We start from the raw sequence: 57,671 nt of genomic DNA, 5'->3' as shown, positions 1-57,671 counted from the left end.
ACCGCTACGGCTTTAACGGTATTGATATCGATACCGAACATGGTCTGCTGGCTTCAGGAAGCCCAGATAAACCAACGGGTAGCGTGTTAAGAATGATTAATGCATTAAAGCGTTTGAAAAAACACTATGGGGCATCCTTTTTAATGACCTTTGCACCAGAAACAGCCAATGTGGTTGGCGGGCTTTCTGCCTGGGGCAATGCCTTTGGTAATTATCTACCCATTTTCAATGCCTTGAAAAACGACATTAGCTGGGTACATATGCAATACTACAACTCTGGTTCTATGTTAGGGCTAGATAAAAAACCGTACCGCCAAGGCACCCAAGACTTCTTAGTTGCACTGACTGAAGCCGTCATTAAAGGTTTCGAAATTGGTGGTACAGGTGTCGACTATACCGGCCTTAAGCCTAGTCAGGTGGTCATTGGCTTACCATCAACCCAAAGTGCTGCCCCTGCAGGTGGCTACACAGCCCCTGCGACCGTTAAAGCGGCTATTCGCTGCTTGCGTACCGGTCAGTCTTGTGGCAGCTATAAGCCCCAGCAAACCTACCCAGGTTTTCGCGGGTTAATGACCTGGGATGTTAACTGGGATTCCACCAATAATTATAACTTTGTAAATACACTACATAGCTGTGCTGTTAATAATCAGTGTCAGTAATATTGCGTTTATTTTAACTTTAATTGCCCGGCTGCTGCCGGGTTTTTTATTCGAACAGAAAAAAATGCAATGCTATATTATTAATTAACAAGAAAAAGCGTGGGCTTTTAAAAGGACTTAACTCATGCCATTGCAACCGAGAGTGCTCCATTCCTACCGCAACTACTTCCTTGATAGCACCCGCTGGGAACTGTTCTCCCCTAAAGATGATGATATTATCATTTGCTCATCCTACAAATCTGGCAGTATCTGGCTGCAATATATTATTAAAAATCTTATCAATTACCATCAAAATCAAAACTTAAAAAGTCCATTATTCCTATCCTGGATTGACTATCAAGGTAATGCTACAGACCAGTTAAAAAATTATTTAGCCAAAAAAGAATGTCGTGTACTAAAGTCTCATCTACCTCTTGATGGCATACCCTATTATCCTCAGGTGAAGTATATTGTGCTAGCGAGAGACCCAAGAGATGTATGCATGTCGCTTTGGGACTATTACTCAAACCTTAGCCCAAGTTTTTTAAAATCAGTTAATGAATCCATACCTTCAACTTATCAACCTCTGCCCTCCCCTCCTGGCAGTTTGAGTCAGTTTTGGCAACAATGGCTGACCAAAGGCAGCTTCCCATGGCAGCATGAAGGCTACCCTTTTTGGGGAAATTTATACCATACCCAAAGTTGGTGGAGCTATCGCCATCTGGAGAATATATACTTTGTCCACTACAACGATTTATTAGCTAACCTAGCAAATGAAATAAAGCTACTTGCTCGCTTTCTTGAAGCTGGTACCCAAAAAGTAGCTCATGTTGCCCAACGCTGTACTTTCAGTGTCATGAAGAAAAATGCCCAATTCATAGTGCCTGAAGCTGAGCATATTTTCACAAAAGGTGCTGATAGTTTAATTAATAAAGGCCGAAATGGCCGCTGGTTAGGCCGTTTAACTGAGGATGACTTGGCATTAGTAGAAATAGCAAAAGTAGCTAATTTAAATCAAGAATGTGGTCTGTGGCTTGAGAAAGGCCGTGCCTCACTGACTACTCAGCAACATCACAAACCTCGGGAACCTACCAGCTAACGTTTTTAGTTGTTCATTTTAATTGAGAGTCCTCAAGCGAATCGACCACTATATGAATCGCAAGCCATACTGTTTCCGTGGTACGTGATGTCCAATCTACTCGGTGTTTGACATGGGCGGGAATATATAGGTAGTCCCCGACAGCCAGAGTGTAGGGCTCACTCTCACCTTGAAATACCACCCTTGCTTCACCTTGCAGAAGCAGTACCCATTCATCGTTATTTTGATCGTACCAGGCGCCTTTAGGTGTTGTATGTCCTTTAGATATAATCCGTTCGATAGTCACCCCTGGCTTTTCCAGTATCACTTCAAATAGCTCCTGAGGAATATCTTGAGGAATTGCCTGAAAAATATTGCCTGTCGCCACCTTGCTTACCCTCCTTAGCAATGCTCCAATATAAAAAAACGTATTACTGCTAGCCCCTTAACATAATTGCCAGCCTTATTAGCATCAAAATGTGATTATAACCAAGCAGCCCTTCCCTATAAACTTCTTATAATAGTCCTAATGCAGATACATCTTTAGCAAGTAAGATTGAGTGAATAGAGTTTAGTAAGTGGGAATACACCCTTTGAAACCACCAATATGATTTCAGTTTAGTTAATATAGATTTGTATGAACCAAACTTTACGCCACGTTTTTTATATCGATGTTCTTCGTTGTTTAGCGGCTCTTGCTGTGATTGCAATTCATGTTTTAGGGCCATTACGTGAGCTGTACAACGTCATTCCGTTACATCAGTGGCTTGCGGCAGTGGAAATCAATGCCCTTATGCGCTGGGCTGTACCCATTTTTATCATGATCAGTGGCGCTTTACTGCTTCAGGAGCAACATCCTTTTAACCTACAACACTACTTAACTCGTCGTGTTGTCAAAGTTGTCATACCTTTTCTAGCCTGGTCTGTGATTTATGCCTTAATAGCAGGTTATTCTGGACAAAATGGTTCCCTTGACCAAGTTATCACTATTATCGAAAACGCTAATAATGAACCCACTTGGTATCATTTGTGGTTTTTTTATGACTTTATACCTTTATACTTCATTATCCCATTACTTGCGTTAATGATTCATAAACTAGGACACGAACGTATTAAGCTATTAATTACCGGCTGGTTATTACTTACCCTGGTCAACTGGCTGAATATCGAAACGCCTCTTCGGGTCAATATCGTCCTTTATTCAGGTTATTTAATCTTTGGCTGGTATCTTGCCAATCATACTCCAATCCATACACGCTGGCTTATCGTTGGTGGGCTATTAGCTGCAGCAACTAATCTAGTTGGAAGCTGGTATTGGTCAATGTTAAAAGATGGTTATAGTTCATTCTTTATGGGCTATAAAACACTCAACACAGTACTCATAGCAGGGATGATATTTACACTATGTAAGCAGTATAGTGAACAGATTCCCCTATACCTAAAACCAGTCATTGCTCACTTAGCCCGTTATAGCTTAGGTATTTACTTATTGCATCCAATTATTTTAATTCCCATTAGAGATTTAAATAACGGTGTTTATGACTGGTTTGGTCACAATATAGTAGCGATTCCCTTCATAACATGTATTGTGTTTATTCTTTCTTACGGTGCCACACGTTTGTTATCCTCCTGGAACGTTACTCGCTGGCTTGTACCTTAATACCTTAATAAATAAAAGGGCACTAAATAATGTAACGCTATATTGACTCAAAAGGAATTGAAGCTAGATTATCATAAGATAATTGTTGGTTTTCCATTCGCTCTTTATTACGCTTGATAAATGCTTTAACTGTTTCACCTAGTTTAATACCATAAGCATCACACGGGAGCTCTCTTGCTATCGAATAAGGTTGACTGGATGAATCTAAATCAATTTTTTTCAAATCAATAAGTCGCAACCTCTGCGCTTGTTTTTTTTCATCAAGCAACAATAGAACAAAGGGTTTCAAACGTGTAGATGGCTCACTATAGGCAATGACCCCCACTTCACCATTAGACATTTCAACTAGTGCCCCTGGCGGATAAACACCAATACATTGAATGAACTCATCGACAAGCTCTGAATCAAAATGAGTTCCTTTTTCTTTATTGATTATATGTAACGCCATGATGGATGATTGGCTCGATTTATAACAGCGAGTACTTGTTACAGCATCATAAGTATCTGTTATTGCGATAATTTTGGCATAAAATGGAATCTGGTGACTACGTAAACCTCGAGGATAACCCTTACCATTGAGTCTTTCATGATGAGCATACGCAACATCAATTGCTACAGCTTCCTCTATTCCGGCACTCATCAATAGCTTTTTTCCCAAGGTAGTGTGAGACTGCATCACTCGTAACTCTTCCAGATTAAAATTACCTGGCTTATTGAGAATATGATCTGGGATTTTGGCTTTACCCACATCATGTAATAAACCACACAAAGCTATTCTCTCAATTTCATGTTTAGGAAACCCTAAATGTTTAGCAAATGCTGCAGATAAAATACAGACATTCATACTGTGCTCTGCTGTATAGTCATCTTTATTTTTAATATGTGATAACCACTTTAGTGCATCATCATTTCTTAATATACTTTCAACACATTCGTTTACAACATATTTTGCTTCTTTAATATTAATTGCTCGCCCAATGCGAACACTTTCCATAATATCCTGAGCGGTACTGCGAATATGTTGAAACTGCCTTTCTGCATATCGTAGCTCAGACTTAAAAGATACTTTATTGATATACTGAACACGTTGTTGAGGAATGCCAGTTAGTACATTTCTTTGAGATACTATCTTCGCTTCAATATATACATATTGACAACACTGAGATAGCAACTCAATCTCATCATTCGTACTAATGATAAATCCTTGTAATAAAAAAGGAGTATCAACCCACGGCCGATCTAATCGGACAACATGCATGCCAATTTCCAGCTGATCAACTGAAACTTTTTTCTCTAAGTGTTCCAACATGTTAAGTAATGGTTAACACCCTAATCATATGTAAAATAGTCACTATGGATAATCATCACTTGTATTATAGTTACAGGAGGTAAGAACAACTCAACAAAGTTTAGTTTATTTATAACTATGACTTTTTCCTTGCAAAAAGATTCTAGATATTTTTCTGCTGTATCTTTATCAAAAAAAACCATAAAACGCATTTCAAGTCCATCGTCTGACTAAACTAATGCCCTTTTGCAACAAAAAATTCGCATAATACAATCACATTTAAAGACATATCTGTTATGGATAAATATACCCTTCACGAATCATTTTCAGGGTTTATTGTCAGCGCTCTTGACCACTAAGGATGGTGGAAATGCAGTTTATGCATAATGACATGGATTTCATGTAGTAGAGCAATGCAGGAGCAATTGCCGAGGAGCATTTAACTGCCACCCCAGTCACTTATTAATATAAGCTCCGGGGGCTTCATCGCTTGACGGCCGCCCCTAAAAACCCTTCGTTTTGGGTATATTATACCAACACAACACATAAATTAATTCTTTATATTTTACAATCCATTACACGCTATTTTTACACAAAGTTTAGCTCTTTAAATATATAGAGCAATTATCTATAACTTAATAGAAACTTATAATTTACCCATAAAAAAACCACTCCATGCCTGCCACAAAAACAAAGCACAAAAATAATATACTAATCGATTCACATACATTGCACTTATGATTTATAATCACACAAAATATTAAACCAATATTTTTACCCATCGGTAATACGCCGCCCTAAAAGCAATTCATAAAGGGGACAAATCATAACAAGGAGGTTATGCTAATGGTTATTGGCAAATTAAAAGAACGTGCTTCTACACATTCAACATTCACCTCAGCTATAGAAGATGTTGATGTTTATATTTCTAAAAATGGTTGCTCTTTTCGGAGCGGTGAAAAAAATATAGATTTTTCAATATTACCTTCTTCTTTACCTTATCAGCCATTAAGTGTTATACAACTTAAACCAGAACAAACCCATTTGCTACCCCAAAACCACTCTTTTGCAATACACTGCCTTACAGGAGATATTAAAATTCATGGTACAAATACATGCATTACATTAACTGAAGGTGAATTCGTTATATGGGAATGCCCCCCAACCAAAGCAAGTGTTATACAATCATCTCGGCAGGCTCAACATTATGTTGCAATTACTGACCTACATACAGCCCCTCAATTACCAGCAAGCAACAATGAAGCTTTCAATCTAATAAATGTTCATTCTTTCAATTACGCTCAGCGACCTAACGGCATTATTCTTAAATCCTTATTAATGGGTACCTGCTATGAGCAAACCACTGGATATGAGTATGTTGAGATGCCCCCTAATCAGCTCATCACACCACATGTTCATCCCAACTCAGATGCTATTGTCATTGTCACCCAAGGCAGTGGGCGGTTTATTGCAGGTAATGGATCAGTTCAAGTTAAAAGATGGTCACATGGCATTATTCCCAGAGGGAAATTACATGGTGTGATTGCTGATGCATATGGGATGACATTTATTTCAGTACAAATACCTCCCATAGGCGAAGATGGTTATATTTTCTTTCCAGATTTTGTAATACCAGCAGAAACAGTTGAACTTGAATGATATAAACTCAATAAATTACAGTGGGGAGTATTATTAATCCCCACACCGCTTTTTACTCATAGCACTGATCGCTTGAGCTTTCTCTTAAGTATTTTGCGGCAACCCATCCCGTAATACCTTGATAACGAATTTTACACCAGCGTGGACGCTGCTTACGTAAAGCATCCTTTTCACTTTCAGATAGTGTAGTGGCTTCCTGAAAGGTCATGCCTCCTGTACACTCAATATTGGGTAAACACTGCTCATTAGGTGGAATGGAGCCCAACTTGTTTGACTGCCAACTAGGTTGCTGACGTATATTCAAGCGATCATTTGCAGCAACACTATGTACCTCCCAAAAATCTGGACCATCCGCTTCGGCCCATACATTTAATACACAACAGAATAAACTTATTACCAGTAATACTTGCTTTAACATTAACCACTCTTTTTTCATACCAATTACTTAACCAACCTATAAGATGTCCTTAATTAAGGTATCCTTAAGATTTAATACAACCTAGGACGGCTAGCTTACAATAAAATGAAAACACCTGTACTTTACAGCCTCACAGTATGACAAATTATTTAAGCTTGTTTTTTTTACAGTTAAAACGCTTTAACCGGTTCGTGCTGGTAAACAACAGGAGGAATCGGACACTCTAGAATCACAGCAATCACTCGCATCAGTTGTACTTCACTTAAAATAACGGATTGATCAAATGCAATACAGTCAGAACATGTTTCAATGAGGGACTCCTTGTCATCTAGTTTAAGCTGAGTACACTGCTGTAATGCCTTATACAAACGGCCAAAAGAAAGTGTTGAAGGAATTTCTCCCTGCAAAGACAACTGTTGCATTGCCGCGGCAAAGCACGTCAATTGCTGTGGTTTAGGCATTTGTGAAATCTGACAAATGGCAGCAATAATGATTTGGATATCTTCTGCAACCATAGCTAAATCAACTGACTTTTTTAAGCTGCCTGCTCGATAGGTTTCAGACCACTTATTATCATAGTGCTTAACCATGGCGAGCAGTGCCCATTCAAACAAACATAATTTACCATCCGCTTTGGCTAAGGCAAATAAACAGTTATTCAGTTGTGTGCGCTGCATAAGTGACATTAACTTTAATACAGGCTTTGCTATTTCTAATAACGCCAGCAGATCCTGAGAGGAAAAACTAACCAAGTATGTGGCCATCTGCTGGACGGCTACTGCTGTGGTATTATCACTGTAGGCTTTTGTAATTATTGCTAACTGTTTAATTTGCTCATCTTCATCTTGGTCAAACAACAGTGCCATCATCACCAGATGTACTTGCAAAGGATCATGAATAGCTGTGATTACAGGCATAGGCGGTGATTTCAGTAATGTTTTTGCATAAGCTAAGTGGTCCTGTTTTATCACACCAACCTGCATTACCGTCTGTTTAAATTGTGCTTTATCTTTAAAAGGTAAGGTTGGCTGCTGCTTTGAAACCGCCAGCATGACAGTATCATTGACTGCAAGAACGGACTCGGAAGGCGATGTTTCCGTTTCAGGTTGGTCAGTCATCGTTTTTAATGGGCTTAAGAAAGTGCCATCCCACTTAGGCTCTAACTTCCGAATTCGATCTTCAAGTGGTGGGTGCGAAGCAAACGTTTCAGTAGCAAATCGAGATGTACAGCGTCCAAACGTCATATGCGTAACTTCTGAGGCTCGTTGAGCGTTAAGCAACGTTCCTACCTGACTACCTCCAATTCGTTTCAATGCGTTTGAGATACCATCAGGGTTACGGGTATATTGCAGTGCAGAAGCATCAGCAAGATATTCTCGTGTTCGACAAATGGATGATTTAATCCAGCTCGCCGCTAACATACCCATAAAACCTAATAACAGCAGCCCACCGCCTAACAGCCAGGAACGGTTTCTATCATCCCTGGCATACAACAAATGTTCGCCAAACTCAGAAATCATGGTAATACCAAAAACAACCCCTATTAGCCGAATATTTAGACGCATATCCCCATGAATAATATGACTAAATTCATGAGCTATCACCCCTTCTAGCTCATCCCGCGTTAAGTTGTGTATACACCCCTTGGTGACACCAATAATCGCATCATCTAATTCATAACCGGCTGCAAAAGCATTTATACCGCGTTCATTCTCGAGTAAATAAACATCAGGTACGCCACATCCAGAAGCAATAGCCATTTCTTCAACAACATTTAACAAACGTTTCTCGTAAAAATCCTCCGTATTTGCAGTAACCAGACGCCCCCCTAAAGATTCTGCCACAGTAAAACCACCCGCTGACAATTTATGTAATTTAGTCATACTCCCTACAGCAATCACCGCAGCAACCACAACCAAGCAAAGCAGATAAAACTCCCAAGAAAAAAACCATGGCATCCCCCCTTGAACATGCATTAGCTGAGTATCTGCAGCAAACCAAAATACAAAGAAAATCAGAAAATAAATGCCAATGGATAATAAAATAATGGTAATAAACATTAACAGCAACAAACGCTGTGTTTTACGCTTAGCATCACGCTGCCACTGAAAAAAATTCACGAATACTAACTCACTTATTAGTAGCTAAGGCGTTATAGCTAAAAAGAAACTTTAGGTGCTTGTTGAATCGCGGCTGAATCCTCGAATTCTAAAAGTCCAGCATCTTGGCTGTGACCAAACATATTAGCAAAGAAAACAGGCGGAAATGACTGTCTAAAATTATTATAATCCGTTACAGCATCGTTATAAAATTGCCTTGCTCGAGATACTTTATTTTCAGTACTGGTCAACTCTTCAGCAAATTGCATCATATTTTGATTCGCTTTTAAGTCTGGGTAATTTTCTACCACCACATTAAACTGCCCCATGGCACCAGTCAGTGTTTGCTCTGCTTCACTAAACTTACGCACCTGATCAGGGGTTAAGTGTTGTGCTAAGTCTTTCAACATATTCGCCGCCGCATTTCTTGCTTCAATCACTTTGGTCAAAGTCTGCTGTTCATGTTGCATATATCCTTTAGCCGTTTCAATCAGGTTAGGGATCAAGTCATAACGTCGTTTAAGCTGGACCTCTATTTGTGCAAAAGCATTCTTATAAGTATTTCGTTTACTCACCAAGTTGTTATAAATACTAATTACATAAACAACACTACCAATGACGACCACAAGTATTATTATTGTTGAAATATCCACGCCTAACCCCTTACTGTTTACCTGCAAAACTGTTATTAGCCTTAACTATAGCCAATAGCATTGGTTATGTATGCTATCTTGAACTGGTTGCAAAAACTAACAGGTAGTGAGCGATAGTTGTTTGACAAGCAAACAATTGTCCAAAAACTATCACATAGTTGAAAAGACGTTCCATGGACTCTGACCAAGTAGTATAATCTCGCCACAAAATTATAAGTGAACCATTAGGAACATCACAAAATCGGGATACAAACTATGAAAATAACCCTAACGGGCGTCTTTTGCCTGTATTTATCAACCTTTAGTTTACCTGCATGGAGCCAGGCTAACACCTTAGAAATCCTAGACCTTACTCGACATTGGGTAGGTATCACCGCACTCATTATTTTCGGCATTGCTTATATAGTTGTTATGCTTGAAGAAAAAATTCATATGCGAAAATCAAAGCCGGTTTTACTCGCCGCGGGGTTAATATGGATTTTAATTGCTATCACTTACAATCAAGAGGGCAATTCTCATTTAGTCGAGGAGGGAATAAAACATAATTTTCTGGAATATACTGAACTATTTTTCTTTTTATTAGTGGCGATGACTTATATAAACTCCATGCTAGAGCGTGGGGTATTTGATGCTTTAAGAAGCTGGCTTGTCAAAAAAGGTTATACCTACCGTACACTTTTTTGGCTGACGGGTTGGCTAGCGTTTATTATTTCGCCTATTGCAGATAACCTTACCACCGCATTGATCATGTGCGCTGTGGTTCTCGCTGTAGGTAAAGATCAACCCAAATTCATTGCACTTAGCTGCATAAACATTGTTGTTGGTGCAAATGCCGGTGGCGCCTTTAGTCCCTTTGGTGATATCACTACGTTACTGGTCTGGCAAAAAGGTGTTGTTGATTTTGCTGAGTTTTTTCATTTATTTGTTCCTTCAGTCGTTAACTATTTAATTCCTGCTACATTAATGCACTTCGCCCTACCTCAAGGTAAGCCAACCAAACAGGATGGTGAAAAACTTGTGACTATTAAATTTGGCGGTTTGACTATCGTAGGTTTATTTTTATTAACGGTGATAACCGCTATTTGCTTCCATAACTTTCTCAATATCCCTCCTGTTTTTGGCATGATGATGGGTCTTGCTTATCTTAAGTTTTTTGGTTTTTATTTACGTAGGAAAGGCCACTCCCAAAAAGATCACACAGATGTTCCAGGAGGACACCATACTGGTGAGTTCGATATTTTTGATAAAATTGCGCAATCCGAATGGGATACATTATTCTTTTTCTACGGTGTTATTTTATCAGTTGGCGGGTTAGGTTTTATAGGTTATTTAGAACTTGCATCAACCGTAATCTACGGCGAACTCGGGGCAACTACCGCAAATACACTCGTTGGCATATTATCCGCCATTGTTGATAATATTCCTGTCATGTTTGCAGTATTAAGCATGAACCCAGATATGCCTCATGTACAGTGGTTGTTAGTCACCCTAACCGCAGGTGTAGGGGGTAGCTTATTATCCATTGGTTCTGCTGCTGGTGTGGCTCTTATGGGTCAAGCACGAGGCCAATACACATTTTTTAGTCATTTAAAGTGGACACCCGCCATTGCCCTAGGTTATGCAGCCAGTATTTGGGTTCATTTATTAATTAATGGTTAACCCATTTTGCCGCAAGGAAGCGGCAAACAAACCTCCAGTGAAGGGTATACAAAGCTTACCCTTAACTAGAGTGATTCTTTTATTGGCTTTCGTACAAGTTTTTTTAACTGCATAAGTTCTTTTTGATAAAAAGATGTTCCTTTTTCATAATCAGGGTTGTACTGCAATGTAACAAAACTGTCAGTAACCCGCTGAGTCCAAACACTGTAATGCGGAGTTTGTTGTTGCAGTCGCTGTAAATATGACATTGGTGCTTCGCCAGTTAAGCGTTGGCAGCCTTGTTTTTTCCCCCACTGACAAAACCTTAAGTAAAGTCGCGTTGCAGGGTCATATTTAATGGGTTGACGACGTAAAATAATCCAGAGGCCCAAAATCAAAATGATTACGGCAAGCCCCCCACCTAATGCCAAAGCAAGTTTATACCAAGAAAAGCCACCAAATAATTGATTAAAAAAATCCATTTGCTGATCTTGGTTATAATTAAGGACAAAACGCTGCCACCGATATTCCAGCATATCCCACTCAAGACGTAGGCGGTTAATCCAGCCAATATGTTTAAACCGTATTGGTGAAAGCGGCGTATCTTCTAAAAAACTTCCTTCTTCAGCTAGAGCTGCTTCAAGGCCATCTTGAATCCGTTCGGGAGCAACAGAAGCCGTGGGGTCTACACGTATCCATCCCCGGCCATCATGCCAAACTTCAACCCAAGCATGAGCATCAAATTGCCGGACCTGCACATAATTATTGGTTGTATTTCTTTCACCGCCTTGATAACCCGCAATAACACGCGCCGGAATACCTGCCAACCGCATTAAATAGACAAACGTACTGGCATAATGTGCACAAAAACCTCGTCGACTCGTAAATAAAAATTCATCAACGGAGTTAAAACCTAAAGTAGGCGGCTTCAATGTATAGTAAAAAGGCTGATGATTAAAATATTGTAAAATACGGTCGATATACTGCTGCGGTTTTTGCCGTACATCATCCCATAACTGTTGTGCAAATACCCGCGTTTTAGGGTTACCAAATGCAGGTAATTGTACATTTTGTCTTCGCAGCCAGTGGGGTAACTCCACGTCAACCAGTGACTCTGGATAAGAGCGAACTTCATATTGCTGACGTAACCGGACTGGCTCACGGGCAATTAACGTAAAATCACGTGTTACACCTATATCAACATTGCTGATTTGTGGCACTGCCAATGCGTAAAGCCAGTTTTGCTGTGTGGGTTCTAAAATAACGGTGTAATGGAGTGCCTGCCCTTGTTTTTTTAATGCATTAGGCCAACGCTGAAACTGATCTCCCCAGGTAATCAATGGATTGCCTGACAGTTTTAAATCTTGTGCCGTTCGGCTCGCTAATGCGAGTTCCCGACTCGCTTGTCGCCACGTGCGTCCCATCAATTCAGATAGCACAACACCACGCCAATAAAGTTGGTCCTGGGGTGGTATAGGTCCCGAAAAGGTTGCTCTAAAAGCAAGCGCATCGGATTTACTTAACTCTGCAATATCACCCGGTGTCATTTGATCACTGACCCCACTTCGGGCTTTTTGGCTAGGCAACTCTACCGACCAAATAGGTCCCAGGCGAGGGATAAAAATAAATAACAGCACCATTAATGGCACTGCCTGTAACATCATCACAGAGCCTTTGCGTAAGGTTTTTTTGAGTTGCAGTGTTACCTGTTGCTGATGTAAGCCAACCAATGCTGAGGTGACCACTATCAGCGTGAAAAATGTGTAGGCAGCGGAAGGGATGGCTTGTGAGTACAACAATTGGGTGACAATCACAAAATAACTTAAAAACACGACAAGATAAGCATCGCGCTGGTTTTTCATCTCCAACAATTTAAGTAAAAAAGTACAGAGTAATAAAACGACGCCCGCCTCTAAACCAACAATCGTACCATAGTTAAAAAAGGTACCTGCCACCACAGCAATGACCAACAACGCTTTCAGCCAGCGAGCTGGATAAGACCAGCGTCCATGGAAAATCATAATTCGCCAGCCACCACACGCAATAGCTAAAATCCCTACCCAATAGGGTATCCTTAATAAGTGGGGTAATAACACCAGTGCCTGGGTGGTGAGCAGCCATATTAAGCTCGTACGTGGTATTGAAGCGACAGCAATAGCATGCTTACGCGGATGGTCTTTAGAGGACTGGCTTGATGGCTTGGATTTTCGTCTAAACATTCACTTGCCCCTTCCTGGGATAGTACTTGATTGACTCACACCAAATAAGGCAAGCGCTGTTAAACAACGGGTTAAATGCTGAGGACCACGAGCAGGTTCAAGGGTAACGTTTGGAATTCTTAGGCCATAATCCTGATGATGTTGTTCACACTGCAGACACCAGTAACACAAGAAACTTAACCGCTCCTCCGTTGAGGCTCCGGTAAACTGCTCCCAGTCCAGCCACAAACGCATATCAGTGTAAGCACTAAATTGTTTAGTGAGTAAATCATCAGACTTCCAAAAGTGCTTCCAGGCAATGTGACGAAGCCCATCACCGGGCTGGTAAGATCTTAGTCCAGTAAAGTCTTCAACCCCCTCTTTGGCTAATGTATCCCCCTCACTGGAAGCAATATGACATGCAGGTAGTGGACAGGCGATCGGTTTTGGATAAATCAGAGCCTGGCTTTCCAGGTCAAGCCACGTCCAGGCTCTGAGCAGGCCTAATGGGTAATAGGTTTCAATACATAGTCGCCCAGGTCTAAAATAACCACGCTGCGAGGCTAATAAAAAAACGGTTATGGATTGCTTTTCATGTGGGGTTAGTGAAACGGTCGATACCTGATAAGGCTGCCAAAATAACCTAATGGACTCATGGGGTTTACCCACAACATCCTGCAACTGTAGGGTAAATCCAACATCATCTCCAACATGGGCTTTAGAAGCATATAATGCAGTTACTTCTAAACCCGCTAAATTTGCATAGGTATGTAAAATACATACTAAAAATAAACTGGCTAAAAAAAAAGCGACCATAAAACTCATGCTGTTCTCATAATTCACCGCAGCAAAAAAAACAGCCAGTCCAATTAAAATAAAAAAATACCCTGTTCGAGTTGGTAAAATAAAAATACGTTTTTGATTCAAAAAAATGGATGAACTAGGAGGAATCCGCTGATCCAACCAGCGACCAAAGTAAGCTTTAATCATGGTTCGCATCACACAACGACATCCACTGCGGTCAGTAATCGCTGGCTTAATGCTGCACCAGTTGTACCCAAATGATCATTAGGCTCACGCAAACGATGCTGAGTGACGGAGGGTAATACCGCTTGTATATCTTCTGGTAACACATGTTTTCGACCATGCATGAGTCCCCAGGCTTGAGCAGCGCGTAATAGTGCCAAGCCTGCTCGCGGCGATAAACCATAGGCAAAGTCTTCTTGTTTACGAGTATATGCCAGTATTCTTTGTAAATAATCCAAGACTGCTGTAGCAGGTTTTACCCCCATGACCTGCAGTTGAAACGCCTTTAGCTCTTCCTGAGTCAATACCGGCTGAATCGTCTCCAGTTTAACGCGACCTGAAAGCCCTAGTAATACCTGACGCTCAGCTTCTGGATCTGGATAACCCAAAGATATACGCATTAGAAATCGATCAAGTTGTGACTCAGGTAAAGGAAACGTGCCTGCCTGGGAAAAAGGGTTTTGTGTAGCGATGACAAAAAACGGCTCAGGTAACAGTCTAGTTTCACCTTCTATAGACACTTGGCGCTCTTCCATCGCCTCCAGCAATGCACTTTGGCTTTTAGGGGTGGCTCGGTTAATTTCATCAGCCAATACAATATGGGAAAAGATAGGCCCCGGATGAAAGGTAAATTGTTGAGTTTCTTTGGTGTAGATTGAAACCCCTAAAATATCTGCTGGCAACAAGTCACTGGTAAACTGAACCCGGTTGTAGGTCAACCCGAGCACGCGAGCTAAGGCATGGGCTAACGTTGTTTTGCCCATACCAGGCAAATCTTCAATCAATAAGTGCCCCTGGCTAAGTAAGCAACACAGTGCCAGCTTAATCTCCTGCTGCTTGCCTGCCAAAGCATATTGTACAGATGATACACAGGTATCCAGTTTCTGCTGCATTAGACTCCCTTATCTTAATACTGGCTTTGGACTCTCTTAATGTTAATCACCAATAATCGCTTTTCTTAGAGTAGTGAATGCCCCATAAGTTTGCGAGCATCAAACGCTATCCTCTTTGCCCAGCCAAATTCCTCACTTATTAGCTTGCTCCACCTAGCAAATAAGACTTATTACTCAATAAAAACAAGAAATACTTAGCGCTTTAGTTATTTTGCCAACTATTTTTTTAAGTTACACTGATTTTTTTCATGAACATAACCTCTAATAAAGGTGATTAATTAATTCTTATACCCAAAGATTGGAATACATTAGCTTTATAGATTTGGTTTAAACCACCTTTTTAAAGCTCTGCACCAAGGACTATGCACCAAATGTAAAGCACAATGGGTATACCTTATTCGTCCTATCGCAATACTGCTTTTGACGTACATAGACAGGACGCGAGGAGGTTAAAATATGAGCCACATTAAACAACTATGTATAAGTGCCACCATAGCTAGCGCCCTTTTGTCGTCAGCATCTCAAGCACTGGAAATAAGTATTCGTTCAGGAAACGTTTCATTTTCAAGTGGATATCACCATCCACCCAGGGTGGTAGAGGTACACCATCGCCACTATCGTCAACACCGCCACCATCGGCGCTGTGGACACTGGCGCCCCAAACATCATCGAAGACATCGCCATTTTAGAAAACACCACTACTACGATACTGGCTACTATAATGAGCCTCGTTACTCACAGCACGTCAACGTTAATGTCAATTATCCCCCTCCTCGGCCGTTACGCATTGAGCCTCAATGGCATCCTCATCAGTCTTACCGACAAGGCCAAAGCGTTTACTATCGGGGAGTCAGCTATCAAGCAAAGTGGTGGACACAGGGAGAGGAACCCGGATCAGATCGGTGGGGACCTTGGCGACCCATTTACTAACAACATGTTAGAAAACGATTAACAAGGAAATAAGAACTAACCAATCAAGTGGTGATTACAGCAGATTAAAAAAGCATTAGTATCCTCTAATGCTTTTTTAATTGTTTAGTTTTTTTCTTGCGCTTTTTCTTCGCTTTAGATGCTAAAGGAAAACAGTCTTCGAAGCGCTGACGAATCGCTTTTACTTTGGCTTCCTTACGGGCATGAACATGTGGGCCTTTAGCTGTAGAGAACGTGATTACATTGTCTTTTGGCATTAATTTGCCCTCCGTCAGCAGTATTTACCACCACTTTACTCTCAAATGTCAATAGATCCTATCGTCAACGGTTATAGTAAGCCACTTTCAGCTATGGGTCTACTCATGCTTATTACTTATATATCAACCTGTCTTATTTTATTAGTTATTGCTATCAACCTAATGTTAAGCAGGCGCTGTCAGCAGTGTCGTTTCAGCCTTTCCACCACAATATTCTGAGAGTAGGTTTACCAAAGCCTCAAGGCAAGGCTGGAGAGATGCTTCCTGTAATGACTCAACCACGAGAATAGCGTCAGTAGTGGAAGGGGTCAGCTTAGTTCTATCAGCTTCCTTCCAATTCCAACGCCGACATACAGCGCCAACATCATCACTGTAAATGACCTCACCAGGTTTAGGCGCTTTTGCTTCGGCCTCACCCAGTAGTTGAATAAATGCCTCATTTTCAGTGGCAAACCGCAGCCATAAATCACCTTTAATTTTTGCTATATCTTCCCCTCCCACAGGCACACGATATTGCAGCGAAATAATATTATAGATATCCACTAAAGGATTAATCGCTCGAGGATATTGCTCACGCTTTATTCGCTGTAAAAGATTCTCCAAACTACAGGGATAACGTTTTGGCTTTGCACCAAACAAACGATATGCCTCACGCCATACGGCGACTTCAGGTAGCTCACTGAGTGTTACCTCTTGCACTTGCCTTGCTACAGATTGCTGAACATTCTGTAAATAGTTAGCCGTTGCGGCTGACGCTTGTTCATTATTGATACCAGACACTTTAACAACGCCTAGCTGCAACTTAGGCCACTGTTGCCAAATTTCTTGGGCAACGTATAAATTGGTCATAACACTAAATACCCCGCAAACCAGAACATAATACAACCTGTTACAACATCTATGCCCCGCTGATATTTCGGCTGGTGGAGCTTCGTGGCAAGAAATGACGCCCCATATGTCAAGCTAAAAAACCAGACAAAAGAAGCCGCAACCGCGCCACTCGTGAAGGCCAGCCGCCCATCATCAGCATATTGCGCACCCAAACTGCCTAGAAATACTAATGTATCCAAATAAACTTGTGGATTAACTAAGGTGATGATCAGTGTCGCTAAAATCACCTTAACCACAGAACTGGAAGTATTTTTTTCACTTACACCAGTACTCTCATACTGATTACGCCATGCTTTTAGCAAAGCAAACCCGGCATAACAAAGTAAAAAAGCAGCACCAACATATTTGGCTAGTAATATGATCCCTGTATGTTGACTTAATAAGCTACCAACCCCTGCTACTCCAACTGAGATCAAAACGGCATCACACAAGCTACACACAAGCGCGACTGAGAAAGGGTAATGTCGCTTTAGAGCGTGGTTAAGCACAAATGTATTTTGCGCACCAATTGGAATTATCATTCCTAGCCCAATTGCAAAACCCTGACTAAATGGAAACCACATTATCTACCTCAACACCAATGCTTGATAACAATAGTAACAGTAGCAATATGACCTATATAAGTGAAATTAATTAATTTAAATAATCATTAGTAATTCTTATAATGAGGTAAAGATACTCACTTATATGTGGTGTGGAGATCCTCTTTATGAAGCTCGATTATAAGCTAATAGAAGCCTTAGCCTGGGTTGCCAAGCTTGCAAGCTTTGAGAAAGCCGCTCAGAAACTGTTTATCACTCAATCTGCGGTATCTCAGCGCATAAAACAATTAGAAGAACGTATCGGAGAACCTCTATTAATAAGAGCTACGCCTCCGCAACTGACAGCACGAGGCCAACGCCTAATCTGTCACCTTCAACAGGTCCAGCTGCTTGAACAAGAGTTATTGACAGAACTTGATATTTTTGAAGGTGAAAACCCCTTTCTACCAATTAATATCTCAATCAACGCTGACAGTCTTGCTACATGGTTTTTGCCATGTATTGAGTCATTATTAGCGTCACACCGCATCCTGCTTTCTATTCAAGTCGAAGATGAACTAAGAGCACTGCAACTACTTAAGCGTGGCGATGTCGCAGGTTGTATTAGTTGCCAATCTACACCATTACCTGGGTGCAAAACTCATTATTTAGGTGATATCCATTATTACTGTGTAGCCAGCCCTCAATTTATTGCTCGCTATTTTAAAGACGGTTTTACACTTGCTAATACCCAAAAAGCGCCTGCAATTATTTTTAACCAGTTTGACACGCTGCACGAGGACTTTCTTATCCAGTTTTTTGGTGAACCACAAGTAAACTATCCCACACACCTAATTCCCTCTTCAGATGCGTTTCTTGCAGTAGTAGAAAATAGTATTGCGTATGCACTGATACCCCATATGCAAGTGAGCTCTGCTATTGAAACAGGTAGACTAATTAATCTCACCCCCCAACACTATGAAACTCGCTCACTATACTGGCACACATGGCACACTCCTTCACAGGCTATTAAACTGCTGACAAAATCATTAAAAAAACAAGCGCATCTTTTTCTTATTAATAAAAAATAGCGAGTGTTCTAATCATATCGCATAGAAAAACGACACTATTATTTTTAGCCATAAACTATATTCTTTGAATTTACGCTTAATGTTTGTTATAAACATCTCGCTGTACGCAATGTACTAAAGACCAAAATATTAATCATTTAAACAAGGATTGTTTTATGTTAAAAGCTATTGGAGCACTTTTATTGACAGCCATTAGTTCACATGCCTTAGCCAACAATATGTCCAACTCAGAGCAAGCCGCAGATGCTTTGATGAATGCAGCAAATGAACTACGCAAAGCTTATTATTTTAATACAGACAAAGTAACAGGTGTCTGCACTCAATTATTTTTAGAAAATGGCGTATCCATTGGTGAGGTTTTATGCTCTAAAGACAGCGATAAAAACCTTGTTAAACTACTGGAAGATGCCGCTAGTCGTGTTGGAAGTATGAACCAATAAAGAGGTCATTATGCCCACAGTGAAGGGTAAATTATACTTTTATCAGAAAATACGTTATTAGCCAGAAAGTTTTTTCGCTATATTTTAAGTGGGCTAGTTTGGCCCACTTAAAATAATGCTTTACGCTTATGTTGATTTGATTGCCCTCACAGGCAGTACATCAGTATTTTTCACACTCATTCTTGCCCACTGGTATCTTTTTTCTCATTTTCGAGCGCCTTATCCATAATTGCTTTATATAATGCTGCGGCCCTGGCAGCTAAATCATGGTATTCAGGGTGCCGATCAACATAGCCTCGCATTTCATTGGCATCCGCAAACACTTCTTCCAAGAAAGCAATATCATATTCTGATAACCGTTCACCCTGGTCGACTCGTTCTTTAATCGACAGAGCCCTAGGCAAGCGCTGCTTATCAAACCGCTCAATCAGTGCAGCAATAATACCTGCATCTTCAGCATTCTGGTCCATGTTTCCACTCCTACAATACAATTTTAAATAACATCGCTGTTATCCATAAACGACATATCGGTCACAATATACCCTACACTTTGGGTATAATAATAAGACTGGCTTATTAGCACTTTCCTTTTTTATAGGACTTGGCAAGCATTTCATAAGCGGTACGAACTTCACGAAAGAGTCCTGGGTCACCGCCTTTGTCAGGGTGAAGTTCCGCTGCTTTTTTTCGATAAGCCAACTGAATCTCCTCCCACTTTGCCGTACTAGGAACTCCCAACACGATTAGTGCGTCTGAACGCTGATCCCAAGCAGCAAACCGTCGCCAAAACTGATCCATCAACTGTTGTAGACCTTCGTGGCTCATAGTGTCTAAATTGCGCCAGTCTAAATAATACTCTCTAAGCAAACAATCATGAGAGCCGTTAGCTAGGGCATTATGCTGCGAAACAGCACATACTCGCAGTAAATGGATTTCCAATGGTGAAATAGACAAATACCACTCATGATCCAATAGCTCAGTTTGTAATTGATAAAGTGCATTCATCACAAGAAAATGAACAGAATACAAATTATCCAGCGAAGAGGTATCCGTTATCAGTTGACGTGCTTTTAATTCCCTAATCAACTGATGCTCCGATATTGGACCTGAGCATTGGTGTAAAATTGCTTGAATAGTTGCTTTGAGCGGGTTATCCAACATCAAACTTAAACACTGCTTTTAAATGTTACAAAATGAAGTACAGCTAAAGAACTAAGGCCTTTACCTTAAGTACTCTATCGTACCGCTATCTCACTTAAAATGAGTATATACCCATACCCGAAGATTTTTAGGTTAGGGAAACACTTCACTGAACTATTATCACTAAAAAGGTATAAATCTTTTACCTAACCCCTTGTTTTAAAAACGTCCTTTTAACGGCTGGGGCATCACAGAGAAAGCACCCTCAAGCTGGCTCAATACCATTATGAGGTGTTGCCAAAAGTCATAGCTAAGGTGTTTCATCTGTGCATTTAAGTAGTAGTAGCTGATTTCATTCAAAAATTGCTGCTTTATTACCAACACTTAGTGCTGTCAATCATATGAATGTCATAATCAACATAATAGAACAGTTTATCTTGTACAATTTACACCTTGTTACCCTTATCACCATACTGATTGGTTGCAGCTTTTTCTATTGGCGTAAGCTCAAACATACAACAGCCAACTTCTCCCATATGCTGAACCGCTTCTGGGTTACTCCAAGCCTCATTATGATAATGTGCAGTACACTTTTTGCACTATCAATGTCTGCCAAAGCGCAATGCTCTAAAGCGATATATTATTGTTACCCGCTAAGTAATGTTATTTCCAACTTACATCTAATAACTCAACTTTATACTTTACCTGTTTTGCTTATTTGGAGTGCTGTGTTTTGGACTGGACAGTTATGCTTAACAGTTAAACCAAAATAGTGCCTTTGATGATCAAACACTATTAACCTCATAGAAAATATAATTTTAAGTTATAACTTATCATGAGGTATTCTTATCACTCCTACCCCACATATTGCATATTTTTAAGTCACTGATGACTGGTTTGCCCTATTACTGCAAACCAGCTGATGGAAATGATGGAAAAATAGTAGGCTTAGTGATATTCAAGCAGTAAAAAGTTACTCACTTATAAATCACAACTGCCGTTTTACTATTTATCGCAGAAGGAAAGCACATTAGCGCTTAGAATTGACTAATTTAGTGGCTGTTTCACCACTTTTAAGATAGCGCGAGGGTCATCTTCCTGGCCAAACTCACTTACTGTTTTAAACTCTCCTGCTTTTAGTACTCGCCAGCCATCACCCTGACTAATATAAAATGAACCTTCTTCGTCAGGTGACTGAGAAGCATCACCTAACATATAAAGGCGTTGAACTTGACCTGCCGCCTCCGCAAAATATTGGGCAATATCATCAGGCTCAGCAGAAATCGTTTCCCATACAACAAAAAGTGAAAAACGACCATCAGCAACAACCAAGTCTGGGGTTGCCATCATATCAAGTGCATTAAATGCTTTTACCTCCCATGGCTCGAATTGCTCTGTATCATAGGGGTCTGTAAGCACTTTCAAAGCAAAGTCACGATAGGCAGGGGTATTAAAATCAACCGCTAAACCAATAGTATGGTAACTCATTTTTGAAATCTCAATCGCTATCTTCTTTTGGGATGTATTTACAAATCGCTTGTAAGTAGTATTGTTTAACACTAAAGCTTAACATACTCTTGACCGTATATGTCGTTAGCTTTAAGGCGCCCTCACCTTCCCCTCAAAACCTTAAACTTTAAAAGGGTAATAACCCATAAGCTGAAGAAAAGGCGACACATAGTGTTTTTTTGCTAAGCCAACATCTGTGCCCTTTAGAGAGTGCAATGTTGGTGTTTTATCACAACATCAAACCTTTTGCCATAAACAGTGTATAAAACATACCATCAATTTGTACCCTGTACTTTTACCACTTAGTTACCACTTAGTGCATACTACTCCAGACTACAAACTGACACTTTACAAAAAAGCAAAATAGTTTATAGCTCATTAAAAAACAACATCATGATTCAATAATATTGCCAACAGAGGAGTTAACCAACAAGTTTTGCTGTCTATATAAAAGATGGCATTAAAAACAAGAAAAGCTATGCCAAGACTTACTATAACTACCGTGAAGGATTTTAGCGGGGCTAGTCTGGTCTGTTAAGACTAATGATAGCAGTTTCAGCTGTTTTGAAGGTGCTAGCTGTGCCTTCATGTGAAGCAATCTATCAATGATATGACCAGATTTTGGGCCAAAACTTGCTTAAATTTCGCTGGCAACTTCAGGTAGCTAGCTTTAATCTTTTTAAGCCCTGCATGAAATGTAACTTTTTCTATACTTAGTGAGGTTAACAATCAATGCTAATTTACTCACTTCTATATCGCAAAGCTTCAAGCAGTAGTATTCGTTTATTCTGGGTTCGAGGTTTGTAGATTATGTATAAAGGTGAACGATTTAATAGCATTACGCACCTTATTGGCGCTTGTGCTGCACTTTGTGGACTCGTTGTCCTTATTCTTATCGCCTCTGAAGAAGGTGATCCTTGGAAAATAGTCAGCTTTAGTATTTATGGCTCAACCTTATTTTTACTGTATCTGGTTTCCACTCTTTACCACAGTACAAGTGGACGTTTGAAAAATATCCTGCGTAAAGTGGATCATAGCTCCATCTATTTACTTATTGCAGGTACCTACACACCCTTTACACTAATCACCCTACGAGGTCCCTGGGGTTGGGCATTGTTTGGGGTAGTCTGGGGGCTGGCTATTTTGGGTATTATTATTGACTTATGGCCACAGAAAGGAGAGCGGGTCTTACCCATTGTGATTTATCTTGTCATGGGCTGGTTAGCTATTATTGCTTTAGACCCCCTGCTCACTCACCTATCAACATCTGGTTTTGTTTGGCTGCTCGTTGGAGGACTACTTTACACAACAGGTATTCTGTTTTATGCATTTGATGAGCGTATTAAACACTTTCATGGAATATGGCACTGCTTTGTGTTAGGAGGAAGTATTGCTCATTATTGTACAGTATTAATCTATGTCGCCTGAAAGTCAGATTCAGCGTGAATGTTAATACTTATGTTATATACTAAAAGACCCAAACGAAAAGAACTGTGTAATATTTCAGGTGAGTATTCGCTAAATAATAACAGTGATAATTCCTTCTTTATTATGTGCAGCCGTTATATAAAATGCTTTTAGAGAGTCAAAGTTACAACTGATAAAGGATATATCATCTACCGCATCAGAACACTTTCCATAAATACCTGCGCGCGAAAACTTACCTACCGAGTAATGACGCATCAATTGTTTCGCGTCAATAGGGGCTAATTCATCGGCTATCAATGCCACCTTAAGTGGTTCAAAGTAACGTGCGGGTCCACAACCCAGGTCATCTGCAGATATTGGCCTCCCACCCAATATTACTTCACTAATCAGTTCATCGGTTGTCTGCGCTGACCCACAGAGCAAGTAGTGGATTATATGCCAGGATTTATCAATATCTAATGTCGTTTTATCACACTCCGTAAAAATAACCCGAGGCAGCCATTCTGGGGAGCTTAATAATTTATGAATCGTTCCATAAGACATCCGGCGAAAATAGGCGTTCATACTCATAAGATTACCCTAAGGTTTCATCACTTAACAGATACCCCCTTGTGCCCTTGGGGTATAAAAAACCTTCACTGAGGGTATATGGTGGCAATGCTTTTTCTTGATTTATGCCCACTCTCCCTGATCAATAAACCATTATAAAACAATAATACATGGATAAGGCTTAGGCGAGTGTTATATGTTAGAAAAATGAGCGTGAAGTAATTAATAAAAAGTAACTTTTTATTCTAAGGGAAAATAACGGCATGAGCCTTACTTCAATAATCTTTCGCTCATATTGACAGCCACCCCTTTTATTAAAGAGAAGAAGCCCCTCCTTAATCTCTACTACTTACAGTTTACAGTGCTACTGGCACCTGTTTCACATACCCACTCAAGCATTGCAAACCAAGTTAGCCCAACAATAAACCCTTCATTTTGAGTATATTACAATAAATTTGCCAACCCGTGCCAACAAAGCAACTAAATACTCCTCATTTTTGAATACGTTTATTAAAAACAATCATTGTGTTAACCAGTTTTTAGCTCCACCGTACACCAAATGTGATAATACAAAAAATAAAAATGTTAAAGATTGTAGCTGCAGCTTAGTTATTAGTTAGAGGTACCCCCTATTAAATAGGCACATTAATAACCAAGCGCTGACAAGCACATACTTTAATAAACTATTTATTCATACTATTACGTGCAATATCTCAATTTCAAAAATACAAAAACAAAATCACACTTTATTGATATCAACATCGCATCATTAACTTGACATGCATTTTGAAAAGAGGATTCAACCGCTTATGAGTAGTCACAAGCAGTATAAACGGAAACTATCCACCCTTTCCTTAGGTATACTATGTACCTTTAGCGTGATCAATACACCACAGTTAATTGCTGATGAAGCACAATTTGCCCAATTTGTTCAGACAAATCATTTTAGCGAAGCGCAGCTTCTTTATAGCCATACCGAAATGTTCAACTTTGATATTGAGGGCTACTTAAAACAAAATGCGCCTCATTTAATAGACTACGCTGAAACGATTTCACACTGGAGTGGCTACAGCAGTATTAGTCCTAAAGTACTGATCGCATTGATGGAAACACAAACACGTATTATCTCTCAAAAAACACTTTCAAGTGAACAATTAAATAACCCCATGGGCATCCTCTCCCAAGAGGAAAACTTTTCAAACCAAGTAAAAGATGTTGCTATCAAATTAGCAAAAATACATTATCAGCATATAGAAACGCTTCACCAGCAGAAAAAAGAAGGCATTGCGACATACAGTAATGAAGATCACCCACAACCATTTTCCACTATTGAAACGTTATTTGATCAGTCACAACAATCAATTAAATTTACCCCCAAAGAGGATAATGCAACAGAACAAGATGATGCCATCATTATTACTGATGACGTAATGGATAGCGCACCCGCCCACCCAACTGCAGGTCAGTTCTATCAGACGTATCAGCGGCTTTTCCCCCCAATTGAACAAGCCAACACAGCACCCGATTCAGCACAATTTTTTACCAACAACCCCAATAACAACAGTTATCCTTTTGCCCAACTACCACCAGATAACCTTTTACAACTTCCTTACCCAAAAGGTGAATACTGGCGTATTGGCGGTAGTCATACCAATACCGGGAGTGGTAGCTACCCTCAATCCTCATTGGATTTAAATAATGGAGGTAGCTGGGGTTCTGATACTTCGAACAAATGGGTTACTGCTTCAGCAGGTGGAAAGGTCAAAAAGCACTCATCGTGCTTTGTTGAGGTCGTTCATGAAGGAGGGTGGTCCACCACTTACTACCACCTTGGCAATGTCGTTGTTAACAGTGGCCAAACTGTTGAGCGCAATCAGCGACTGGCAAATTACGCAAATAATAAACCACAAGCGCTGTGTAATGGTGGAATGTCTACTGGGCCACACCAACACTTTAGCTTAAAACACAACGGTAGCTTTATACACTTAAATGGGGCAAAGCTTTCCGGTTATAAAGTACATACCGGGCGGGACAGTTACGACTCCGACTGTAATTACTTTTGGCTGGAAGGACATGGACAGCGTTACTGCGCCTGGTCCAGAATAAGTAATCCAGGTGTTCCTGACACTAATCCGAACCCGAACCCGAACCCGAACCCGAACCCGAACCCGAACCCGAACCCGAACCCGAACCCGAACCCGAACCCGAACCCGAACCCAGATCCTGATGTCGATGTTCTACAAAATGGCAAGGCCGTTACGAGTATTTCAGGTAAAAAAGGTGCAAAGAAATACTTTGTCGTTAAAGTACCTCAGAATGCAAAAAATCTCTCCATTGTACTCGACGATGGCAGTGGTGATGCTGACTTATATGTTAAAATAGGCAGTAAACCAACCTTAACAAGCTGGGCATGCCGACCATACATGATTCAACAGCAAGAAGTTTGCGCACTCAAAAAACCACCCGCAAACAGCTATTACATCATGATTAATGGTTATTCGAACTATGAAAATATTAGTGTTAAGGCATCATATGATGTGAAGTAATATACCAAACTCACGGCTGGTTCCCTCCAGCCGTTATACCCTTCTCTAACTCACCCTCTTTTATATTAAAGTGCTCAGCCTAAGCTAATAATGTTTTTTTACTGTCGTGTATCACACTTTGCTGCCATCATGTTTAAATGTGGAATAAAGTTACAAGGCCCATGACGAGCATCAAGCTGCTGCTTCAAAATGCCTTCCCAGCCCGTTCGGCAAGCACCAGTCGAACCAGGTAAACAACACACTAAGGTATGATTTGCTAAACCCGCCAGTGCACGAGACTGTAGTGTAGATGTACCAATTTCTTGAAAGGATATTTGCCGAAATAGCTCACCAAAGCCATCAACTGTTTTATCAAATAAGGGTAACAGCGCTTCAGGCGTCGAATCTCTCTCTGTAAAACCAGTACCACCTGTCACAAGGATAACTTGTACAGTGCTGTCAGCAATCCAGCCAGAAACAATAGCCCTTAATTGATAAATATCATCCTTGCTAATACATCGACTGTGCAATGTATGGCCCGCCTGTTCTACTGCATCAACCAAATACTGCCCTGATGTATCTGTAGCCTCATCTCGAGTATCAGATACCGTCAAAATAGCAATAGAAAGAGGAAAAAAATCTTTTTGAGTGTGTTTACCCATATCTGATTACCTTTAACTGCCGGATATTAACCATTATTAATGTCAATCTCGAAAAAATACTTATACCCAATCATAACTTGAGTCTTTAACAACTACAAAGCTCTTTCCTCCGAAAGACTAACAGGCCAGTTGAAGCAACTTAGACTAGTCTTTTGCTTGGGGAGTGAAATTACTTTGGTATTTCATATGAGGATTATGTTGCTGCTTTTTTTATTGAGTCTTTGCTTTCAAAGCTCAGCAAACCAGTGTTTAAAAAAACCGCTTATTGTCGGTTGGGATCTTTATCCCCCCTATGGCTATTACAACCCAAATAAACAACTGGTCGGATTAGATATCGCATTTCTAAATGCTGTTCTTCAACAAGCTAATTGCCTCTACGAAATTAAGCTGATTACATTTAAACGCTCATTAATAGAACTTAAAAAAGGTAGTATTGACCTAATGCTTACTGTGAGTAAAACAGCAGCGCGCGAACAGTATGCCTATTACTCTCCTCCCTATCGAGACGAACAAATGAGAATGATCATACGTAAGGGAGAACAACATCAATGGCCCCTTCAGAGACTAAGTGACATCAAAAAGTTAAAAATGAGCTTAGCTGTCAGACTTGGCTCATATTATGGTGAAGAGTTTGCTGGACTATTGTCTGACCCATTGTTTCGCGAGTTACTAATAGATGTGAAACAAACCGTTCAGGGAATAAAAATGGTTGCAACTGGGAGGGCTGACGCAGCATTACAAGACGTATACAACCTCAAATACCGAGCAATCAACTTAGGAGTATGGGACAAGCTTGCTCTACATCCTTATATTGTTTCAAGCGGTAAAGTACATTTTATGTTTAGTAAAAAGTCAGTTCCACAGCAGGACGCTAAGTATATTAGTCAAAATATTTTAGCATTTAAAAGGACGGAAGCTTATAAAACGATTTATATGTTAGATTAATATAATTATACCCAAAGCTTAGGTTTTTTCGCGAGGCGTGGCGGAGTCTGTTAAAACCAACGATAGTAACTACAGTTGTTTTATAAGCACTATGGATAGCACCCATGAAAATGATTCATGAAGGGTATAAACTTATCCTAGCAATAACTAGGTTGTTCACTAATAAGCATTAAAACCACCTCTATGGGAAAATTTAAGTTTTATAGCCCAATTGGACGCAAACTACTGGTCGTCGTCATCAGCGTAAGCACCATGATTGCTGTTGGTACCACAGCTATTCAATTAAGTTACGACTACTTTGAAGACATTCAGCGCGTCAATAAAATATTTTTGCAAATTGAAAAGTCAAGTTTACCTAACCTTAATCGATCATTATGGTCATTTGATGAAAAACAGATTGATACTCAACTACAGTCTTTACTACAAATACCTGAAGTCGTCTTGGTCGAGCTAATACAGCAGTCAGGTGATACAACACAAGTGATTGGTCAACGACCCGAATCCTCGCGTTTTTTAACAGAACAAACATTCCCACTAACCATTACGCCATGGAATTCAGAGCAAGTCGAACTCGGCAAACTCACCGTTGTAGCAGACTTAAGTGAAACCTACCGGCGCTTATGGGAGAAGCTTATTGTTATTTTTTTATCCAACTGTACCAAAACTGCAATTGTCGCTTTTGTGCTGCTAATTGTTTTTTGGCAGCTGGTCACCAAACATATCATAACGATTGCCCGTTACATTAACGAACAAGAAAATGCCACACTGATTGAACCCTTAACGTTATCCCGAAACCCAACAAAAGCTTATGATGAGCTTGACTGCTTAGTCGATGCCGTTAACAACTTATATCAATTAACTTCCGAGAAAAAGTCTAAGTCAACAACACAGAATGATTTCCCTCTTACAACCCAACTACAATCTCTGGATATTCCTTTTAATAAAGCTTTAATCAATAATATTGATTCTGACCTAACATCAAATGAAAAAAACGTAATATCGGCAACAGAAAGTGTTGAAAACAGTTTTAAAACCATAGAGCAACAGTTGGAGAATTTAAGCTACTATAAGATTCACTTATCTTCCCATTTTCAACACAGCAAAAAAGAAATTGATCGATTACTCAATCGTATTGCACACCTTAAAAAAAATCTCGAGTGATTAATCTGTTTATCTACATCAGCCATTATATGCGTTATTATATAACTCGTGCCGAAAGATATACCCTACGCTTTCAGCACAAAGTATAAATCGTGGTAAATTATGAAAAGGAGTTTTTAAGTGACCACGACAGAACATGTCTATCTCTATGGTACCTGCACCATTGACTTATTTTTTCCTGAAGCCGGTATTGATGCCATTACACTTCTAGAACAATACAATATCAAAGCTCATTTTCCCCCTGAACAAACCTGTTGTGGGCAACCTGCCTATACCAGTGGTTATCCTCAACAAGCCCAACAGGTGGCCCTTACACAAATTGCAGCATTCCCAGAAAACTGGCCAATTGTTGTACTATCAGGATCATGTGCAGGCATGATGAAACATCATTACACACACCTTTTCCCTGATAATCACCCTCAATCGATACAAGCTCACCGGTTTAGCCAACGTATTGTCGAGTTTAGCGAATTTTTATATCACCACTTAAAAATTACCCTCACTGACTATGGTCAACCAGTACACGCTGCATTACACACAGCTTGTAGTGCACGACGGGAGATGGATACCCTCCAGTGTAGTCAGCAGCTATTATCTCAACTGCATAATGTTTCAGTGGTATCACCCGCTCATGAAGAAGAATGCTGTGGTTTTGGTGGAACATTCTCAGTCAAATTTACTGAAATTTCAGGTGCAATGGTTAATGATAAGTGTAAAGCACTAGAGGCAACCAATATTCAGCATCTTATCAGTACTGATTGTGCTTGCTTACTTAACATTAATGGCTGCTTGGCAAAGCGCCAAAAAACACCACTACAGGGAGAACATTTAGCCAGCTTTTTACGGCACCGATGTCAGTCAAGGAAACCCTAGGGCCTGTTAACACTATTTGAATCACCACTGCCGTAGACTATTTTTCCACCTGGCAAGGCACAAGGAATGCCGTGTAGTCATTCTACATAAGTGACTTGTAACGCTGCTAGGTGGAAAAATAATCACGGCCCGAAGGGTTATGATGGTAAAAGCACTACTCGTTGTTGCTCATTGTTCATTTAGAACCACTAAACTTCACGCTTCGCGCCTAGATTAGTGCTTTTACCCCCATAACAGTGATATTAAAATAGTGTTAACAGGCCCTAACACAGCGCTCAATGATTATTGCAACAAAGGACGTTTGTATATGTCATCATCACCATTCGAAATGAAAGCATCCTCTGTGCTCCAAAATGAGGAGTTACAACACAGCTACCGTAATGCGATGGACTATTTAATAAAGCGTCGTCAGCAACAATTCAATGACCCACTAGAATGGCAAACCTTACGACAAAAAGGTACCTCAATTAAGACCGCTGCGCTGACCGATTTACCACAGTTATTGCTACAACTAGAAGCCAAGTTAATTAACAATGGTATTCAAGTCCACTGGGCTGAAACGCCAGATGAGGCTAATAAACTTATCACTCGACTCATTAAAGAAACCACCAGTTCAAACCCTGACTGCTCACCAGCACCTGTGGTAAAAGGCAAAACGATGGTGAGCGAAGAAATACATCTTAACCAATACCTTGCACAACAAGGCATACCCTGCTTAGAAACCGATATGGGTGAATTTATTGTACAGCTGGCCAAAGAAACACCTTCTCATATCATCATGCCGGCCATTCACAAAAACAAGGCAGAAATTGCACAGCTATTTAAAGAACACATTTCTGGTATCTACCAAGATGATGTAGATATCCTAATTCAGCAGGCTCGTCAGTATCTAAGACAATGCTTTGAAAATGCAACTGTAGGTATTAGCGGTGTTAATTTTGCTGTGGCCGAGACAGGTACTCTGGTGCTGGTTGAAAATGAAGGTAATGGCAGAATGAGTACCACTTTACCCCAAACCCATATTGCACTGATGGGTATCGAAAAAGTCATTGCTTCTTTGACAGAATTACCCCCCCTATTAAGTTTACTCACCCGCTCTGCTACAGGACAATCTATTACAACTTATATCAACATGATCTCAGGACCACGACGAAAGGGAGAAAAAGATGGCCCAGAAAAAGTACATGTTATTTTGTTAGATAACGGTCGCAGCAAACTTTGGCAAGATGCCTCATTACGCGATACTCTTCGCTGTATTCGTTGCGGTGCCTGTATGAACCATTGTCCCGTTTATACCCGCGTAGGAGGACATAGTTATGGCACAACTTACCCTGGCCCAATCGGTAAAATATTAGCACCTCAGCTTGAAACACAAGATAATGCAGCTGATTTACCTTTTGCTTCCAGTTTATGCGGCGCTTGTGGTGAAGTTTGCCCTGTTAACATTCCCATCCCACAATTACTACTTCGATGGCGACAAGAAGCCACACAACAGTATCAAACGAACCATTGTAATCATACGGCTACTCCACAACAATCAACGCCTATTACAGGCCTAAAGTATTCACGTGGACAACACCTTATCTGGAAAACGTGGAGTTGGATTAACTGTCACCCTAAGCTCTATTATTTTATGACCTACTTAGTTACCAAGTGGCGTATTTTATTACCTCGACAGTTAGGTGGCTGGACCCTCTATCGAACACCACCAAGACCCGCTTCAAGCACATTACACCAGCGCCTAAAAAATAAATAACTTGCTAATTAAAAAATATGTCATTAGAAAATAAAGTCATGGATGCACGCACCAAAATACTTAATCGTTTACATCAGGCTAAAATCAAACAACCTCTTTATTCGATTACAGATAATAAAGATAAAAATAACAAAACAATTGATAAATCAAATTCCTCGGTAATCACCAACCCAGGGCATAAGGTTAAATTATTGATAGAACAATTAGAGAAAGCACATGCTCATGTTGTTTTAGGGGAAGCTTACGACTGCCAACAACAGCTTTTAACGTTTCTTAACCAACAAAAAGTTAATTGCTTACTCACGGGAGATCCCATTCCTGAAAATATTAACCACATTTTAACCACAACCTCCCCCTCAACTGCACAATTTCCACGCACAATGAAGCCTTATGCACAACCAATAGAACAGTGGAAAAATCATTTATTTTATGAAGGCAATGCAGCCATCACTAACTGCCTAGCTGCAATTGCTGATACGGGAACACTTGTTCTTCAACCCTCCCCCATTGAACCACGCACCCTATCACTGGTTCCCCCTATTCATATTGTCGTACTTTATACCCAACAAATTGTTCAGAGTTTTGATGCCCTGCTTAACCACACATGTTGGCCCTCAGAGATGCCATCAAATATCGTATTTATATCAGGCCCATCTAAAACCGCTGACATTCAACAAACATTAGCCTATGGTGCTCATGGTCCCAAAGTACTTGCCGTTTTTATAATAGATGACACAAAGAATGAGTAATCTCCATCAAGCACAGTGCCGCAAGGAAGCGGCAAGCAAGCCTCTAAGGAAGGATTCACGGCGTATTCGAAGGTTATTATGTAGACTTTAGCTATAGGTGCTTTTCAGGCTATTTTGGCTTTATGTCCATAGTGCGTTTTTTTTGAACAAGAATCACATCGCTCCCGATAATTTCAAATGAAATGGGCAAACAAGTGCTCAGATATTCAAACACTGGGGGGCTAAAAAACGAGATATGTGTTAAATCCCGAATATAATGCCAACGGGTAAAAGCCTGTTGATTAGTCACTAATTTGGTCATTAACCCTAACCAACCTCCAGGCTTTAACATCCCCAACCATAATTTAATGTAGTGTAATGGATCAGCTAAATGTTCAATGACTTCAGTAGCCGTAATAAAATCATAAGTTTGATTAAGTACTGATTTATCTGGGTAGTAAAATAAATCATATTTATTCACTCCAAAGCCTCTCTCCTCGAACATGGCTGCCAACGCAGGTCCTGGTCCACAACCAAAGTCAAGGCCTTGACCATTAGCCGCTAACTTAGGCACTAATGGTTCCACTACGCGCGATAAAAAACGTCGATAACCTTGATCATAAATAGCATTTTTGTGCTGGTCATAAATCTGTTTTTCTTCATCTGCCGTTAAATGATAATCCGATGGCACAAAAATAAAACTACAAGTAACACACTGTAAATAAATTCGATATTTATCCTGATGATAAACCTGCAAACTTTCTGCAGTACAGACTGGACAATGTGAAACAACTTTGTTCCCAATCGTTTTATTCATTATTTACTTTATCGCTCTATTTAAGTAATCCAAATTAATACCTAAGCTCAATACATGGTCAACACTAAAAACAATCCGTTTTTTGCTGGTCATTAACTAGACTGCGAATCATAAGCCACGCTTGTTATTTGGCAACTTACCAATACAAGTCTACAGTCATTAGCACTAGGACGCTATCTGTCATGGAGACATACGACATGTTACTTAATGATGCGCACTTCCATTTCTGTGCTTTCAGCACAATTAAACGAATAATCTTAAGTATACTCTTAATTTATGCACTACCGTACAGTTTTAATACATTCTGCGCCACAATGGAATCTATTTCAATAACCCATTCATCAGACTCTCAATCACTTGCGACATTAACTCATTTAACGTCATCAGAAAGTTTACAACTGATTACCAAAGTTGAAGTGAATGAACAACTTATAAAGCATCGCTATCAACAACACTATCAAGGCATCCCTGTATGGAACTCAAACCTTGTTGCCAGTTATAACCACCGTAATCAGTTACTGAATTTTTCAGGTTTTTTGCTGAGAGATATTCAATCAGATATAGAATCAGTACAACCCTCACTTTCATCCTCAGAAGCACTCAACATTGCCTTAGCGGCAGAAAATATCTTCCTTCATCAAAGCTCTTCACATACTGCAAGAAATGAAAGAAACCCAACACTTATCACTAATAAAAAAGCAACGCTTTACATTTATCTTGATAAACAAGGTCAAGCTCAACTTGTTTATATTGTATCATTTATGGCTCATACCCCTGTGGCTCATACAATCAAACCAAAACGACCGTTCTACATTATTAGTGCGCACAGTAAAGACATTCTGGACCATTGGCAAGGATTAACTACCCGCCAAGCAACAGGACCGGGAGGTAATGAAAAAACAGGTATTTATCACTACGGGTCAGACTATGGTTTCTTAACTGTAAGCGACGACTGTCGTATGACAGGTCCCTATATTGATACCGTTGACCTCAACCACCATACTGCACGTGGCAAGGTGCATCAATTCCCCTGCGCTAATAACACCTATAAAGCCATTAATGGTGCTTTTTCTCCACTAAACGATGCTCATTTTTTTGGCACAACCATTCTCAACATGTATGAAGAGTGGTTTAAAATTGTTCCTTTAGCCATGCGTTTAACTATTCAGGTTCACTACCGTCAGCATTATGAAAATGCTTTCTGGGATGGACGTAATGTAACATTTGGAGATGGTTATAAATCCTTTTACCCTTTAGTTAGCCTTGATGTTGTTTCCCATGAAGTTGCACATGGCTTTACCGAGCAACACTCAAATTTAATTTATCGCAAACAGCCAGGTGGCATTAACGAGTCATACTCAGACATTGCAGGGGAAGTCGCTGAGTATTACTTCAATAAAAAAAATGACTGGATGGTAGGTGGTACTATAACGAAGACCTCAGGTGCTTTACGCTATTTTGCAGACCCTACACGTGATGGCCGTTCTATCGACCATGCTGATGATTATACTTGGGGTTTGGATGTACACTATACATCCGGTGTTTTTAATAAAGCATTTTACTTACTTGCCTCCACTCCGGGCTGGGATGTTCGCCAAGCCTTCACCCCCTTTATGCTGGCAAACCAGCTTTACTGGCGCCCTGAAACAAAATTCAATGAAGGTGGTTGTGGTGTTGTTCAAGCCGCAAAAGACTTGCAACTCAATGCTGATGATGTTGAGTCAGCATTTGCACAAGTGGGGGTTAATGCTAGCTGCCAATCCCCTAATGACTCCATCATTAAAATAGAACATAAAAAAACGCTATCAGGACTATCAGCAGATAAAAAACAAGCCTTATTTTTTCAAATGCCTGTTCCCTTTGGCATGCATAATTTGATATTTAAAATTTGGGGCGGGACTGGCAACGTCGATCTTTATATGCGCCATAAAGACAAACCAACTCGTTTTATTTGGGATTGCCGTCCTCTTAAAAATACCAATGAAGAACTTTGTCAAATTGATCAACCTAAGACTGGTACTTACTACCTAATGCTTTATGGACAGGCGGCTTTCCAGCAGGTCTCTCTCCAAGGTAGTTATGAAATGCGCGTTATAGACTACCTCAATAATACTTCTGTTGCGATACCTGACCGAGATTTTGAGGGGGTTAATAGTGATATAAAAGTAGGCTTAGGTAATACCGTGATTCGCGCTAGAATAACCGTAGATATTACTCATCCAGATATTGGTGATATTGCAATCAGCGTAACACCACCAAACGGACACCGCTTTTTACTGAAACCTTATATGTCTCAAGAAGGCCAACGAGACCTCAACGCACGCTATGAAATAAAACTAGATAACTTGCAACAAGGGGGTATCTGGCAGCTCAATGTGAAAGATGTATTCTCACGCTATACCGGCACTTTAAACTATTGGCGCTTAGAATTATTTGATGATGAGTAAAAATTAAAGTCGTATAAACGCTTACTCTTAGTACTTTTGCCCCATAAAGTAGTTCGCTATTGAATAAATTCAGTAAAAAAACCAAGTGTATCCTTTTTGCTGAATTTATTCGTGTAGTTTGATACATTTACATCGCTTATATTTTACCACAAAAAAGCACATCCGTACTTATTTTAGGACATCTCTTAAAGTAGTGATTTTTTTAAAGTACTCTTTATTTAACCAAACAACTTATTTAACTAAACAACTGATTAAAGATACCCTTCACTAAAAGTGTATCTTCCAAGGAAAGGTGTTATGTTTAAATGCATATCCAATAACATTGCTAAAAAGGCAATGACCACTCATGCAGTTTCTAAGTTTACAGCCTGTATTTTATTATCTTTTACATCAACCGCTTTTTCTGCAGACATTAGCCAGTCTTCCGCCCAAACCCTTGCTACCCAGTTTTTTGAAAGCAAGTATGCTACAAATACTGTTGATGTAACTCATGCTCAAATTAAATACGATAACAATAACAAAGCAAAAGCTTATATTTTTCAAATAAATCACCGAGGCTTTGTGATTGTCGCGGCACAACAACAACGCAATCCAATTTTGGCTTATAATAATACTCACGGTGAGATGACATTTTTACAGAACCACTCACCACTCATGAACTGGCTGACTGACTATACAGCACCTAATACCAAGCCTGCGACCTCACGTAATGCAAGAAGCAAGCGATCTACAACAAATACATCCGTTGCACCCTTAACAACAACAAAGTGGTCACAAAATGGTTTCTATAATGATTTAATACCCAACGAGTCGCTGACAGGCTGTGTAGCGACTGCAGTTGCTCAGTTTCTAAAATACCATCAATACCCTGAACACGGTTACAGTCATAATAGCTACACCTACTCTGATCAAGGCACTATCTCAACCGATTACCGTACAACCTATTATCAGTGGGATAATATGCCAGACCAGCTGTTAGCCGCGAATAATGATGTTGCCACACTGATGTTCCACAGTGGTACGGCTGTAAAAACACTTTATGGCCCAAACCTATCTTTAGCCCCCATGCGTTTTATCCCAAATGCACTAGAAAAACACTTTAACTATATTACAAATGGCTTTGAGTACGTCAGCCAGTTTGACAACCTTCCCGCCTGGCGCGACCTTATTATCCATGAGTTACAGGCAAGACGTGTCGTCATTTTAACGGGACTCAGTGGTAACGCCGGTCATGCCTGGATTGTCGATGGTTATGATGGTCATGACTACTTTCATATGAACTGGGGTTGGGGTGGAAACATGAATGGTTACTTTCAGTTAACCTCGCCAGCACCGCGAGGAAATTATAATTTTAATCAACGTATGGCTTTTGTAAGAGCCGCACCTCGTCCATCTTTAAACCATATTCCTTTTTGCGAAAGTACGCAGTACCTTACCGCTAACCAGGGAGAGATCAGTGATGGCAGTCAGCAGTGGAATTATCCCGTAAACAGCGATTGTAGATTTATTCTTCAACCAAATGTAGCAGGCCAGTTAAAGCTGCAATTTCAGTCATTTAATACTGAAAGAAATCATGACTTTGTCACCATTTATGATGGTACTACAACTGCAGCCCCCATGCTTGGCCGGTTCCATGGATCTTCTCTCCCAACAACAATTACCAGCCAGACTGGCAATTTATTAGTCCATTTTACCAGCGATGACATTGTCAGTGGAAAAGGTTGGCAAGCACGCTATTGGGTACAATAAACTCGGATTAAAACGAATCCTAAGCTTAAGATACAAGGACAACAGGTGTTGTCCTTGCATTAAAAAACTATTTTTGGGAATCTATCAATTCTTGCTGCTGTTCACGTAACTCGGCAATTAATTTAACACCAAGATCTATACCTGTACTGAAGGGTATATTTTTCACCATGGATTAGGATAACTCACTTTATGCGAATAAATAGAATAATAATACGCAGTCTTTTACTATGTTTGACCTTGTTTTGGGCTAGCTGGAGTTCAGCTCAACCTCACTTGGCTCACGCATCTCAAGATATATTAAGCTATTTGCAAGCTATTCCCGGCATGGAAGCGGAAGAGCTTAATAATCCCCCCTCAGGCTATCGATATATTTTAATACGATATAGTCAGCCCATTGACCATGAGCGTCCTTGGTTAGGTTCGTTTAAACAACGCATGGTGTTACTCCATAAAGACCAAAATGCCCCTATGGTCTTAGCCACCAATGGTTATACCATTGCAGTGAGCACATACCGATATAACTTAACCCAAGTACTCAATGCCAACCAACTAAAAATAGAGCATCGCTTTTTTGCTGAATCCACCCCGGAACCCAAAGACTGGCAATATCTAACCATTAAACAAGCAGCAGCAGACCACCACCGAATTGTCACAGCAATACGCCCCTTTTATACTGGAAAATGGATTTCTCGTGGCAGCAGTAAAGGAGGAATGACCGCAATTTATCATCGTCGTTTTTACCCTGATGATGTTGATGGTACGGTGGCGAATGTGGCTCCTCAAAGCTTTGGCCGTCTTGATCCGCGTTATGTCACATTCCAACAACAGGTTGGGCCTGCTGGCTGTCGCGCCGCTTTAAAGCAGTATCAGCGAGAATTACTAAAACGACGGGATATCATGAAAGCCTATATTCAGCGTTATAGTAATGAGCAAGGTATGAATTTCAGTCTTGAAGGTGGTTTAGATCAAGTGCTGGATATGACCGTAGGCGAACTGTATTTTCAGTTCTGGCAATATGGTGATATTGCTAACTGTAAAGATATTCCCACAAACGATGCCTCAGACGCAGATCTTTTTCAGTTTATGGTAGATTGGGGACCTCTCTATTTCTTGAGTGACATTGGCCGAAAAACTTATGAGCCATACTTTTATCAGGCCATTACCCAGCTCGGCTATCCTCGCCTTATGCTAGGGCATATAACAGACCTGCTGCAGTATGACCCTAACGACTATCGTCCTTATGTTACGAAGTGGCCTTCTCAAGCTTTTGACTACCGAGCAATGTGGGATATCGCTAATTTCGTTGTATTAAAAAGCAGCAATCTGATGTTATTTTACGGTGACATTGATCCTTGGACTGCAGGTGCCTTCTTTTTACCTAACTCAGGCAGGCGCAGTACTCATACTTTTTGGGTTAAGGATGGAAATCATGGCACGGATATTTTAACGGTAAGTGAAGAAGATCAGAAAAAAGCCTTTGCAATGCTAAAGCAATGGACTGGTGTTGAACCTAAAGTGCCTTCGGTCATGTTACGTCATTCTGGGCAAGACAGTGATAACCAAAAACAATTCAACGAAGACTTAATTAGACGTCCTTTATAGTTCAAGTATACACTTTGCAAATCAATTGTTTGCGGCAGGAGGGATAGTCAGCCCTCTGCTGCAAATATACCCAATACGAATGGTTTTTAGGTGCGGCCATCGAGTGACGAAGCCCCATGAGCCTATATTAATAGGTAATTGGGCTGATGAGTGAAGATAACAAAGCCTAGAAATCATTCGTGAAGGGTATATTTATGTTATTTGTAGATCGCACTAAACATGACATGAACCAACCACATCAAATGAAAGCTGCTCTGTAAACTGACGTATTGTTAACTGACCATGATATTCCATATGATTGATGGTGTTATTCGTTTTAGATTTTATCAATTCAACACTGATTGTGGGTTCGTCCCGCACCGTAAACTTCTCAAACTGATCACGAATCTCTGCTAGTTGCAACGTCCTTAGTCGACCATTAATGATCATTTTTGCCTCAGCACCACTGGCAAAACGAGTAAAAATAAATTTCCATGTGTGTGGCTGCCTAGGGTTAAAAAGATAGGCATCATTTTCCAGCATAAAATTACAGAAGTTACTATATTGCTCACCAGCCATAACCCCAATTGCAATTGGCACCCTAGTTTGCTCAGCTCTCTCCTCACCCATTAATGACTCATTAGTATTACAACCCATAATCAGTAGAGTCATTAGCAAAAAGGCAATAAATTTTATACGACATATAGGGGAGACTCGTTTTGTCCTATTTCTCTTTCCCAGCAATAACGATAATAAATTGCCCCACATAATTGCCTTCCTATGCCATTTTAATTAGCATTAATGGGTACTACTTAAAATAATGCTTTTATTGTAAGCATAATGAAGCACGCTTGATATTTAACAAGCTCACTCTCATTACGCATAATAATTACTATAGTTGAACAACCCCTAGGCTATTTATAAGAAACTGAATTATACAAACTCACCGCTTATAACTACTAACGAGTTACTAAAAGCAGTCTGTTCATTCATTTTGTTGCCAGTTATCAATCAGCTGACACACTGAGTCACCATTGGGGACACCATCAGGCATAACAGCCCACTGGCTCAGCGCTGTTTCCATTCGAGTAAGTAATGTACTTAACTCTGTAATTTGCTGTTTAACCTGAGGGATATGTTGAGCTAATAAGTCCCTCACCATAGGGCAAGGTGAGTCACCTTGTTTTGCATGCTGTAAAATTTGCATGATTTCTTTTAGGCTAAAACCCAGTGTTCTTGCTTTCAAAATAAAATTTAACTGCTGTTCATCACGCCTACTGTAATCATGATAACCATTGGCCGGATTACGCTGGGGTGATAATAAGCCTTGTCGCGTATAAAACCTGACTGTCTCTGCGGTAACACCTACCCGCTTTGCTAAGTGACTTGCTTGCATACTAAAACTCCGCTCTACTTTCAGAGCAATTTTAAAACCTAGGAGTTACACCCAAGTCAAGCTCAGTTACTTATTCGATGCTAAGCTAAAAAGCATCTTCTCTATTTTGATGCAGTCATTAACATTAAGCTGATGATCAAACAGATTCATATCGAAGGCTACCGTTCTATACGTGAGCTGTCACTGCCACTTCATCCTGTGAATGTATTGGTAGGTCCTAATGGATGTGGTAAGACAAACTTATACCGTGCCCTGCTCTTATTATCAAAAGCTGCAAAAGGTGAGTTTGCTTCATCCATCATTTATGAAGGCGGTATGCCATTAGCACTTTGGGCTGGTGAAAAACGACACAGTGATACCAAAAGAACACCTCGCCGGATCAAGCTTGCCGTTTCTTTTGAAGAGTTGAGCTACGAGTTACATGCAGGGCTAACGCCCAAAACTCCTGCTAATACTTGCTTTGAATTTGACCCAGTATTTAGAGAAGAATACGTCTGGCTGAAAGCAAAACGTCGTCAAAACAACACGTTGCTAACCAGAAAAGCAACCTCGGTATGGCTAACTCATGCGGATAGAAAACGCTACGAATACCCAGTAACACTTTTACCTAGTGAGTCAGTATTATCTCAGTTGCAGGAGCCTCACTTGTATCCTGAGTTATTCACTCTCCGAGAGCTGTTACTACAATGGCGCTTTTATCACTATTTTGATACCGGCCCACCTGCTGCGGTTCGTCAACCTCAAGTCGGTACCCTGACACCCGTACTCAGTCATAATGGCAATGACTTAGCTGCGGCTTTGCAGACGATTATCGAAACCGGAGATGAGTCAACCTTACATGAAATTATCGAGACAGCCTTTCCAGACTCAAGACTTTTGATTCTACCTAACCACGGTCGATTTGCTATTTACTTGCAAAAAGACGGCATACGCCGCCCGTTTGAAGCCCGTGAGCTATCAGATGGTACTTTACGTTTCTTATGTCTGACGGCAGCACTGCTCAGTCCTCGTCCTCCGAGTCTGCTGGCCTTAAATGAACCTGAAACCAGTCTTCACCCTGACCTGTTACCTGCCCTAACCCTGTTGATTGGCCACGCAGCAAAATACTCACAGCTCTTTATAACAACGCATTCATACTCACTGGCAGAAGTAATTGCTGATTTATGTAACACCCAGCCTATTATCCTGGAAATGCTTGATGGTGAAACACGCTGGGTCAACGAGCCTATAGCGATGAATACATAAGAAATAAAGCAGCTTTATTTCTTAACGCATGCCATGAGCTCTTAATACTCGCTGCGCAAAGGCATTGGCTCTGAGTGTTGAGGTACCTGTAATTTTTGCAATATTCGCATTACGCTTCTGCGTTGGGTAGTCACGAATACTCTGCAATAGCCGTTTGTGAGAACGCTTGACAACAAATGCAGGTGCATTAGGGTTAAAACCCATTCGATAGGCATGATAAGCAACATGGCCTGCCATATTTTCTTGATCCGTACCTCTATGCCCCCCCAGAGCCCGAAAAGATTCAACTGCCTTAGCAATAATTTGCTTACGCGCTGTACCGTGACTACTACTTAATGATGGGTGTGCTTCAGAGTAAGACATGCCTGGCATACCCGGAATAGGTTCCATACCATAAGGTGTATGCTGTACAAAAGCCGTTGGATCATTAACTCTTTGTGCCAGGCTCTGCGCTGTCGTTTTTGCAGTATCAAAACTATGACGGCGCATGTACATAATCGCATCATCGGTACGCTGCCCAAGCCGATCAGGTCCCATCATTTTCGTTTGACGTACACTTGTGTTTGCTGTCAATTCTTGAGCCATCGCTTGAGAGACTTGTTGCGACCGTTGCGGATCAATATTTAGGGTAATCCGTGCACGACTATGAATTGGCCCAGTCAGAGGCATAATTCGGTAAGAAAATTTATGTGCAGCCCTACGAAACCCACGTCTTAACATATATTGAGCTGGTGATTCACCCCGATTACCCTGGGGGTATACTTGCACAGGAATACTAGGATTAGCATGTAACTGTTGCAGTGAAAGCAAATGATTCATCTGCTGCGGTTGGCTAAGTTGATTTGAACCTGGAGAATGAGTGTCGTAGATGGTACGCGCTCGCTGCTGGAGCTGAGCATTACTCGCGCCTCCAGGTGAAGAAGTATGGGTTTGAGTAGCCCATTGAGTCATACTTTGGAGTGAATCAGGCATTTCCTTTCACCTTAACGAACCTTCCATGGTTTAGCACCCTTAGCTACAGGTACTGACAACACTATTTCCAATAGTTATGTTAGTAACCTTAGCTATAAATAATTAAAGCTGCCAGATAAAAGCAAAAAACGTTGTCATTCAAGTGTTGTATGAAGCTCACATCCTGTGATGTCAGTCTGTAACTGCAACGGCAGGCTTGTTCTCTTTGCTTTGCCGCTTACGCTTCCAGTAACTCGGACGGTTCAATAGTGTGTACTTGATGTTTTTTAATGCTGACCAGTATTGATAGCGTCGATTCCAATGCCAATGCTCATCCGTGAATTCAGCATTATCTTTTTCCAACCGATGACTGGCAATATCACTTGCTACAACCGAATAGGGTAACTGCGAGGTAAGCATAGGAAATGCTGTATAAGAGTCAAACTCACGCTTATAAATAATATCAATAGGCTCGTGATGATAATCAGCAGCTGCCAGTTTCTCCAAACCACTTCTTTGCAAAATATAAGAATGTGTGCAAAACAGCTTACACCTTGCAATATTAGGACGATAAGTCAACCAAAGACGACCTAAAAACCCGCCTAAATAAAAAACGTCACCTTGGTTTGAGCATAGGAAGTTATTAATACGTTTAAGCTGACTCGGTGAGGCTTGTTTATGAAAAAGAATATCATCTTCAAATATCAAAACCCGCTGATAACCTTGCTCAAGTGCATGCCGAGCAATATCTCTGTGCGAGTTATAGCACCCTCGTTCAGGGTTATCTTTATCTTTTTCAACTAACCAGAATTCAACAGGATTGCCTAGCACACTCAAATTTTTTTTTGCTATTTCCTGCCTGTCTGTACGTTCCTTAAGGCTAATACAATACGCCTTATCAACGGCAAACTGCATACTACTCACCGACAACTTGAAAGGGAAACGGCGCTTAGCTTAACTGAAATACGCTGAAAAATCGAGGTTACTAATTTAACTTAATCTCTTTATCTTTTTTAAAAGTTTCTGATAAAGATCGCTGGCGTGTTAGATATATCCTTCACAAATCATTTTTATGTGCGCTATCCATAGCGCTCACCCTAACGGGCCAGCGAAGCTGTTCTAATGTGTTCCCAACACATTAGTAGGGTTTGTTGTCAGCGCTCTTGACCGCCAAGGATGGTGGGAATGCAGTTTATGCATAATGATATGGATGTCATGTAGTAGAGCAATGCAGGAGCAATTGCCGAGGAGCATTTAACTGTCACCCCAGTCACTTATTAATATAACCGCCCAGCAGCGCTGTTATATCAATTAAAGTGGCTACCGCAAGTTTCACAGCAGTATACTTGCCCAGGGGCTTCATCGCTTGACGGCCGCACCCTTGTGCCCTTGGGGTATAAAAACACTTCGTTTTGGGTATATATCAAAAAAATGCCCTAAAGGACCACACCCTTTACCAAGCTGCCAGGATGCACTGTTTTTTAGCGCTTCCGTCAAATAACACTTGCTTTTTTCAACCGCTATCTCCAGTGCTAACCCTTGGCCTAAATAACAAGCTAATGCAGCAGATAGTGTACAACCTGTACCATGAGAATTGGGCGTAACAACTCTTGCGGCAGAAAAGTTTTTAAGCTTATCCGGCAAAATTAGAACATCAGTGCACTTTTTTTGATTAGATGAGTGCCCTCCTTTTAATAACACCGCTTTGGTGTTTAAGTCTCGTAACCGAATAATCAGCTCAGATATTTTATCATCTGTATAGCCATCTTCCTTTTCCCCTACCAAGAGGTTTGCTTCTATCAGATTAGGGGTAACAACATTTGCTAATGGAAAAAGGATATCCTTGAGTGCGTTAATGGCTTCTTTTTCAAGGAGTGTTTTACCACTTGTAGAAGCCAGAACCGGGTCAACCACTAACCATTGTGGTTTATAATCACTCAATTTAGCCGCGACTGTTTTAATAATTTCCGCATTAACTAACATCCCTGTTTTAACTGCTTTCACTGAAAAATCTGTAAATACGGCATCAAGCTGTTTCGCAACATGTGCTGATGACATAGGAAATACATCTAATACTCCACAGGTATTTTGTGCCGTAACCGCTGTTAAAACCGTACAGGCATAGCCCCCCGTAGCACTAATTGCTTTTAAATCTGCCTGAATCCCCGCACCAGCACCACTATCAGAGCCTGCAATCGTTAAAATAACAGGGGGTTGCTGCTTACCCACACGTCTATCCTCATTCAGTTTTTCGCTTAAAAAACAAACTTACAGTGATCGTCAGGAAAAGACCATACTGTCAGCGTTATTAATTGCCTTCTTTCTTTTAATTTTTTTATGATGATACCCTTCACTTTGGGTATAAGTTTGTATCACCCTCAATTAGCAAAATAATAATTAAATTGTTAATACTCTAACCCAATCACTTTTGTACCTAATGAGAGTATTTATACCCTGAGCAAGAAATATTCATCCCAAACTATTCAACATGGAGTAATCAGTAAATGAAACAAGGATTGTCTCGCAGAAACCTAGTCAAAGGCGTTCTTACCGCAAGTGTCGTACTTGGATTTAATACCGTGACCCGCACTTGGGCTACAACAGCAACCTATCCAGATGAATATGCCGATGGCATATTAGCTACTGATTTCCCTGATTTTGAGGGACAACTGCTCACCGATACTGACACCCTTACTCAAGCTGCAGAAGACTTTGGTCATATTGAGTATAAAGTGCCCAAAGCCGTACTTTTCCCTGCATCAAAACATGACATCATTAAATTAATGAAGTTTGCTAATCAACACTCAATCCTTGTCAGCGCCAAAGGACAAGGCTTTTCAACAGATGGTGAGACACTAGCTGAAGCGGGTGTTGTGATCGATACTTCATCACTCAGCACAATACAATCAATCACCGATACAACACTTCACGTTGAGGCTGGTGCCCGTTGGTTAGATGTTATGCCAACATTACTGGAGCACCAAAAAACATTACCAATTGTCGTGGACTTTTTAGAAATCACTGTAGGCGGTGCAATTTCTGTGGGAGGCTTTGGTGCTCAGTCCTTTAAGCATGGAGCCATGACGGATATCGTCGAGTCAATAGAAATCGTAACGGCTCAAGGACAACTTTTACAATGTTCAGCGAAAAGTAATGGTTGGTTATTTAATGCACTTCGTGCAGGTTTGGGCCAGTTTGGAGTAATAGTAAGTGCTCGTTTTAAGCTTCAGCCTGCTTTTTCAATGGCAAGATACTTTCAACTGGTATATACCGATTTTGCAAGCTTTAGTAAAGATAACTTATTGCTTATTGAAAGCAATCTCTTTGATGGTGTACAAGGTGGCGTGCAAGCCAGTGAAACAGGTGGTTGGCTATTTATTCTACAAGCAACCAAGTACTATAACTCAGACCAGCCCCCAGAAAATACTGCCCTATTGGAAGGACTTAACTATAACCCAGAAGCCTTAACTGTACAGGATATGCCATATTTTACTTTCCTGAATCGTTTAGCACCTATTGTAGAATACCTCCGTAGTACTGGCCTTTGGGATTATCCACACCCCTGGTGTCCTTTATTAATACCAGCGTCAAAAGCAGAAAGCTTCATAAATAAAACATTACAATCCCTAAAACCTGAAGACTTAGGAGGAGGTCCTATCCTACTGTCAGGGTTTAATCAATGTAATATGTCTACCCCACTGTTAAGAAAACCAAACGAAAAGCACTTCTTTTATTTTTCACTAATGCGTAATGCCACCCCTCCGACTAAAGAGCGCGCGAGAGAATTAATGGTGTTGAATCGTGATATTTATGAAGGTGCACGACAAATAGGAGGTTACTACTATCCTGTGGGGGCTATTCCTATGAAACAAAAAGACTGGAGTCTGCATTTTGGCCACTACTGGCGCCCCATGAAAATGCTAAAGCAATGGATGGACCCAAAACATATCCTTAATTCAGGGCGAGCTATTTTTAATAAGTAGAAAATAGATCTAAAAACTAATTGATGCCCTTGACTATTTAGGGTAAAAAATATACTCAAAAAAACAAAGGCATCAATTTAATCATTACTCAGCAGGATAAATATGAAACCACGAATTATCTGAGTTATCTAGCGTCGGGTAACCTTTATAACAGTCTTTTGTCTGCACATATACATCTTGCTTTGCCGCAAAAGCCGCAAGTGCAGTGCTTAAAACATGAGCTTTCACTGTTGATTCTGAAGGTATCCAAAGAGACTTCTTTTCGCAGCCAGGCTCATTGATAACAGATGAAACATTAACAAATACTGTTCCAGCACCCGTTATACCCGCATAAACCACCTTTGCTCGCGTGTTATCTGACGCATGTAGACTGAGTGTAACTAATGATAAAACCAATGCAGTTATTCTGAAAAAGAGTCTCATATATTTCCCATTTACTACCTGATTAATAAAGTGCAAATTTACACTTTAGCCACTAAAAAGCTTCTATAATTTATCCCTGCTCATGAACAGATCATTTAAATATGATTGGTGACAAATCTTCACCTTTACAAAAGGCAACCTAATTGCCACTGAACACGCCGTAAATCCCTCCATGGAGGCTCAACTGCCGCTTCCCTGCGGCAGATGGTTCAGTAACAATCAGCCAGCCTTTTTACCTTTCTGGTAAGCAACAAAACAACTTACCCTTTTTTTTACCCAATAAGTTTAGCTGCTATATATTTATTAGTGATAACTCTGTAGCCTCTCTTAATTTAACCAAAGCACTATTACCAATGAAGCAGAATTCCAGTGCTCCTCCCAAAGGGACACCCAGCATTAGTGTTTCAACTCTATAAATAACGGATTTAGAGTTTTCAGCACCTTTAAACTCAACTAACTCCCTAATTTTTACTGCACCCTCCTTGTACTCTTTGACAAGAATAGTCTTTGCTATTTGAGTTTTGCTAGACAAAGCATAATTTACCAATTCATTAACTGACTCAATTTCCTTTCTTCCTTTCAATGAAAAAAATTTGATACTACAAGGAAAAAATAGCAGTTTAATAAACATATATCCTATCAAACAAACCTCAGAGTTTTTCTCGCATAACAAGTAAATATCCCTATCAAAAATATCATATTTATACGAGCAAACCAAACCGAATTTCTTAATTATATTACGACTATATATCTTACTAACAACTTCGAATAACATACCTCCTCCAGGCTTATTCAAAAACCTTTTTGAAATTATTTTTGGCCTTTTGTAAAAAAGCCTTAACTTTTTTCATATGTCCAAACTTATATAACACCGCTTCTCCATGGTTAACTCCTATGTCACCACCTTTAGCGGAGACTATTGCACCTATCGAATATATAGTATGCTTTGAATATGTTCCATCACTATTAATTGGCTTTTCAATCGCTCCCGTTCCTCCAAGACCACGTTTAGTTGGGATTAAAGACCCTTCCAGAATATCACTTTTTCCACTAAAGATATCAATCGGAGCATCATTATCAGTAGCGATTAACTCAAATGATGCAGCAATATCGAATTTACCTTTACCAGTCTCTACTGCAACTCCTGCATCTTCATTAATAGCAATACCTACTTCCCATGTTTTAGTATCAAATAAAACTGATGTATAAGTTGCTTTCTCAATAGACTTCCTACTTTTCTGGGGAATGTTAAGAGAAAAGCTTCCTCCAAACTCATATCCTATAACTTGTTTTCCATCAGGATCGGTAAACCGATGAGGATTATTATTCCCATAGGCATACCTATTAAAGGTAAAAGGCAACTCAGGATTTACACCTGCAGGGTCATACGCCAGAAAACGACCAAGTACGGGGTCATAATAACGTGCTTGCATATAAACAAGACCTAAATCTCGGTCTTGAACATGGCCAGTGAAACCACGACGGTTAGAGTCAGACTTTTTGTCTTGGGTTAATTGCTCACCGTAAGGCGTATATTCTTCACGCCATAATAAGTTACCACTTTCATCACTGGCAGCAACGGGGGTTCCCGTTAAATCATTATGATAATAAGTGATAATTTCTGCAGCCGGAACAGGCTGCAAAACCATCACCGTAAGTAACCAAACAATTAGCCCATAAGTTAACTGTTTTTGCTTTAATGCAAAATTAAACATGGATAAGGATTGAAAAAATGCTTTCATCATTACAAATACTCCCTGCACTAATACAACAAGTTATGGAGGATAGGAATCAACACAGCCACATTAAAGGTTGGCTGAGGATCACTACCATCAGGGAGACCATCATTATCGGTATCAGCATCAGTAGGATCGGTTCCAAGTTCAAGCTCTTGAAGATTTGTTAAGCCATCTTGGTCGAGATCTTTATCCGCATCTTTCACCAGAGGATCAAATCCATACTTGATTTCATCACTATCACTAATACCATCACCATCAGAATCAGCTAGTTCAGGATTTGTTTTTAGGTGATACTCCTCACCATTTGAAATACCGTCACCGTCATTATCAGCTAGACCATCAGCTGAATTATTAGCATCATAGCCCCAGTGTTTTTCAATGCAGTCAGGCAGCTTGTCTTGGTCAGTGTCAGTATCACTACAGGTTTGACGTTTAGCAATTTGCTGTCCCGCTAGATAAAAATATTCTGTCACATCACCTGACACAGCATCTTCTTCATAAAGCAACTGGCCCGACTTGTTGTACAACGTGTAGTAGGTATTTCCACTTTTATTAAGTGTAGCCACCCGGCGGTTATGCCCATCATAGCGAAAGAAAAAGTCAGGATCTGTTTGACAGTTATTATTAGCTGTATAACAAGCCCGAGCTACATTAAGCCCACTACCATCATAGCCAAATGTTAATGAGCCATTACTGGTTACACTGCCAACACCATTATAAGAAAACTGGTAGGATTGACTTCCTGTTACTTGCTGTAAGCGACCCTGTCCATCATAGCCATAATTGTAGCTTTTATTACCCAACACTTTGCGGGTAATATCATTACGAGAATTGTAACTGTACTGAGCAGAACCCCATTTCCCTTGGGCATTTACAAGACGGTTTAGCCCATCATATCCCAACGTCCGATTATTGAAGCCATAAATCCCATCAGCTATTTTTACCACATTGCCTACAACATCATATTGGTAAGCTAAATCAACCACATTATTAGCGCCATTCACCTGAATGCGATTTAACCGCTGTCGATTGGCTTCTTGTGAAACCGTCAGTATCTGACCGTTACCATAGCGTAAGCTGGCTAACTGACCATTAGAGTGGTAAGCAATTTGACTGGCATAATGCCCCACAGTAGTAGCCTGTCCTAATGCATTGGGAGCCAAGCCTATAACATGCCCACTAGGATAGGTTACTTGGGTTAACACATCATTGGCATTATAAGCATACTGAATGGTGTAATTGGCTGAAGCAGATTTGGCTTTAAGTGTCGCTATTTCTTTAATCAAGTTGTTGTGAGCATCATAGGTATACTGCCATGTAACTTGCTCATTGTTTACCTGTGTAATATTTCCCAGCGCATCATATTGATAGTGAACATCAGGCGTACCTGAACTGTTCGCAGGGTAATATAAGCCTGTTAATCGATAAAGATTATCGTACTGATAACGGTATGTACCGCCAGTACCTACCCGTTTACTGGTAACATTGCCCACATTATCATAGTAATACTGTGTCACACCAAGCTCAGGATTAATTTCCTGATCAAGCATCAACTTAGCATTGTACTTAAATTCTCGGGTTATCCCTCCTTGAGAAACGGCAGTGACCATACCCAGTGGGTTACGACTAATAACCGTCGACATCCCCTCAGGTGCATCAATTCTGGAAATTTCTTTTTGTTCAGGATCACCATACCCCACATAGGTCGTTTTAGCCACCCGCCCTTTCGCATCTTTTACTTGCAGGGTATTACCTTGATAGGTATAGGTTTCAACAGAACTATCGGGGAACTGCTTACGAGTAATGCGACCTAGTGGATCATAGCCCAAGCTGATATATTTAGCAGGATTATGTCCATAAGCAGGATAACTAATAGCTGTTTTTCTCCCTAAAATATCATATTTAGTTACCTGTGAAATGGTTTTACCACCACCAGCCTGTAGGGTCTTATAAGGCAAGCCAAGCGCATTAAAATGAATACTTTGCGTTAAATCACCTCGGCGAACTGTTTTGGTTAGCCCATTCCCTTCGTAATGATAGCCTATGGTTACCTGACCAGGCTGACCTTTGGGTGGAGTTACTTTTACCAGCCGGTTCATAGGATCATAATTAAAGTATGCTGTATATCCTCGCTCATTAGTTTCGCTAGCAACAGTTCCTGTTGCATTAACTGTTCTGGCAATTGATGTGCCACCTGGACGAATCTCTTTGCGTGGTACACCTCTATAATAGTCTTGTAAGTAGCTCACCTTGCCATTAGCATCAGTGATGCTGGCAATATTGCCATTATTATAAGTGTACTTGGTAACCACACCATTTTTATTTATTTGCGTGGGTAGTCCCTGCGCATTATAGGTGTAATTTGTTTTACTAAGATTATTGATGTTTTCAGATGAAACTAAATGAACCATCCAATGATTTGCTGGCTTATGGTAGGTATATTTATAGGTTCGTGTACCCTGACCTTTTTCAACTACAGTCTGCGCATTACCATACTGATCATAGTCGCTATAGTTTGTAGTGTATTCTTGGCCATCTTGACGAATGACTTTTTTGGCTAATATGGGGGCATAGGTCTCCGTGTCGACTATATCCCTTAATGAGTTGCCTCTTACCTCATTTTGCTCAGAAATCAGTAGCTTATCCCAGATGTATTCTTCTTCTCTTAAAGGTGTCTGAGCACAATTATTACCATTTTTAGTGTATAGCACCTTCTTCTGTAGATTACCTACCTTCCATAAACCTCGGTTAACTCCTAACGGCCCTCTACTAATCATTTTTTGCCCTACATGGGTATAGTGCTCACAATAGTCAGGTCCTTTCACCCAGGTTTCATCTGGCTGATCGAAGTCTTGTTGATAAGTGTAAGACCAGGTTTGAGATCCAATACCAGGAACCTTTAATGTTTTTCCTGAAACAACATGAGAACTTGGAGTATCCCAGAAACTCATTCTTTGGATATTATATTTATAGGTAGTTTCAAGCCCTAGTGGACTGATCACCTTAGTCAATGAACGGTAGTTGCCATTTCGTAAGTCGCCATTGGGGCCTCGGTTTGTATCATATTGATATTGCCATAGTTTACCATCAGGTCGCTTTACAGATGTTAAGAAAAATGGCTTTTTTTCTTTTGGGATGAACTTTTCTGGACGGCCATTTATAAAGCTTGGTACTTCCTCATGATTGTATTGAACAGTTCGACCATCATTGGTTGAAACTTGCTTTAGTGTTAACAGTTCATCATAGCTAAACGTCAAGCTTCGACCATCATTTGACTTAATAGAATTCAGGTATATATAGTTATTTTGGCTTTTTTTCTTATAATTTAAAGTCAGAAAATTTCCTTTAGTATCTGATATCTTTGATACATAATAAACGTTCTTACCACCAGGCAAACGACCATATATATCAAATAAGTACTCCAAACCATCAGGTGAATAAACTATTAAACCTCCATCCTTTCTACTATGATTTGAAGGAAGACATTTCGCAATCCATTGACCTTTTGTTTTATATGCATATTCACTTGAGTTCGAATTTAATAAGACAGATCGACCTCCTTCAGGTGTTTGAAGAACTGGATTATACCCAAAGTGAACATAATTTTTCCTACAACTAGATGGTGAGTTTGAGTGGTTTAAAAATGCATTTGTCAATATCCGACCAAAGTGAATATCCCAGCCTAACCCCACTGAAGTCCTACCAAGCATATTATCTTCAATTAAGTCTTCACTTTGTTTTTTCGTATATACTCGATGCACTTTGATATCTAACCCACCATTGCCAGGCATTTCTAAGTCGACATAATGCCGCTGTAATATCCCTGTAAATGGATCAATTGATTCATTGACGTTATCATTAATATTAGTTCTGACCGCACCAGTATTTATTTTTTGGTAGTCTCCCAGAATGGCCTCATTGAATTCCTGTGCATTAATGTGATCAAAGCTCATGGCTAACCAAATAACCATTAAGCAAAATAACCTTTTGATATTCAAGTTAAAAGTTCCTTCAATTGATTGAGACAGCACGGCTATTGCAACACAAAAGAGAGCATGTTTTATAAAAAATTATCCCATGAGAGCGCAAAACATGTTTTATAGAAGCATAACTTAGTTGTATTTTAAACGGCCAGAACGTTATCAACCTATTTTAAAGGTATAAAACTAGCCGCATTGAAAGAGTAATGACTTTTACTTAACTAATTGAAGTATCGCAATCTGTACTCCACCAGGAATAGTTTTGCTAGTGTTAACATAAACACCAATACGCATTCCTGCTGTATAAGCTGTCATCAATCCTGATAAAATAGCGGATGAGTTAGGATCAGTATTATCTATATACAATTGATTGGTTCCATTACAATCTTGGCCATCTATATGGGCAAAAACCTTATTTGCATGCTGATGATTATCATCTCTATTTCCCTGAATATATATCGAACGTATAGAGTGAACTCCACAATGGAGTAAATCAGCATTTGACACACAAGTTGCAGAAAACCCAATAACTGTTAAAAAAAACTTGGCGTACAATTTTATATTTTTCATACTATTACCTAAAATTATAATTAGTCCGTCTTATAGCGATGATTGTACTGGTCAACCCAAATTGGACACATTTAGTTGAGAATTTTCAAACTCTATGGGTGACAAATCACCATTGGCAGAATGCAGTCGCTCTATGTTGTAATACTTCATATAAGCCGCCACATCTTGTTTCATAAATTCCCTCGTTGGCTGACTCACCTTAAAAAGCCAATCGTGTTTCAAGCTACCAAAGAAGCGTTCTACAACAGCATTATCCCAACAAGCGCCCACATCGCCCATACTGGCTCGGATACTATAGCTCGATAACAGCTTACGATATCGTTTGCTGGTATACTGTGAACCGCGATCACTGTGAAATACAAGACCTTTAGGCGGTTGGCGCAAGTTATAGGCTTTCATTAATGCTTTGCACACCAAATCGGTTGTCATCCGTTTATCGATATGCCAGCCAACAATTCGACGAGAGTATAAATCCATCACCACGGCCAAATACACCCAACCTTCACCTGTCTTTAAGTAAGTCACATCGCCAGCCCAAACCTGGTTGGCTGCAGTGAGGTTAAAGTTCTGGTTTAACCAGTTATCAGCGCATGCTTACGCTTCGTTGTGACCTTGTAAGCCTCACGTTGTGTAACTTTTAGGTGTAACCGATGCATGATGTTGCGAACTTGGTAGCGACCCATTTGATAGCCTTTTTTACCTAACCCGCAAAAGTTGTGTCAAGCTTACTAACCTTTCATCCTCAACAATTGATCAAAAGATTTGCCGTTTAATGCTCATTGAATATCAATTGTATGTCAATGTACACCGATGGCAAACAACGGTTGGATAGCTCTTGTTGAACTGTTTGCCGCATGGAAGCGGCAACCAAACCTCCAAGGAGGGATTCATGGCGTGTTCGACAAGAGTTATTCAATCGTTGTCTAACAGCTCTTTAGCAAAATAGCCTTTTACAAAAATACCACTAAAAAAGCATTGATCTAGCTGCTTATTTTTTATTTTTCAGCCATACTCAGTAGCATTATTAAGAACGACTTGCTCGCTATCTTTTATTCTTTACTCGATGAATTTAGCTACTATACCCTTCACGAATCATTTTTAGGGGTTGTTGAAAGCATAATGTACTAGCATATTAACTGGCTCAATTTCCTCTCTCTTTTAATGTAAAGGATTTAATATTACAAGAAAAAAGTAGCCACTCAGGAATAAGGGAGTTTAGGAACTAACACTAATAACATCCTAGAAAAAGCTACAAATACAATGCATAATGCCCAGTATAAAGCATATTGAACTATCTTTGACCTACACTAAGAAGAGTAAATTATTACTATGCGTGTTGCCCCAACAATCCTAATCGCTCTTTATCTCTGTCTCAGTATCGCTCCCACACAGGCCAGTGAGTGCTTTTCACCATCCCCCCTAAAAAAGAAGTCAGGTCAAACCTTTGAAGAGATAAAGCCCGTTAAACTAACAAACACACAGGCAAGCAGCATACGTAATATGTTTAAAAATTTACGTGGCAACTGGCGTGGTACTGCGACAGGGTTCTTTTGCTTGGGAACAGAGAAGAGTCCACGTCAAAAGGCGGATAACTTTACCATAAAAGCTGAAATTGATGTATTCAGCCAGCAAGATATTGTAATTACCGCTGATATGGACGCTATCGAACAGCGTAAACAACGTACAGAAATATTCCGCCTTTTCTCCAGTAACGGCTTTTTACGTTTAAACAAAAACCGCATTGCAGGAGACGTAAAGGTTAAGACCATCAGTCAAAACGAGATTTCCTTTGTTCAATATAGCCAAATCAAGATCAACTCAAAAGGCCCTTCGACTACAACTGATGTAAAAGGTACTGTTAATAAAAGTGGCGGTATTGCAAGAAGAGAAATTATAACAACCATCAAACACTCATATAAAGCTTTGCGCATTGAGTACAAAGTATATTCAAACGGCGTACTAAGCTCTACCAGTACATGGAGTCTGAAGAAACGCTAGCTTGCCCTTTTATGAACAAAAATAGTAATAATCAATAGATCTATACTGCACAATCAACTTAAACTATAACTCAATTGCGTTTGCCTTTTATCAGTATTTGTTATACATTAGCGCGCCGTTGCCCGGTGTCATTGGGCAACGCTTCTGGTGAGGTGTCCGAGTGGCTGAAGGAGCACGCCTGGAAAGTGTGTATACGTTAACAGCGTATCGAGGGTTCGAATCCCTCCCTCACCGCCAAATCTATTGTTTCGATAGCTGTGCTCCCCGACAATTCCCCATATCACTTTTTAATCCTTGTTTTGCAATTGCCCAGCGCACTAATGCGTCTTAAAACTTTGAGTAATCTGCTGTAAGGTAGACTTGTTAGTATTCATTCGTGATTTCAGCGTCCAGCTGACAAGTTGAAAATATTCCTCATCACTTTGCGCAACAACGAAATAGTAATAGATATTAACCCTTTGAGCCTGCCCGATAATTTCGTAGCTAAAAGCAGGTTGCCCATTTATCTCCAAGCTTGTTGGGCCGGAAATTAGCTCTGATTGCTCTAAGTTCGTTAGAATAATTTCCGAAACTTGTTTGCCATACTTTCCAATATCAACATTCTCAGCAAAATCTGCTTTGGATTCTGCCAAAATCACCAAGTAATTTTCATCTCTTAAGTGAGCCACCTGTAAAACAGCCTCTTCATGGAGCTGCTCTATCATATTCCAGCGTGAAGGAACCTTTACAGATAAACGCCCATCTGCTGAATCAACTTGTTTCACACCACCCACTGACTCACTGGATGAACGACATGCTATTGGGCGATATTTCGCTAGTAAACTCCCTCCGGAACAATCCCATTCAACTCGCCCATTCACAAGTGTAGGGCGAAAGGTAATTGTCTGCCCAGGCTGATGCGTAATTTCCTTATGAAATTGAATTGTTAATAGCCCACCTTTTGATACACGAACAGATGATACAATTTCATTACTCATGGTCTCAGGCAAGCCTGCTTGGGCATTACTTTCTGGAAAGATATTATTCGCTTGAATAAACAGAGAGAGTTGTTCTTTCGCTTGCTCAGAAAAACTAAGCCCTTCACCAATTTTGGCACGTATTACATAGTCTTGATATGATGGAATCGCAATAGAAGCTAGTATCCCAGCGAGCATAATAAAGGCAATTATACCCACTATTATTGCAACGATAGGGGTAGTTGGGGGCACATTTCCATAACGACGTAACCAGCTCACTTTGGGCGTGCATAAAAATACAATACCCTCAATAATTGAAATAATGAGAGAAAGGCCCGTTAAGAACAGTAAGATGTAAAATACTCCCCACCATTGACCTAAATAAAAACGGTGAACACCTAAAAACCCCAAAAAAATAGCCAGAAAACCAGCAATATATTTATTTTTCGGACTACCAATAACTTGCCCTACGCCACAAGCAGAACAAAAAGTTGCTTCTGCACTAATTTGAGCACCACAGTGGCGACAAAAAACTCGACGACTAATATCAACATCAACCTGTGGTGAGCGGTAAACATTACTGGTCTCAGGTTGGGCTTCATCTGGCTGACGGGTAGGCTCTGACGACTTGTCTGTAGTTTCTTTCGCAACAAGACTTAATGATGACTCAATAGGTGGGGCTTCTTCTTTAATGGATACCATAAAGCCTGTTTGACTAAGGCTATCACTATATTTTTGGGCCGCTTCCTTATCCAATTTACGCTTAATAACAACTTCTTGTTTTGCTAGCAATCGCTCAAGCGTCTGCTTATCCAATTTAAGCATACCCGCCAATTTGACTTTTGCAGCAGCTTCATCAACGCCAGGGTAACACTTATTCAACAATACAAGAGAGTAAAGTGCATGCATAACACAACACTACCCACAATAAATAAAATTGTGCGATGAGTATAGCATACTCATTCAAGTGCTATCTGGATTATCCCCCTCCCTCATTGGAAGCTGTCACAAAACTATACTGCGCATGCAACCACTGCGTTCACTACCATTAAGCGCCTATAAATAAAGAATATCACAATGGTTCTCTAGAGACATAAATGAACGCTTATTAATCATCTTCTAGCCATTACACAATGGTAATCGCCAGAAGACTGTTTCAAGTTAAAACCGTTTTATTCTTTA

General features: G+C 40.2%; 50 protein-coding genes, 1 tRNA gene and 1 pseudogene (2 of these 52 cut by a window edge). 22 read left to right on the top strand and 30 right to left on the bottom strand.

The window, feature by feature from the left end:
- Positions 1-659, top strand: part of the annotated coding region (locus KHS79_RS26270; RefSeq protein ID WP_325167767.1) for a glycosyl hydrolase family 18 protein (this coding region is incomplete at its 5' end). Its footprint begins 3,222 nt before the window's first position; 659 of its 3,881 annotated nt are in view.
- Positions 660-783: 124 nt separating this feature from the next.
- Positions 784-1,737 carry a sulfotransferase domain-containing protein gene (locus KHS79_RS10490; RefSeq protein ID WP_212718727.1) on the top strand — a complete coding sequence of 318 codons (954 nt, stop codon included), beginning with the start codon at positions 784-786 and terminating at the stop codon, positions 1,735-1,737.
- Positions 1,738-1,750: 13 nt separating this feature from the next.
- On the opposite strand, the gene KHS79_RS10485 is transcribed toward KHS79_RS10490, so the two are convergent.
- Entirely contained in the window at positions 1,751-2,104 is a 354-nt protein-coding gene (locus KHS79_RS10485) for a cupin domain-containing protein (RefSeq protein WP_212718726.1), read from the bottom strand.
- A 249-nt stretch (positions 2,105-2,353) separates the two neighbouring features.
- On the opposite strand from KHS79_RS10485, the gene KHS79_RS10480 reads away from it, so the two are divergent.
- Positions 2,354-3,376, top strand: a complete 1,023-nt coding sequence (locus KHS79_RS10480) for an acyltransferase (RefSeq protein WP_212718725.1) — start codon at positions 2,354-2,356, stop codon at positions 3,374-3,376.
- Between the two features lie 37 nt (positions 3,377-3,413).
- Here the strand turns inward: KHS79_RS10480 and KHS79_RS10475 are convergent, their stop codons facing one another.
- Positions 3,414-4,685, bottom strand: a complete 1,272-nt coding sequence (locus KHS79_RS10475) for an HD-GYP domain-containing protein (RefSeq protein ID WP_212718724.1) — start codon at positions 4,683-4,685, stop codon at positions 3,414-3,416.
- A gap of 825 nt (positions 4,686-5,510) precedes the next feature.
- On the opposite strand from KHS79_RS10475, the gene KHS79_RS10470 reads away from it, so the two are divergent.
- Positions 5,511-6,323, top strand: a complete 813-nt coding sequence (locus tag KHS79_RS10470; RefSeq protein ID WP_212718723.1) for a cupin domain-containing protein — start codon at positions 5,511-5,513, stop codon at positions 6,321-6,323.
- A gap of 52 nt (positions 6,324-6,375) precedes the next feature.
- On the opposite strand, the gene KHS79_RS10465 is transcribed toward KHS79_RS10470, so the two are convergent.
- The 3 genes from KHS79_RS10465 to KHS79_RS10455 all read right to left on the bottom strand — a co-directional run bounded on the left by KHS79_RS10465 (position 6,376) and on the right by KHS79_RS10455 (position 9,493).
- Entirely contained in the window at positions 6,376-6,759 is a 384-nt protein-coding gene (locus KHS79_RS10465) for an SH3 domain-containing protein (RefSeq protein ID WP_051311470.1), read from the bottom strand.
- Between the two features lie 152 nt (positions 6,760-6,911).
- Positions 6,912-8,861, bottom strand: coding sequence for a M48 family metalloprotease (locus KHS79_RS10460; RefSeq protein WP_212718722.1), 1,950 nt, complete (start codon positions 8,859-8,861; stop codon positions 6,912-6,914).
- 38 nt (positions 8,862-8,899) lie between these two features.
- Entirely contained in the window at positions 8,900-9,493 is a 594-nt protein-coding gene (locus KHS79_RS10455; protein WP_094787219.1) for a LemA family protein, read from the bottom strand.
- A 255-nt stretch (positions 9,494-9,748) separates the two neighbouring features.
- Between KHS79_RS10455 and nhaD the strand changes: the two genes are divergently transcribed.
- Positions 9,749-11,152, top strand: coding sequence for a sodium:proton antiporter NhaD (nhaD, locus tag KHS79_RS10450; RefSeq protein ID WP_212718721.1), 1,404 nt, complete (start codon positions 9,749-9,751; stop codon positions 11,150-11,152).
- Positions 11,153-11,217: 65 nt separating this feature from the next.
- Here the strand turns inward: nhaD and KHS79_RS10445 are convergent, their stop codons facing one another.
- The 3 genes from KHS79_RS10445 to KHS79_RS10435 are packed head-to-tail and all read right to left on the bottom strand — an operon-like array spanning position 11,218 to position 15,248.
- Positions 11,218-13,350 (bottom strand): transglutaminase family protein, encoded by a 2,133-nt coding sequence (locus KHS79_RS10445; RefSeq protein WP_212718720.1) that lies wholly within the window; start codon positions 13,348-13,350, stop codon positions 11,218-11,220.
- Positions 13,351-14,331, bottom strand: coding sequence for a DUF58 domain-containing protein (locus KHS79_RS10440; RefSeq protein WP_212718718.1), 981 nt, complete (start codon positions 14,329-14,331; stop codon positions 13,351-13,353).
- Positions 14,328-15,248 (bottom strand): AAA family ATPase, encoded by a 921-nt coding sequence (locus KHS79_RS10435; RefSeq protein ID WP_094787215.1) that lies wholly within the window; start codon positions 15,246-15,248, stop codon positions 14,328-14,330. The genes KHS79_RS10440 and KHS79_RS10435 overlap by 4 nt, the downstream gene beginning before the upstream one ends.
- A 456-nt stretch (positions 15,249-15,704) precedes the next feature.
- On the opposite strand from KHS79_RS10435, the gene KHS79_RS10430 reads away from it, so the two are divergent.
- Positions 15,705-16,178, top strand: coding sequence for a carbohydrate-binding protein (locus KHS79_RS10430; protein ID WP_094787214.1), 474 nt, complete (start codon positions 15,705-15,707; stop codon positions 16,176-16,178).
- An 86-nt stretch (positions 16,179-16,264) separates the two neighbouring features.
- On the opposite strand, the gene KHS79_RS10425 is transcribed toward KHS79_RS10430, so the two are convergent.
- The 3 genes from KHS79_RS10425 to KHS79_RS10415 all read right to left on the bottom strand — a co-directional run bounded on the left by KHS79_RS10425 (position 16,265) and on the right by KHS79_RS10415 (position 17,889).
- Positions 16,265-16,435: a hypothetical protein gene (locus KHS79_RS10425; RefSeq protein WP_165773379.1), complete on the bottom strand. Its 171-nt coding sequence runs from the start codon at positions 16,433-16,435 to the stop codon at positions 16,265-16,267.
- 165 nt (positions 16,436-16,600) lie between these two features.
- Positions 16,601-17,284, bottom strand: a complete 684-nt coding sequence (locus KHS79_RS10420) for a B3/B4 domain-containing protein (RefSeq protein WP_212718716.1) — start codon at positions 17,282-17,284, stop codon at positions 16,601-16,603.
- Positions 17,281-17,889: a LysE/ArgO family amino acid transporter gene (locus KHS79_RS10415; protein ID WP_094787212.1), complete on the bottom strand. Its 609-nt coding sequence runs from the start codon at positions 17,887-17,889 to the stop codon at positions 17,281-17,283. The genes KHS79_RS10420 and KHS79_RS10415 overlap by 4 nt, the downstream gene beginning before the upstream one ends.
- 146 nt (positions 17,890-18,035) lie before the next feature.
- On the opposite strand from KHS79_RS10415, the gene KHS79_RS10410 reads away from it, so the two are divergent.
- Both KHS79_RS10410 and KHS79_RS10405 read left to right on the top strand, forming a co-directional pair.
- On the top strand, positions 18,036-18,938 hold the full coding sequence (locus tag KHS79_RS10410; protein ID WP_212718715.1) for a LysR family transcriptional regulator ArgP: 903 nt from the start codon (positions 18,036-18,038) through the stop codon (positions 18,936-18,938).
- Positions 18,939-19,093: 155 nt separating this feature from the next.
- Positions 19,094-19,378, top strand: coding sequence for a hypothetical protein (locus KHS79_RS10405; protein WP_094787210.1), 285 nt, complete (start codon positions 19,094-19,096; stop codon positions 19,376-19,378).
- A 176-nt stretch (positions 19,379-19,554) separates the two neighbouring features.
- On the opposite strand, the gene KHS79_RS10400 is transcribed toward KHS79_RS10405, so the two are convergent.
- From KHS79_RS10400 to KHS79_RS10390, 3 genes are all read right to left on the bottom strand, one after another.
- The gene (locus KHS79_RS10400; protein ID WP_027708512.1) at positions 19,555-19,848 is read right to left on the bottom strand and encodes a hypothetical protein; all 294 of its coding nucleotides are present in this window, start codon (positions 19,846-19,848) and stop codon (positions 19,555-19,557) included.
- Positions 19,849-19,954: 106 nt separating this feature from the next.
- Positions 19,955-20,539 carry a DNA-J related domain-containing protein gene (locus tag KHS79_RS10395; RefSeq protein WP_094787208.1) on the bottom strand — a complete coding sequence of 195 codons (585 nt, stop codon included), beginning with the start codon at positions 20,537-20,539 and terminating at the stop codon, positions 19,955-19,957.
- Positions 20,540-21,565: 1,026 nt separating this feature from the next.
- Entirely contained in the window at positions 21,566-22,006 is a 441-nt protein-coding gene (locus KHS79_RS10390; RefSeq protein ID WP_027708515.1) for a hypothetical protein, read from the bottom strand.
- Between the two features lie 831 nt (positions 22,007-22,837).
- Between KHS79_RS10390 and trhA the strand changes: the two genes are divergently transcribed.
- Entirely contained in the window at positions 22,838-23,455 is a 618-nt protein-coding gene (trhA, locus tag KHS79_RS10385; RefSeq protein ID WP_027708516.1) for a PAQR family membrane homeostasis protein TrhA, read from the top strand.
- Between the two features lie 90 nt (positions 23,456-23,545).
- Here the strand turns inward: trhA and KHS79_RS10380 are convergent, their stop codons facing one another.
- Complete coding sequence (locus KHS79_RS10380; RefSeq protein WP_212718714.1) at positions 23,546-24,025, bottom strand: YfbM family protein; 480 nt, start codon at positions 24,023-24,025, stop codon at positions 23,546-23,548.
- Positions 24,026-24,813: 788 nt separating this feature from the next.
- Between KHS79_RS10380 and KHS79_RS10375 the strand changes: the two genes are divergently transcribed.
- Positions 24,814-26,550 (top strand): peptidoglycan DD-metalloendopeptidase family protein, encoded by a 1,737-nt coding sequence (locus KHS79_RS10375; RefSeq protein WP_233468362.1) that lies wholly within the window; start codon positions 24,814-24,816, stop codon positions 26,548-26,550.
- Between the two features lie 98 nt (positions 26,551-26,648).
- Here KHS79_RS10375 and moaB read toward each other — a convergent pair whose 3' ends face one another.
- Complete coding sequence (gene moaB, locus KHS79_RS10370; protein ID WP_212718713.1) at positions 26,649-27,191, bottom strand: molybdenum cofactor biosynthesis protein B; 543 nt, start codon at positions 27,189-27,191, stop codon at positions 26,649-26,651.
- A 195-nt stretch (positions 27,192-27,386) separates the two neighbouring features.
- Here moaB and KHS79_RS10365 point away from each other — a divergent pair, with 195 nt between their 5' ends.
- The 5 genes from KHS79_RS10365 to KHS79_RS10345 all read left to right on the top strand — a co-directional run bounded on the left by KHS79_RS10365 (position 27,387) and on the right by KHS79_RS10345 (position 32,675).
- Positions 27,387-28,136, top strand: a complete 750-nt coding sequence (locus KHS79_RS10365; protein ID WP_212718712.1) for a substrate-binding periplasmic protein — start codon at positions 27,387-27,389, stop codon at positions 28,134-28,136.
- A 183-nt stretch (positions 28,137-28,319) separates the two neighbouring features.
- Positions 28,320-29,297 carry a hypothetical protein gene (locus tag KHS79_RS10360; protein WP_212718711.1) on the top strand — a complete coding sequence of 326 codons (978 nt, stop codon included), beginning with the start codon at positions 28,320-28,322 and terminating at the stop codon, positions 29,295-29,297.
- A gap of 120 nt (positions 29,298-29,417) precedes the next feature.
- Positions 29,418-30,170 carry a (Fe-S)-binding protein gene (locus tag KHS79_RS26085; RefSeq protein ID WP_094787203.1) on the top strand — a complete coding sequence of 251 codons (753 nt, stop codon included), beginning with the start codon at positions 29,418-29,420 and terminating at the stop codon, positions 30,168-30,170.
- Between the two features lie 307 nt (positions 30,171-30,477).
- Entirely contained in the window at positions 30,478-31,926 is a 1,449-nt protein-coding gene (locus KHS79_RS10350; RefSeq protein WP_212718710.1) for a LutB/LldF family L-lactate oxidation iron-sulfur protein, read from the top strand.
- Between the two features lie 17 nt (positions 31,927-31,943).
- Positions 31,944-32,675, top strand: coding sequence for a LutC/YkgG family protein (locus KHS79_RS10345; RefSeq protein WP_212718708.1), 732 nt, complete (start codon positions 31,944-31,946; stop codon positions 32,673-32,675).
- Positions 32,676-32,784: 109 nt separating this feature from the next.
- Here KHS79_RS10345 and KHS79_RS10340 read toward each other — a convergent pair whose 3' ends face one another.
- Positions 32,785-33,471: a class I SAM-dependent methyltransferase gene (locus KHS79_RS10340; protein ID WP_212718706.1), complete on the bottom strand. Its 687-nt coding sequence runs from the start codon at positions 33,469-33,471 to the stop codon at positions 32,785-32,787.
- A gap of 182 nt (positions 33,472-33,653) precedes the next feature.
- Between KHS79_RS10340 and KHS79_RS10335 the strand changes: the two genes are divergently transcribed.
- From KHS79_RS10335 to KHS79_RS10325, 3 genes are all read left to right on the top strand, one after another.
- Positions 33,654-35,918, top strand: coding sequence for a M4 family metallopeptidase (locus tag KHS79_RS10335; protein WP_212718703.1), 2,265 nt, complete (start codon positions 33,654-33,656; stop codon positions 35,916-35,918).
- Positions 35,919-36,215: 297 nt separating this feature from the next.
- On the top strand, positions 36,216-37,667 hold the full coding sequence (locus tag KHS79_RS10330) for a C10 family peptidase (protein ID WP_212718701.1): 1,452 nt from the start codon (positions 36,216-36,218) through the stop codon (positions 37,665-37,667).
- A gap of 189 nt (positions 37,668-37,856) precedes the next feature.
- Positions 37,857-39,269, top strand: a complete 1,413-nt coding sequence (locus KHS79_RS10325) for a S28 family serine protease (protein ID WP_212718699.1) — start codon at positions 37,857-37,859, stop codon at positions 39,267-39,269.
- A gap of 213 nt (positions 39,270-39,482) precedes the next feature.
- Here the strand turns inward: KHS79_RS10325 and KHS79_RS10320 are convergent, their stop codons facing one another.
- Positions 39,483-39,878, bottom strand: coding sequence for a hypothetical protein (locus KHS79_RS10320; RefSeq protein ID WP_212718697.1), 396 nt, complete (start codon positions 39,876-39,878; stop codon positions 39,483-39,485).
- Positions 39,879-40,233: 355 nt separating this feature from the next.
- A complete protein-coding gene (locus tag KHS79_RS10315) occupies positions 40,234-40,644 on the bottom strand; it encodes a MerR family transcriptional regulator (protein ID WP_212718695.1) in 411 nt (136 codons plus the stop codon).
- Between the two features lie 132 nt (positions 40,645-40,776).
- On the opposite strand from KHS79_RS10315, the gene KHS79_RS10310 reads away from it, so the two are divergent.
- Positions 40,777-41,889 carry an AAA family ATPase gene (locus KHS79_RS10310; protein WP_051311226.1) on the top strand — a complete coding sequence of 371 codons (1,113 nt, stop codon included), beginning with the start codon at positions 40,777-40,779 and terminating at the stop codon, positions 41,887-41,889.
- Positions 41,890-41,910: 21 nt separating this feature from the next.
- Here the strand turns inward: KHS79_RS10310 and KHS79_RS10305 are convergent, their stop codons facing one another.
- From KHS79_RS10305 to thiD, 3 genes are all read right to left on the bottom strand, one after another.
- A complete protein-coding gene (locus KHS79_RS10305; RefSeq protein ID WP_212718694.1) occupies positions 41,911-42,861 on the bottom strand; it encodes a T3SS effector HopA1 family protein in 951 nt (316 codons plus the stop codon).
- A 171-nt stretch (positions 42,862-43,032) separates the two neighbouring features.
- A complete protein-coding gene (locus KHS79_RS10300) occupies positions 43,033-43,755 on the bottom strand; it encodes a glycosyltransferase family 25 protein (RefSeq protein WP_094787194.1) in 723 nt (240 codons plus the stop codon).
- Positions 43,756-44,199: 444 nt separating this feature from the next.
- A complete protein-coding gene (thiD, locus tag KHS79_RS10295; RefSeq protein WP_212718693.1) occupies positions 44,200-45,069 on the bottom strand; it encodes a bifunctional hydroxymethylpyrimidine kinase/phosphomethylpyrimidine kinase in 870 nt (289 codons plus the stop codon).
- Positions 45,070-45,344: 275 nt separating this feature from the next.
- Here thiD and KHS79_RS10290 point away from each other — a divergent pair, with 275 nt between their 5' ends.
- Positions 45,345-46,823, top strand: coding sequence for an FAD-binding protein (locus KHS79_RS10290; protein WP_212718692.1), 1,479 nt, complete (start codon positions 45,345-45,347; stop codon positions 46,821-46,823).
- 84 nt (positions 46,824-46,907) lie between these two features.
- Here KHS79_RS10290 and KHS79_RS10285 read toward each other — a convergent pair whose 3' ends face one another.
- The 6 genes and pseudogenes from KHS79_RS10285 to KHS79_RS10260 all read right to left on the bottom strand — a co-directional run.
- The gene (locus KHS79_RS10285) at positions 46,908-47,246 is read right to left on the bottom strand and encodes a hypothetical protein (RefSeq protein ID WP_212718691.1); all 339 of its coding nucleotides are present in this window, start codon (positions 47,244-47,246) and stop codon (positions 46,908-46,910) included.
- 292 nt (positions 47,247-47,538) lie between these two features.
- Positions 47,539-48,021, bottom strand: a complete 483-nt coding sequence (locus KHS79_RS10280; RefSeq protein WP_212718690.1) for a hypothetical protein — start codon at positions 48,019-48,021, stop codon at positions 47,539-47,541.
- 13 nt (positions 48,022-48,034) lie between these two features.
- On the bottom strand, positions 48,035-48,991 hold the full coding sequence (locus KHS79_RS10275; protein WP_212718689.1) for an RHS repeat domain-containing protein: 957 nt from the start codon (positions 48,989-48,991) through the stop codon (positions 48,035-48,037).
- Positions 48,992-49,008: 17 nt separating this feature from the next.
- On the bottom strand, positions 49,009-52,956 hold the full coding sequence (locus tag KHS79_RS10270) for a hypothetical protein (RefSeq protein ID WP_212718688.1): 3,948 nt from the start codon (positions 52,954-52,956) through the stop codon (positions 49,009-49,011).
- Between the two features lie 222 nt (positions 52,957-53,178).
- Positions 53,179-53,535: a hypothetical protein gene (locus KHS79_RS10265; protein WP_212718686.1), complete on the bottom strand. Its 357-nt coding sequence runs from the start codon at positions 53,533-53,535 to the stop codon at positions 53,179-53,181.
- Positions 53,536-53,586: 51 nt separating this feature from the next.
- Positions 53,587-54,239, bottom strand: a pseudogene (locus tag KHS79_RS10260) (IS3 family transposase); the annotation flags it as partial.
- Between the two features lie 796 nt (positions 54,240-55,035).
- Between KHS79_RS10260 and KHS79_RS10255 the strand changes: the two are divergent.
- Positions 55,036-55,533 (top strand): hypothetical protein, encoded by a 498-nt coding sequence (locus KHS79_RS10255; RefSeq protein ID WP_212718684.1) that lies wholly within the window; start codon positions 55,036-55,038, stop codon positions 55,531-55,533.
- Positions 55,534-55,679: 146 nt separating this feature from the next.
- A tRNA-Ser gene (locus KHS79_RS10250) sits at positions 55,680-55,770 on the top strand.
- A gap of 80 nt (positions 55,771-55,850) precedes the next feature.
- Here KHS79_RS10250 and KHS79_RS10245 read toward each other — a convergent pair.
- The gene (locus tag KHS79_RS10245; protein WP_212718682.1) at positions 55,851-57,398 is read right to left on the bottom strand and encodes an NINE protein; all 1,548 of its coding nucleotides are present in this window, start codon (positions 57,396-57,398) and stop codon (positions 55,851-55,853) included.
- Positions 57,399-57,661: 263 nt separating this feature from the next.
- Positions 57,662-57,671: the end of a DUF4399 domain-containing protein gene (locus KHS79_RS10240; protein WP_267910733.1), read on the bottom strand. The gene runs 440 nt beyond the window's last position; only the last 10 of its 450 coding nucleotides appear in the window; its start codon lies beyond the right edge, outside the window — the gene reads right to left on this strand; its stop codon occupies positions 57,662-57,664.

Source organism: Zooshikella ganghwensis, from assembly GCF_018263875.1.
Lineage (GTDB): Bacteria > Pseudomonadota > Gammaproteobacteria > Pseudomonadales > Zooshikellaceae > Zooshikella > Zooshikella ganghwensis.
The sequence above is the reverse complement of the archived record's forward strand: the minus strand, read 5'-3'. Positions and strand labels throughout refer to the sequence as shown.

Bases quoted from the DNA above. Each gene is read 5' to 3' on its own strand.
- KHS79_RS10490 (WP_212718727.1), top strand. From the start codon at position 784: ATGCCATTGCAACCGAGAGTGCTCCATTCCTACCGCAACTACTTCCTT.
- KHS79_RS10480 (WP_212718725.1), top strand. From the start codon at position 2,354: ATGAACCAAACTTTACGCCACGTTTTTTATATCGATGTTCTTCGTTGT.
- KHS79_RS10475 (WP_212718724.1), bottom strand. From the start codon at position 4,685: ATGTTGGAACACTTAGAGAAAAAAGTTTCAGTTGATCAGCTGGAAATT.
- KHS79_RS10470 (WP_212718723.1), top strand. From the start codon at position 5,511: ATGGTTATTGGCAAATTAAAAGAACGTGCTTCTACACATTCAACATTC.
- KHS79_RS10465 (WP_051311470.1), bottom strand. From the start codon at position 6,759: ATGAAAAAAGAGTGGTTAATGTTAAAGCAAGTATTACTGGTAATAAGT.
- nhaD (WP_212718721.1), top strand. From the start codon at position 9,749: ATGAAAATAACCCTAACGGGCGTCTTTTGCCTGTATTTATCAACCTTT.
- KHS79_RS10445 (WP_212718720.1), bottom strand. From the start codon at position 13,350: ATGTTTAGACGAAAATCCAAGCCATCAAGCCAGTCCTCTAAAGACCAT.
- KHS79_RS10435 (WP_094787215.1), bottom strand. From the start codon at position 15,248: ATGCAGCAGAAACTGGATACCTGTGTATCATCTGTACAATATGCTTTG.
- KHS79_RS10430 (WP_094787214.1), top strand. From the start codon at position 15,705: ATGAGCCACATTAAACAACTATGTATAAGTGCCACCATAGCTAGCGCC.
- KHS79_RS10425 (WP_165773379.1), bottom strand. From the start codon at position 16,435: ATGCCAAAAGACAATGTAATCACGTTCTCTACAGCTAAAGGCCCACAT.
- KHS79_RS10420 (WP_212718716.1), bottom strand. From the start codon at position 17,284: ATGACCAATTTATACGTTGCCCAAGAAATTTGGCAACAGTGGCCTAAG.
- KHS79_RS10415 (WP_094787212.1), bottom strand. From the start codon at position 17,889: ATGTGGTTTCCATTTAGTCAGGGTTTTGCAATTGGGCTAGGAATGATA.
- KHS79_RS10410 (WP_212718715.1), top strand. From the start codon at position 18,036: ATGAAGCTCGATTATAAGCTAATAGAAGCCTTAGCCTGGGTTGCCAAG.
- KHS79_RS10405 (WP_094787210.1), top strand. From the start codon at position 19,094: ATGTTAAAAGCTATTGGAGCACTTTTATTGACAGCCATTAGTTCACAT.
- KHS79_RS10400 (WP_027708512.1), bottom strand. From the start codon at position 19,848: ATGGACCAGAATGCTGAAGATGCAGGTATTATTGCTGCACTGATTGAG.
- KHS79_RS10395 (WP_094787208.1), bottom strand. From the start codon at position 20,539: ATGTTGGATAACCCGCTCAAAGCAACTATTCAAGCAATTTTACACCAA.
- KHS79_RS10390 (WP_027708515.1), bottom strand. From the start codon at position 22,006: ATGAGTTACCATACTATTGGTTTAGCGGTTGATTTTAATACCCCTGCC.
- trhA (WP_027708516.1), top strand. From the start codon at position 22,838: ATGTATAAAGGTGAACGATTTAATAGCATTACGCACCTTATTGGCGCT.
- KHS79_RS10380 (WP_212718714.1), bottom strand. From the start codon at position 24,025: ATGAGTATGAACGCCTATTTTCGCCGGATGTCTTATGGAACGATTCAT.
- KHS79_RS10375 (WP_233468362.1), top strand. From the start codon at position 24,814: ATGAGTAGTCACAAGCAGTATAAACGGAAACTATCCACCCTTTCCTTA.
- moaB (WP_212718713.1), bottom strand. From the start codon at position 27,191: ATGGGTAAACACACTCAAAAAGATTTTTTTCCTCTTTCTATTGCTATT.
- KHS79_RS10365 (WP_212718712.1), top strand. From the start codon at position 27,387: ATGTTGCTGCTTTTTTTATTGAGTCTTTGCTTTCAAAGCTCAGCAAAC.
- KHS79_RS10360 (WP_212718711.1), top strand. From the start codon at position 28,320: ATGGGAAAATTTAAGTTTTATAGCCCAATTGGACGCAAACTACTGGTC.
- KHS79_RS10350 (WP_212718710.1), top strand. From the start codon at position 30,478: ATGTCATCATCACCATTCGAAATGAAAGCATCCTCTGTGCTCCAAAAT.
- KHS79_RS10345 (WP_212718708.1), top strand. From the start codon at position 31,944: ATGTCATTAGAAAATAAAGTCATGGATGCACGCACCAAAATACTTAAT.
- KHS79_RS10340 (WP_212718706.1), bottom strand. From the start codon at position 33,471: ATGAATAAAACGATTGGGAACAAAGTTGTTTCACATTGTCCAGTCTGT.
- KHS79_RS10335 (WP_212718703.1), top strand. From the start codon at position 33,654: ATGGAGACATACGACATGTTACTTAATGATGCGCACTTCCATTTCTGT.
- KHS79_RS10330 (WP_212718701.1), top strand. From the start codon at position 36,216: ATGTTTAAATGCATATCCAATAACATTGCTAAAAAGGCAATGACCACT.
- KHS79_RS10325 (WP_212718699.1), top strand. From the start codon at position 37,857: ATGCGAATAAATAGAATAATAATACGCAGTCTTTTACTATGTTTGACC.
- KHS79_RS10320 (WP_212718697.1), bottom strand. From the start codon at position 39,878: ATGGGTGAGGAGAGAGCTGAGCAAACTAGGGTGCCAATTGCAATTGGG.
- KHS79_RS10315 (WP_212718695.1), bottom strand. From the start codon at position 40,644: ATGCAAGCAAGTCACTTAGCAAAGCGGGTAGGTGTTACCGCAGAGACA.
- KHS79_RS10310 (WP_051311226.1), top strand. From the start codon at position 40,777: ATGATCAAACAGATTCATATCGAAGGCTACCGTTCTATACGTGAGCTG.
- KHS79_RS10305 (WP_212718694.1), bottom strand. From the start codon at position 42,861: ATGCCTGATTCACTCCAAAGTATGACTCAATGGGCTACTCAAACCCAT.
- KHS79_RS10300 (WP_094787194.1), bottom strand. From the start codon at position 43,755: ATGCAGTTTGCCGTTGATAAGGCGTATTGTATTAGCCTTAAGGAACGT.
- KHS79_RS10290 (WP_212718692.1), top strand. From the start codon at position 45,345: ATGAAACAAGGATTGTCTCGCAGAAACCTAGTCAAAGGCGTTCTTACC.
- KHS79_RS10285 (WP_212718691.1), bottom strand. From the start codon at position 47,246: ATGAGACTCTTTTTCAGAATAACTGCATTGGTTTTATCATTAGTTACA.
- KHS79_RS10280 (WP_212718690.1), bottom strand. From the start codon at position 48,021: ATGTTATTCGAAGTTGTTAGTAAGATATATAGTCGTAATATAATTAAG.
- KHS79_RS10275 (WP_212718689.1), bottom strand. From the start codon at position 48,991: ATGATGAAAGCATTTTTTCAATCCTTATCCATGTTTAATTTTGCATTA.
- KHS79_RS10270 (WP_212718688.1), bottom strand. From the start codon at position 52,956: ATGGTTATTTGGTTAGCCATGAGCTTTGATCACATTAATGCACAGGAA.
- KHS79_RS10265 (WP_212718686.1), bottom strand. From the start codon at position 53,535: ATGAAAAATATAAAATTGTACGCCAAGTTTTTTTTAACAGTTATTGGG.
- KHS79_RS10255 (WP_212718684.1), top strand. From the start codon at position 55,036: ATGTTTAAAAATTTACGTGGCAACTGGCGTGGTACTGCGACAGGGTTC.
- KHS79_RS10245 (WP_212718682.1), bottom strand. From the start codon at position 57,398: ATGCATGCACTTTACTCTCTTGTATTGTTGAATAAGTGTTACCCTGGC.